Here is a 51,934-nt window from a genome sequence, read left to right as displayed (position 1 = left end):
GGTGGCGCCGCCGTCACCGGGCGGGTTCCGCTTCCCGAGCATTCGTCTGCACTGACGGATTTACATTCGTTACAGCCAGAAACGATTCAGTCGGTAGCGTGCGCGAACTTGCGCGTAAGCTACCTGCTCCAACCTTCGCATCGACATATTCATGCAGGTCACTATGATGAAAAAACTGTTCCTGATCCCCGTTTTCGCGGCGCTGTTCTCGTTCGGCAGCGCAGCCCACGCGCAAGTCGACCAGTCGAACCCGCAGGCGCTGATCAAGACGGCGACGCAGCAGGTGCTCGACGAAGTCAAGCAGCAGACGATCAAGCAGGGCGACACCAACCGCATCATCACGATCGTCAACAAGGACATCCTGCCGTACACCGATTTCCGCCGCACCACGCAGCTCGCGATGGGCCGCAACTGGCGCGCGGCGACGGCCGAACAGCAGCAGCAGGTTCAGGAGCAGTTCAAGCTGCTGCTGATCCGCACGTATTCGGGCGCGCTGGCGCAACTGAAGCCGGACCAGCAGATCCAGTACCCGCCGTTCCGCGCCGATCCGGCCGATACCGATGTCGTGGTCAAGACGGTCGCGATGAACAACGGCCAGCCGGTCCAGATCGACTACCGCCTGTACAAGACGTCGAACGGCTGGAAGGTGTATGACCTGAACGTGCTCGGCGCATGGCTGATCCAGACGTACCAGCAGCAGTTCAACGAGAAGATCCAGCAAAGCGGCGTGGAAGGGCTGATCCAGTTCCTCACGCAGCGCAACCAGCAACTTGCCGCCGGCAAGCAAGCGTCGTGAGCGGCTTCGAAGCCGGTTCCTCGCTGACCGTCGCGAGCGCGAAGTCCGCGCTCGCGGACGGTCTTGCGCGCATCGGCGCGGGCGCGACCGCCGTCGATTGCGCGGCGCTGACGCAGTTCGACTCGTCCGCGCTCGCCGTGCTGCTCGCATGGCAACGTGCCGCCAAGGCGCGCGGCGCGACCCTCGACATCCTCAATCTCCCCCCGAAGCTCGCCAGCCTCGCGCGCGCCTACGGCGTCGACGCGCTCATCGAAGGCACCGGGCGACATTGACCCTGTCCGACCGGAGCCTGCCGCGCCAGCCGGCGCGCGCACGCTTCAGGCCGCGTGCCTCCGGCACCGGCTCCACCAGCCGGTTTGCCCTATAATCAAGCGTTTTGCGGGGCAGCCAATCGGCGTCCGGCCCCCATTTTCATTCGCAGCAAGCACAGAATAGGCGTCGCGGCCCTTGCGCCGCGCACAGTCATGTCAGCCATAGAAATCCGTCACGTCAAGAAGCGCTACAAATCGCTTCAGGCGCTCAAGGGCGTCAGCCTGTCGGTCGAGGAAGGCGAGTTTTTCGGTCTGCTCGGCCCCAACGGCGCAGGCAAGACCACGCTCATCAGTATCCTCGCCGGGCTCGCCCGGGCCGACGAAGGCAGTATCTCGGTGCGCGGTCACGACGTCGTCAAGGACTTCCGTGGCGCGCGCCGCGCGCTCGGTGTCGTGCCGCAGGAACTCGTGTTCGACCCGTTCTTCACCGTCCGCGAGACGCTGCGGATCCAGTCCGGCTATTTCGGGCTGCGCCGCAACGACGACTGGATCGACGAAGTGATGGCCAATCTCGACCTCACCGAGAAAGCCGACGCGAACATGCGCGCGCTGTCCGGCGGGATGAAGCGCCGCGTGCTGGTCGCGCAGGCGCTCGTGCACCGGCCGCCCGTGATCGTGCTCGACGAGCCGACCGCCGGCGTCGACGTCGAATTGCGCCAGACGCTGTGGAAATTCATCTCGCGCCTGAACCGCGAAGGTCACACGATCGTGCTGACCACCCACTACCTCGAGGAAGCCGAGTCGCTGTGCGACCGCATCGCGATGCTGCGTCGCGGGGAAGTCGTCGCGCTCGACCGCACGGACGCACTGCTGCGCCGCTTCGCGGGGCTGCAGCTGTACCTGCGGCTGGCAACGGGCGCGCTGCCCGCCGAGCTGCGCGGGCTGGAGACCGATCCGGCCGCGCGCGCGCCGGGCGAACACCTGCTGCGCCTGTCGAGCTACGACGATGTCGAGCGGATCCTCGCGCAGTGCCGCGCGGCGGGCTGCACGTTCGACGAGATCGAGGTCCGCAAGGCCGACCTCGAAGACGTGTTCGTCCAGGTGATGAACGGGGCCGAGGTGATCGAGGGACTGGCATGAATCAACAACCCCCACGCGAACTGCGTTCCCTCCAAACTCCTGAGCCGGGCGCTATCGGGCGAGTGTCGGGTAGCGGTTTTCAAACGCTGTTCTACAAGGAGCTGCTGCGTTTCTGGAAGGTGTCGTTCCAGACGGTGCTCGCGCCGATCGTGACGGCGCTGCTGTACCTGACGATCTTCGGCCACGCGCTGTCGGGCCGCGTCGAGGTCTATCCGGGCGTCGAGTACGTGAGTTTTCTCGTACCGGGCCTCGTGATGATGAGCGTGTTGCAGAACGCGTTCGCGAACAGCTCGTCGTCGCTGATCCAGTCGAAGATCACCGGCAATCTCGTGTTCGTGCTGCTGCCGCCGCTGTCGTACCGCGACATCTTCGGCGCGTACGTGCTCGCGTCCGTGGTGCGCGGCCTCGCGGTCGGCACGGGCGTGTTCGTCGTGACGATCTGGTTTATCCCGATGCATTTCGCGGCGCCGCTGTTCATCATTGCGTTCGCGCTGCTCGGCTCGGCGATCCTCGGCACGCTCGGCCTGATCGCCGGGATCTGGGCCGAGAAGTTCGACCAGCTCGCCGCGTTCCAGAACTTCCTGATCATGCCGCTGACGTTCCTGTCCGGCGTGTTCTATTCGACGCACTCGCTGCCGCCCGTGTGGCGCGAGATCTCGCGTCTCAATCCGTTTTTCTACATGATCGACGGCTTCCGTTTCGGGTTCTTCGGCGCGTCCGACATCAACCCGTTCGCGAGCCTCGCGATCGTCACCGGTTTCTTCGTGCTGCTCGCGCTGATCGCGATGCGGCTGCTCGCGACCGGCTACAAACTGCGTCATTGATATCGACAGGCAGCGGCCGCCATGCAGGCGGCGCGCGCCGACAGGAGCCTTACACCATGTTGCCGACTCCCGAACAGGTCAAGCAATACATCGCCGGCGGTCTCGCCTGCACGCATCTGGAAGTCGAAGGCGACGGCCAGCATTTCTTCGCGACGATCGTGTCGGCGGCCTTCGAAGGCAAGCGGCCGATCCAGCGGCACCAGCTCGTCTATGCGGCGCTCGGCGATCGCATGAAGCAGGAAATTCACGCGCTCAGCATGAAGACGCTGACGCCCGCCGAATGGCAGAACGCATAACCGGAACTCACTGAGTGCAAGTCACCGTCAACGAGCGCGACGCCGTCCAGAGCGTCGCCACGGCACACCCGGCCGCCAACGGGGAATCGCATGGCCATGGGATGGACAAGCTCGTGATCGAAGGCGGCCACCGCCTGTCGGGCGAGATCGTCGTGTCGGGCGCGAAGAATGCCGCGCTGCCGATCCTGTGCGCGGGGCTGCTCACCGCCGATCCGGTCGACCTCGACAACGTGCCGAACCTGAAAGACGTGCGCACCACGCTGAAGGTGCTGAACCAGATGGGCGTGAAGAGCGAGACCGACGGCTGCCGCGTGCAGCTCGACGCGTCGCGTGTCGACAACCTCGTGGCGCCGTACGAGCTCGTCAAGACGATGCGCGCGTCGATCCTTGTGCTCGGGCCGCTGCTCGCGCGTTTCGGCGAGGCGAAGGTGTCGCTGCCGGGCGGCTGCGCGATCGGCGCGCGTCCGGTCGACCAGCACATCAAGGGCCTGCAGGCGATGGGCGCCGAGATCAGCATCGAGCACGGTTTCATCGAAGCCCGCGCGAAGCGCCTGAAGGGCGCGCGCATCGTGACCGACATGATCACGGTGACGGGCACCGAGAACCTGCTGATGGCCGCGACGCTGGCAGACGGCGAGACGGTGATCGAAAACGCGGCGCGCGAGCCGGAAGTGAGCGATCTCGCACACTTGCTGGTCGCGATGGGCGCGAAAATCGACGGCATCGGCACCGATCGCCTCGTGATCCAGGGCGTCGAGCGGCTGCACGGCGCGCGCCATTCGGTGATCCCCGATCGCATCGAGGCCGGCACGTTCCTGTGCGCGGTCGCGGCGGCGGGCGGCGACGTGATGCTGACGGGCGTGCGCCCGCACATCCTCGACGCGGTGATCGACAAGCTGCGCGAAGCCGGCGTGTCGATCGAGGAAGGCGACAGCTGGCTGCGCGTGAAGATGGACCGCCGGCCGTCGGCGGTCACGATCCGCACGTCGGAATACCCGGCGTTCCCGACCGACATGCAGGCGCAGTTCATGGCCCTCAATACGGTCGCGACGGGCACCGCGCAGGTCGTCGAAACCATTTTCGAGAACCGTTTCATGCACGTGCAGGAGCTGAACCGGCTCGGCGCGAACATCACGATCGACGGCAACACCGCGCTCGTGACGGGCGTCGAGAAGCTGTCGGGCGCGAACGTGATGGCGACCGACCTGCGTGCGTCGGCGAGCCTCGTGATCGCCGGGCTGCGTGCCGACGGCGAAACGCTCGTCGACCGCATCTATCACCTGGACCGCGGCTACGACCGCATGGAAGCCAAACTGACCGCCGTCGGCGCGAACGTGCGCCGCCTTTCCGGGAGCCAAGCATGACCGCGCCGCTGACCCCGCCGTTGACCCTTGCGTTGTCGAAGGGCCGGATTTTCGAGGAAACCCTGCCGCTGCTCGCCGCCGCCGGCGTGCAGGTGACGGAGGATCCGGAAACGTCGCGCAAGCTGATCCTGCCGACGACGAACCCGGACCTGCGCGTGATCATCGTGCGCGCGAGCGACGTGCCGACCTATGTCGAATACGGCGCGGCCGATTTCGGCGTGGCCGGCAAGGACGTGCTGGTCGAGCACGGCGGCTCGGGCCTGTACCAGCCGATCGACCTGAACATTGCGCGCTGCCGGATGTCGGTGGCCGTATCGGCCGGCTTCGATTACGCGAGCGCCGTGCGCCAGGGCGCGCGGCTGCGCGTCGCGACGAAGTACGTCGAAACGGCGCGCGAACACTTTGCCGCGAAGGGCGTGCACGTCGACCTGATCAAGCTGTACGGCTCGATGGAGCTCGCGCCGCTGGTGGGGCTGGCCGACGCGATCGTCGACCTCGTCAGCTCGGGCGGCACGCTGAAGGCGAACAATCTGGTCGAGGTCGAGGAGATCATGGCGATCTCGTCGCGCCTCGTCGTGAACCAGGCTGCGCTGAAGTTGAAGCGCACGGCACTCAAGCCGATCCTCGACGCGTTCGAACGCGCGTCGCAGAATGGCGGTTGAGCGCATCACCGTAACGGAACTCCCATGTCCATCACCATCCGCAAGCTCGATTCGACGAGCGAAGGCTTCGGCGCCGAGCTGCGCGCGCTGCTCGCATTCGAGGCAAGCGAAGACGCGGCGATCGAGCAGTCGGTCGCGCAGATCCTCGCCGACGTGAAGTCGCGCGGCGACGCCGCGGTGCTCGAGTACACGAACCGCTTCGACCGGCTGAGCGCGAGCAGCGTCGCCGCGCTGGAGCTGCCGCAGGACGCGCTGCAGACGGCGCTCGACGGCCTCGCGCCGAAGGCGCGCGCGGCGCTGGAAGCGGCGGCTGCGCGGGTGCGCGCGTACCACGAGAAGCAGAAGATCGAGTGCGGCACGCATAGCTGGCAGTACACGGAAAGCGACGGTACGGTGCTCGGCCAGAAGGTCACGCCGCTCGACCGCGTCGGCCTGTACGTGCCGGGCGGCAAGGCCGCGTATCCGTCGTCGGTGCTGATGAACGCGATTCCCGCGCGCGTCGCGGGCGTCGGCGAGATCGTGATGGTCGTGCCGACGCCGGACGGCGTGAAGAACGACCTCGTGCTCGCCGCGGCGCTGCTCGGCGGCGTCGATCGCGTGTTCACGATCGGCGGCGCGCAGGCGGTCGGCGCGCTCGCGTACGGCACGGCGACGGTGCCGGCCGTCGACAAGATTTGCGGCCCCGGCAATGCGTACGTCGCGTCGGCGAAGCGCCGCGTGTTCGGCACGGTCGGCATCGACATGATCGCCGGGCCGTCGGAAATTCTCGTGCTGTGCGACGGCACGACCGACCCGAACTGGGTCGCGATGGATCTCTTCTCGCAGGCCGAACACGACGAGCTCGCGCAGTCGATCCTGCTGTGTCCGGACGGTGCGTTCCTCGAGCGCGTCGAGAAGGCGATCAACGAGCTGCTGCCGTCGATGCCGCGCCAGGACGTGATCCGCGCGTCGCTCGAAGGCCGCGGCGCGCTGATCAAGGTGCGCGACATGGCCGAAGCCTGCCGGATCGCGAACGACATCGCGCCCGAGCACCTGGAAATTTCCGCGCTGGAGCCGCAGCAGTGGGGCCAGCAGATCCGCCATGCGGGCGCGATCTTCCTCGGCCGCTACACGAGCGAAAGCCTCGGCGACTACTGCGCGGGCCCGAACCACGTGCTGCCGACGTCGCGCACCGCGCGTTTCTCGTCGCCGCTCGGCGTGTACGACTTCATCAAGCGCTCGAGCCTGATCGAGGTCAGCGCCGAAGGCGCGCAGACGCTCGGCGAGATCGCGTCCGAACTCGCGTACGGCGAGGGGCTGCAGGCGCACGCGAAGAGCGCCGAATTCCGGATGAAGAACTGAGCGCACGCAGCGCGGGGCCGGGGCAGGCGCGGATGTGCCGCCCGGCCCGCACCCCGAAGGCCGGGGCTGGAGACACCTGTGCAGGGCGGCGGCCGCCGCCTTGCCGATCATTTGACGCCGGCGCGACGCACGCCGGCTTGAGATCATGACGACGCCACAAGACATCATTCGCCGCGACGTGCTCGCGATGACGAGCTATCCGGTGCCGGACGCGAGCGGATTCGTGAAGCTCGACGCGATGGAGAACCCGTACCCGCTGCCCGAACCGCTCGCCGCGGCGCTCGGCGAGCGTCTCGCGCAGGTCGCGCTGAATCGCTATCCGGCGCCGCGCCCGGCCGCGCTGATCGACAAGCTGCGTCACGCGATGGGCGTGCCGGCTGCCTGCGACGTGCTGCTCGGCAACGGCTCGGACGAAATCATCAGCATGATGTCGGTGGCCTGCGCGAAGCCGGGCGCGAAGGTGCTCGCGCCGGTGCCGGGCTTCGTGATGTACGAACTGTCCGCCAAGCTCGCGCAGCTCGAATTCGTCGGCGTGCCGCTGAAGGCCGACCTGACGCTCGACGTCGACGCGATGCTCGCGGCGATCGCCGAGCATCGTCCGGCGCTCGTCTATCTCGCCTATCCGAACAACCCGACCGGCACGCTGTACGACGATGCCGACATCGAACGGATCGTCGCCGCCGCGCGGCACAGCCTGATCGTGATCGACGAGGCGTACCAGCCGTTCGCCGGGCGCTCGTGGCTGCCGCGCGCCGCCGAATTCGACAACGTCGTCGTGATGCGCACGGTGTCGAAGCTCGGCCTCGCGGGCATCCGCCTCGGTTATCTGGTCGGTTCGCCCGCATGGCTGACCGAATTCGACAAGGTGCGCCCGCCGTACAACATCAACGTGCTGACCCAGGCGACCGCCGATTTCCTGCTCGACCACCTCGGCGTACTCGACGCGCAGGCGGCCGATCTGCGGGCGGAACGCGCGCGTCTCGCGCAGGCCGTGGCCGCGCTGCCGGGCGCGACGGTGTTCCCGAGCGCCGGCAATTTCCTGCTGGTGCGGGTGCCGGACGCGGCCGCCGTGTTCGACGCGCTGCTCACCGAGCGGGTTTTGGTCAAAAACGTGAGTAAAATGCATCCGTTGCTGGCTGAATGCGTGCGGCTCACCGTCGGTTCTCCCGACGAAAACGCGCGCCTGCTGGCCGCTTTGAAACTCGCGCTGCCCGGTTGAGCCTGCGGGCGCCGCAGCGCGAAACGATCAATCCCCATTTACATCGACTCAGTCAAGGAATTGCCATGCGTGTGGCGGAAGTCGTTCGCAATACCAGCGAAACGCAGATCCGTGTGAAGCTCAATCTCGACGGCACGGGCCAGCAGAAGCTGGCTACCGGCGTGCCGTTCCTCGACCATATGCTCGACCAGATCGCTCGACACGGTCTGGTCGATCTCGAGGTTGAAGCGCATGGCGATACGCATATCGACGACCACCACACGGTCGAGGATGTCGGCATCACGCTCGGGCAGGCCGTCGCGAAGGCGATCGGCGACCGCAAGGGCATCCGTCGCTACGGCCATTCGTACGTGCCGCTCGACGAGGCGCTGTCGCGCGTCGTGATCGACTTCTCCGGCCGGCCGGGCCTCGAATTCCACGTGCCGTTCACGCGTGCGCGGATCGGCACGTTCGACGTCGACCTGTCGATCGAGTTCTTCCGCGGTTTCGTGAACCACGCGGGCGTCACGCTGCACATCGACAACCTGCGCGGGATCAACGCGCACCATCAGCTCGAGACCGTGTTCAAGGCCTTCGGCCGTGCGCTGCGCGCGGCGGTGGAACTGGACGAGCGTGCGGCGGGGCAGATCCCGTCGACGAAGGGCAGCCTCTGAACCTGAACTGACCGGACGGAGCGTCAAGGACAACCTCACGGCTTCGGCGCGCGGCGCCGGCTTGCGATGGATCTGCTCAAATCGTTCATTTCGCTGCTGGCGCTGATCAACCCGATCGGTGCGGTGCCGTTCTTCCTGAGCCTGACGGCGCAGCAGACGGACATCGAGCGGCGGCGTACGATCCGGATCGCGTCGGTGTCGGTGTTCTGCGTGATGACGGTGACGGCGCTGCTCGGGCAGCAGATCATCGACTTCTTCGGCATTTCGGTCGGGTCGCTCGAGGTGGGCGGCGGGATCATCATGCTGCTGATGGCGATCAACATGCTGAACGCGCAGATCGGCAACACGCGATCGACGCCGGAGGAGCGCCACGAGGCCGAGCTGAAGGACAACATCGCGGTCGTGCCGCTGGCGATTCCGCTGCTCACGGGCCCCGGCTCGATCAGCACGGTAATCATTTACGCGGCGAACTCGCGTCACTGGTATGAGCGGGCCGGACTGGTCGCGATCGGCGCGGCCCTGGCTTTTCTGTGTTTCGTCGCGATGCGGCTCGCCGAGCCGATCGCGAACTGGATCGGCCGCACGGGCATCAACATCGCCACGCGGCTGATGGGTCTGATGCTGTCGGCGCTGGCGGTGGAATTCATCGTCAATGGACTGAGGGCGCTACTGCCTGCACTGAGATGAAAACTTCGATTGCGATTGTGGATTATGGGATGGGCAACCTGCGCTCGGTCGCGCAGGCGCTCAAGAAGGCCGAACCGGCCGCCGACGTGGCGATCGTCGACACGCCGGCCGCGATCCGCGCGGCCGACCGTGTCGTGTTGCCCGGCCAGGGTGCGATGCCCGACTGCATGCGCTGCCTCGGCGAGTCGGGCTTGCAGGAGGCCGTGATCGAGGCCTCGCGCACGAAGCCGCTGCTCGGCGTGTGCGTCGGCGAGCAGATGCTGTTCGACTGGAGCGCGGAAGGCGACACGAAGGGCCTCGGCCTGTTGCCCGGCAAGGTCGTGCGTTTCGAACTCGACGGCCGCGTGCAGGACGACGGCTCGCGCTTCAAGGTGCCGCAGATGGGCTGGAACCGCGTGCACCAGTCGCAGCCGCATCCGCTGTGGGACGGCGTGCCCGACGACGCGTATTTCTACTTCGTGCACAGCTACTACGTGACGCCGGACAACCCGGCGCATACGGTCGGCGAAACGGCCTACGGCGCGCCGTTTACGTCCGCGGTCGCGCGGGACAACCTCTTCGCGACCCAATTCCACCCCGAGAAAAGCGCGGAGGTCGGGTTGCGTCTGTATCGCAACTTCGTACACTGGAAACCGTGAACGTCGCGTGCGTGCCACAGTCGGCGGGCCGCAGAGGCCCGTCTTACGGGGCTCGCGCGCCTAAGCGCCGAAAGAGTTGTACTAAACTAGCGAGACGGCGCGGTACCGGATTGGCCGGTACGCGCCGGATTCTTTTCTTTTTCCACGACGACACCCGATTGCTATGTTGCTGATTCCGGCCATCGATCTCAAAGACGGTCAGTGTGTGCGCCTCAAACAGGGCGATATGGACCAGGCCACGATTTTCTCCGAGGACCCGGCGGCGATGGCCCGCAAGTGGGTCGATCTCGGCGCCCGGCGGCTCCATCTGGTCGACCTGAACGGCGCATTCGCCGGCAAGCCGAAGAATCTCGAGGCGATCGAAGCGATCCTCGACGAAGTCGGCGATGAAATCCCCGTACAGCTCGGCGGCGGCATCCGCAGCCTCGAGACGATCGAGAAGTATCTCGACGCGGGCCTGTCCTACGTGATCATCGGCACCGCGGCCGTGAAGGATCCCGGCTTCCTGCAGGACGCGTGCACCGCGTTCGCGGGCAACATCATCGTCGGGCTGGACGCGAAGGACGGCAAGGTCGCGACCGACGGCTGGAGCAAGCTCACGGGCCACGAAGTGGTCGATCTCGCGAAGAAGTTCGAGGACTACGGCGTCGAATCGATCGTCTACACGGACATCGGCCGCGACGGGATGCTGCAGGGCATCAACATCGAGGCGACCGTGAAGCTCGCGCAGGCGGTCGGCATCCCCGTGATTGCCAGCGGCGGCCTGTCGAACCTCACGGACATCGAGAATCTGTGCGAAGTGGAAGAGCACGGCGTCGAAGGCGTGATCTGCGGCCGTGCGATCTACTCGGGCGATCTCGATTTCGCGGCCGCGCAAAAGCGCGCGGACGAACTGAACGGCGAACTCGACAACGCATAAGCGCGCGGTTGTCCCGCTCGCCGGGGCTGCCAGCAGGCGGCCCCAACGGAAGCCTCGCGCGAGGCTTTCCGCAACCGGCCGTCCCATCGCGGCATTTGGCGCAACATCATGGCTCTAGCTAAACGCATCATCCCCTGCCTGGACGTGACTGCCGGGCGTGTCGTCAAGGGCGTCAACTTCGTCGAACTGCGCGATGCCGGCGACCCCGTCGAGATCGCCCGCCGCTACGACGACCAGGGCGCCGACGAACTGACGTTCCTCGACATCACCGCGACGTCCGACCAGCGCGACCTGATCCTGCCGATCATCGAAGCCGTCGCGTCGCAGGTCTTCATTCCGCTGACCGTCGGCGGCGGCGTGCGCGCCGTCGAGGACGTGCGGCGCCTGCTGAACGCGGGCGCGGACAAGGTCAGCATGAATTCGTCGGCGGTCGCGAACCCGCAGCTCGTGCGCGACGCGGCCGACAAGTACGGCTCGCAGTGCATCGTCGTCGCGATCGACGCGAAGCGCGTGTCGGCCGACGGCGAGACGCCGCGCTGGGAAGTCTTCACGCACGGCGGCCGCAAGAACACGGGCCTCGACGCGATCGAATGGGCGCGCAAGATGGCCGAGCTCGGCGCGGGCGAGATCCTGCTCACGAGCATGGATCGCGACGGCACCAAGTCGGGCTTCGACCTCGCGCTCACGCGCGGCGTGTCGGACGCGGTGCCGGTGCCGGTGATCGCGTCGGGCGGTGTCGGCTCGCTGCAGCACCTGGCCGACGGCATCAAGGACGGCCGCGCCGATGCGGTGCTGGCCGCGAGCATCTTCCACTACGGCGAGCACACGGTCGGCGAGGCGAAGCGCTTCATGGCCGACCAGGGCATCCCGGTGAGGCTGTGATGAATACGGAAACGAATGCATTGCCCGCGTGGCTCGACAAGGTCCGCTGGGACGACAACGGCCTCGTGCCGGTGATCGCGCAGGAGGCGTCGACGAACGACGTGCTGATGTTCGCGTGGATGAACCGCGAGGCGCTGGCGAAGACGATCGAGACGCAGCGCGCGGTCTATTATTCGCGTTCGCGCAAGCGCCTGTGGTTCAAGGGCGAGGAGTCGGGCCACGTTCAGCACGTGCACGAAGTGCGGCTCGATTGCGACGAGGACGTCGTGCTGCTGAAGGTCGAGCAGGTGTCGGGCATCGCGTGCCACACCGGCCGGCATTCGTGCTTCTTCCAGAAATTCGAAGGCACCGTCGACAGCGGCGACTGGGTCGCGGTCGAACCGGTGCTGAAAGATCCCGAACACATCTACAAATGACGCAATCGACCGAAGACACGCTGCTGCGCCTCGCGGCCGTGATCGATAGCCGCAAGGGCGGCGACCCCGATCAATCGTACGTATCGCGCCTGTTCCACAAGGGCGACGACGCGGTGCTGAAGAAGATCGGCGAAGAGGCGACGGAAGTCGTGCTGGCCGCGAAGGACGTGCGCCAGGGCGGCGCGCCGACCGCGCTCGTCGGCGAGGTGGCCGACCTGTGGTTCCACTGCCTCGTGATGCTGTCGCATTTCGACCTGAGCCCGGCCGACGTGATCGCCGAGCTCGAGCGCCGCGAAGGGCTGTCGGGGATCGAGGAGAAGGCCCTGCGCAAGCGTCGCGAGCGTGAGGAAAACGGCGGGTGACAGACCCTTGTCGCGGGATGGCCACAGTGCGGTAAGCTGTAAGAATTGTCATCTAACGGGGGTAGCATCATGACCGATACGCCAAGTCAGTTTCCGCCGCCGTCGGTGCCGGGGGCCGCGGACGCCGAACGCCTGAACGGGCTGCGCACGTTGACTCACGTGCTCTACGGCCTCTATGCGTTTCATTGGCTCACGGGCGGCGTCACGGGCATCATCGCGATCATCATCAACTACGTGAAGCGCGACGATGTGGCCGGCACGCCGTATGCCGCCCACTTCGAGTGGCAGATCCGCACGTTCTGGCGCGCGCTGATCGCGTACGTGATCGGGTTCGCGCTGATGTTCGTGGTGATCGGATTCGCAGTGATGTTTGTCACGTGGATTTGGACGCTGTACCGTATCATCAAGGGTTGGCTGTACCTGAACGACAACAAGCCGCTCGATCCGCAGGCCTGGTTCTGACCGGCCGCGTTCGGGCGTCTGCAGGAGCAACATGAGTCACGATCCGAATTGCCTGTTCTGCAAGATCGCGGCAGGCGAGATCCCGAGCACGAAGGTGCACGAGGATGACGAATTCGTCGCGTTCCGCGACATCCGCCCGGCGGCCGAGACGCACGTGCTCGTGATTCCGCGCCAGCATCTGCCGACGCTGTCGGCGGCGAGCGAGGCCGATGCGCCGATGCTCGGCCGGCTGATGCTGCTCGTCTCGCGTCTCGCCGGCCAGCTCGGCGTCGCCTATACGGGCGGCGAAACGGGTTTCCGTACGGTGATCAATACAGGCCCGGGCGGCGGGCAGGAGGTCTACCACCTGCACGCGCATATCCTGGCCGGCCCGCGCCCCTGGCAGCGGATGGGTTGACGGCGCGGGGCGTTTCCCCGCATCGATAGTCGAAGCCGGCACGTTGCCGGCGATTTGCGCCGCGTAGCGGCGTGGTTGAGGAGAGGTTTCATCATGGGTGGATTGAGCATTTGGCACTGGCTGATCGTGCTGCTGATCGTCGCGCTGGTTTTCGGTACGAAGAAGCTGCGCAATATCGGCAACGATCTCGGCAGCGCCGTGAAGGGTTTCAAGGACGGCATGAAGGACGGTGAAGCACCGGCTGACGCGCAGCAACTGCCGCGCTCGGGCTCGGTCGACGTCAACGCGAAGGAAACGACGCGTTCCGATTCGAACAAGGCGTAACGCCGGCACGCTGACAGGCATTCGCGATGCTGGATCTCGGTCTTTCGAAGATGGCGCTGATCGGCGTCGTCGCGCTCGTGGTGCTCGGCCCCGAGCGCCTGCCGCGCGTCGCGCGTACGGCAGGCGCATTGTTCGGCCGCGCGCAGCGGTACATCAACGACGTGAAGGCCGAGGTCTCGCGCGAAATCGAACTCGACGCGCTGCGGACGATGAAGACCGATTTCGAATCGGCTGCGCGCAATGTCGAGACGACGATTCACGACAACCTGCGCGAGCACGAAAAGGAATTGAACGACACGTGGCATTCCGCGGTTGGCGGCCTTGACGAAGCGTCGGGCAGCACCGGGTCCCATGAGTCCGACACGCCCGCGGCGCCGTCGTGGCGCGGCAGTACGGCCGCGCTCGCGCCCAAGCGCCGCAACTGGCGCGTCAAGCAGGCGGCTGCGCCTGTCTGGTACAAGCGCGCGACCACCCGCCGCACGCACGTGCAGTCGGGCGCCGCGCGCGTCGCGCGCCACCAGCCGGCCAGCCTGCGCCGGCCGACGCGCTTCTTCTGAGCCGAGCGCATGCTCGCTCGTCAATCCTACCGAGGGCCGGTGTGAGCGACCCCCAGCAGAACCCGGGCGACGCCCCGGAAGAAACTTTCATTTCCCATCTCGTCGAGCTTCGCGATCGCATCATTCGCGCGGGGGCGGCCGTGATCGTCGTGTTCCTCGGGCTCGTCTACTGGGCGCCCGACATCTTCCGGCTGCTTGCGCGGCCGTTGATGGAGAACCTGCCGAAGGACGGCAAGATGATCGTCACCGACGTCACCGGCTCGTTCTTCGTGCCGATGAAGGTCACGATGCTCGTCGCACTGGTGATCGCGCTGCCGATCGTGCTGTACCAGATCTGGGCGTTCGTCGCGCCGGGGCTGTACCAGCACGAGAAAAAGCTCGTCGCGCCGCTCGTCGGCAGCAGCTACTTCCTGTTCCTGTGCGGGATGGCATTCGCGTACTTCCTCGTGTTCCCGACGATCTTCCGCGTGATGGCGCACTACAACGCGCCGCTCGGGGCGGAAATGACCACCGACATCGACAACTACCTGAGCTTCGTGCTCGGGATGTTCATCGCGTTCGGGGTCACGTTCGAGGTGCCGATCGTCGTCGTGCTGCTCGTCCGGATGGGCGTGCTGTCGCTGAAGAAGCTCAAGGAGATGCGGCCGTACGTGATCGTCGGCGCGTTCGTCGTCGCGGCGGTCGTTACGCCGCCGGACGTATTCTCGCAACTGATGCTCGCGTTGCCGCTCATCGTGCTGTTCGAGATCGGGCTGCTGGCCGCGCGGTTCTTCGTGCCGAAGAAGCCGGCCGAGGAAGGCGAGGCGGGGAACGGCGAAGCCGCCAGCTGATGGCGGCGCGCCGGGCGATGCACGGCAGGCGGGTTTCCGGCCAGGCCTGAGCGGCCGGGTGGTGTCGCTGGCCGGAACGCGTGCGGCGAGGCCGCCATCCCGGAAAGAAGGTCTTTCGATGCAAAGCAAAAGGGCAGCCATGCGGCTGCCCTTTTTCGTTTCCGGTGGAGTTCGGCACGCGGCTGCGCGCCGCCCGCCCGACGTCATTCGGTATCGCTGTCCTGCTCGTCGAGCGTCTGCTTCGGCGGCGGCGGGCGCTTGCCGATCACGACGTTCATGTCGAACTCCTTGCCCTTGCGTACGACGTGCACCTTGGTCGGCGTGCCCGGCTTGATCTGCGCGACCGTGTTCAACAGCTTCGTCGTGTCGGTGATGTCCTCGCCGTTGACCGAGACCAGGATATCGCCCGGCTTGATGCCGGCCTTGTCGGCCGGGCCGCCCTGCAGCACGCCGGCGACGATCGCGCCCGATTTCTGCTGAAGCCCGAACGATTCGGCGATCTCCGGCGTGACGTCCTGCGGCTCGACGCCGATCCAGCCACGCGTAACCGAGCCCGTCGTGATGATGCTTTCGAGCACCGTGCGCGCGGTCGACACGGGAATCGCGAAACCGATGCCGAGCGAGCCGCCCGAGCGCGAGTAGATCGCGGTGTTGATGCCGAGCAGGTTGCCGTTCACGTCGACCAGTGCGCCGCCCGAGTTGCCGGGGTTGATCGGCGCGTCGGTCTGGATGAAGTTCTCGAACGTGTTGATGCCGAGGTGGTTGCGGCCCAGTGCGCTGATGATCCCCATCGTGACCGTCTGGCCGACGCCGAACGGGTTGCCGATCGCGAGGACGACGTCGCCGACCCGCGACTGGTCGGAGCGGCCGAGCGTGATCGTCGGCAGGTTCGTCATGTTGATCTTCAGCACGGCGAGGTCCGTTTCGGGATCGCTGCCGATCACCTTCGCGGTAGCCGTGCGCCCGTCGGCGAGCGCGACCTCGATCTGGTCGGCGCCGTCCACGACGTGCTGGTTCGTTAGAATGTAACCTTCCGGGCTCACGATAACGCCCGAGCCGAGGTTGGCGGCCGGTTCGTCCTGCTGCTTGCGGGCGTTGCGGTCGCCGAAGAAGTAGCGGAACAGCGGATCTTTCGCGCGCGGATCGGGCGGCAGCGAGCCGTCCTTGCTGGAGAAGACGTTGACGACGGCCGGCATCGCCTTCTGCGCGGCTTCCGCGTACGACGTGGTCGCCGGCGCGCCGCCGATGCCCGGCGCGACTTCCCGCAGCGCAACGATCGGCGTGGCGAGCTGCTTGCCGAGCTGTCCTTGCCGTTGCAGCCATTGCGGCTTGAGCGTCACGACGATGAACATCAGCGCGAGCAGCACGGTAACCGCCTGCGCGAAGAACAGCCAGAAGCGTCTAAGCATCTGAATGGATTAGAGGTTTATATGGATCGGATCGAACTTGAATTGTACTTGAACAATACCCTTGAAACCGCGCGCTTCAAGGACTATTGCCCGAACGGCCTGCAGGTCGAGGGGCGTCGCAAGATCGAGAAGATCGCCACCGGCGTAACGGCGTCGGTCGCGTTTCTTGAAGCCGCGCTCGAATGGGGGGCGGATGCCGTGCTCGTCCATCACGGCTATTTCTGGCGCAACGAGCCGCCGCAGATCACGGGCCGCAAGTATCAGCGCCTGAAGCTGCTGCTCGCGAACGACCTGAACCTGTTCGCGTTTCACCTGCCGCTCGACGCGCATCCCGAATTCGGCAACAACGCGCAGCTCGGCGAGCGGCTCGGGCTGATCGGCGAGCAGCGTTTCGGCGAAGGCGACCTCGGCTGGATGGCCACGCTGCCGATGCCCGTCTCGCTCGAGCACTTCGTCGCGAAGGTCGAGCGCACGCTCGGCCGCACGCCGCTCGTGCTCGGCGATCCGGACATGCAGCTGCGGCGCATCGCGTGGTGCACGGGCGCCGCGCAGAGCTATTTCGACGCGGCGATCGATGCCGGCGCGGACGTGTTCCTGACCGGCGAGGTGTCCGAATACGTGACGCACACGGCCGCGGAGAGCGGCGTCGCGTTCGTTGCGGCAGGGCACCATGCGACCGAACGCTATGGAATCCAGGCACTCGGCGCCCACTTGTCCGAAGAATTCGGTATCGAACACCTTTTTATCGATATCCATAACCCGGTCTGAGTGCCGGATTTGCGGCAGCGCATCGAAATTTCTCAATGTAGCGGATGCTTAATAGAGAAATGATTTAATCGCTCCGATAGTGGGGGGAAACCCTTAACTATCAATCACTTCGAAGGGATTTTCATCTCCGGGCCTTGTAAATGGCGACTCCATTCGAGCAAACTAGCGGCGGAATGGAAAGTCGTGACGGAAAATCCAACTCAGAAGTGGGGCGTGTGATGCGAGACAAGGAAGAGAAACGCGTCGACAGCGGCCGCCGTACCTGGCTGATTGCGACATCCGTAGCAGGTGGCGTAGGAGGCGTCGCCACCGTCATACCTTTCGCGGCGTCGCTTGCGCCGTCCGCGAAAGCGAAAGCGGCCGGAGCACCGGTCGAAGTCGACATCAGCGGGCTGAAGCCCGGTGAAATGGTGACCGTGCCGTGGCGCGGCAAGCCGGTGTGGATCCTGAACCGCACCGACGCGATGCTTGCCGACGTGGTCAAGGCCGACAAGGAAGTGGCCGATCCGACCACCGAAAAGCCCTATACGATGCCGTTGCCCGCGTATTGTGCGAACGAATATCGCTCGCGGGCCGATCGCAAGAACATTCTCGTCGTGATGGCCGTGTGTACGCACCTCGGCTGCACGCCAAGCCAGCGCTTCACGCCGGGTCCGCAGCCGAACCTGCCGGACGACTGGCCGGGCGGTTTCCTCTGCCCGTGCCACGGTTCGACCTACGACCTCGCCGGCCGTGTGTTCAAGAATAAGCCGGCGCCTCAGAATCTCGACATCCCGCCCTACATGTTCACGTCGGCGACGACCCTCGTGATCGGCAAGGACGAGAAAGGAGAAGCGTGATGGCCGACAACAAGGAAGTCTCCACGACAGGTCTCACCGGCTGGATCGATCAGCGCTTCCCGCTCACGTCCACCTGGAAAAAGCACGTTTCCGAGTACTACGCGCCGAAGAACTTCAACTTCTGGTACTTCTTCGGCTCCCTCGCGCTGCTGGTGCTCGTCAACCAGATCGTCACCGGCATCTTCCTGACGATGAACTACAAGCCCGACTCGACGCTCGCGTTTGCGTCGGTCGAGTACATCATGCGCGAGGTGCCGTGGGGCTGGCTGATCCGCTACATGCACTCCACGGGCGCGTCGATGTTCTTCGTGGTCGTCTACCTGCACATGTTTCGCGGGCTGCTTTACGGGTCGTACCGCAAGCCGCGCGAGCTCGTGTGGATCTTCGGCTGCGCGATCTTCCTGTGCCTGATGGCCGAGGCGTTCTTCGGTTACCTGCTGCCGTGGGGCCAGATGTCGTTCTGGGGCGCGCAGGTGATCGTGAACCTGTTCTCGGCGATCCCGTTCGTCGGCCCGGACCTGTCGCTGTGGATTCGCGGCGACTACGTCGTGTCGGACGTCACGCTGAACCGCTTCTTCGCGTTCCACGTGATCGCGATTCCGCTCGTGCTGGTCGGCCTCGTGATCGCGCACCTCGTGGCGCTGCACGAAGTGGGGTCGAACAACCCGGACGGTATCGAGATCAAGGCGAAGAAGGACGAGAACGGCGTTCCGCTCGACGGCATCCCGTTCCACCCGTACTACTCGGTGCACGATTTCCTCGGCGTGTGCGTGTTCCTGATGGTGTTCGCGCTGATCGTGTTCTTCTCGCCGGAGATGGGCGGCTACTTCCTCGAGGCGAACAACTTCGTCCCGGCGAACCCGTTGCAGACGCCGCCCGAGATCGCGCCGGTCTGGTACTTCACCGCGTTCTACGCGATGCTGCGCGCGACCACCGACCCGTTCAAGATCGTCCTGATGATCGTCATCGCGCTGCTCGGCGTGCTCGCGCTGATCCGCGCGCGCGGCAAGTGGAAGGCCGGGTTGCCGGTGCTGGCCGCGGCGATCGTCGTCTTCATGTACCTGACGGAGTCGAAGTTCTGGGGCGTCGTCGTGATGGGTTCGGCGGTGATCACGCTGTTCTTCCTGCCGTGGCTCGACCGCAGCCCGGTGAAGTCGATCCGCTACCGGCCGCTGTTCCACAAGGTGTTCCTCGGGATCTTCGTCGCGGCGTTCCTGACCCTCGCGTTCCTCGGCACGCGGCCACCATCGCCGGCGGCCACGCTGATCGCGCAGTGTTGCGCGCTGATCTACTTCGCGTTCTTCCTCGGCATGCCCGTCTGGACGCCGCTTGGCACGTTCGAGCAGCCGCCGGAGCGGGTGCGCTTCAAGCCCCATTAACGTGAGCGAGGAGAGAACGACATGAAGAAACTGCTTTCGACACTCGCGCTGATCGGGGCGACCGCGTGTGCGCTGCTGGTGGCGCCGGCGGTGCGGGCGGAAGGTAATTTTCCGCTCGACCGGGCGCCCGATAACACGGAAAATCTCGTTTCGCTTCAGCACGGCGCGCAATTGTTTGTAAACTATTGCCTGAACTGCCACAGCGCGAACCTGATGCGCTACAACCGTCTGACGGATCTGGGCATATCCCAGAAGGAGATCGAAAAGAATCTCCTGTTCACGACCGACAAGATCGGCAACACGATGTCCGTCGCGATGCGGCCTGAAGACGCGAAGAACTGGCTCGGCACCTCACCGCCCGACCTGTCGGTCGAGGAGCGCGCGCGCGGCCGCGACTGGCTGTATACGTATCTGCGCAGCTTCTACCGCGACGATACGCGGCCGACCGGCTGGAACAACGCGGTGTTCGAGAACGTCGGCATGCCCCATGTACTGTGGCAGCTGCAGGGGCAGCGCACCGCCAAATTCGAAGACAAGACGGACGAGGAGACGGGCGAGAAGGTCCATACGCTCGTCGGCTTCCAGCAGGTCACGCCGGGGACACTGTCCGCGGTGGATTATGATGCTGCGGTTGCCGACCTGGTGGCGTACATGACCTGGATGTCCGAGCCGGCTCAGCAGACCCGCAAACGCCTCGGCGTATGGGTGCTGATCTTTCTCGGTGTCCTGACTTTCCTGGCCTGGCGGCTCAATGCCGCGTACTGGAAAGATATCAAGTAATCACGCCTGACCGGCGTGGGGCCGGCGCAAGGTGGAACCCCGGAAGGAGGTTCGCCGCGTGCCGGCCCTCGGCTTTTTTGAGGAAACGCAAACATGATGGTTCTGTATTCCGGCACAACTTGCCCGTTCTCCCAGCGTTGCCGGCTGGTGCTGTTCGAGAAGGGCATGGACTTCGAAATCCGTGACGTCGACCTGTTCAACAAGCCGGAAGACATTTCGGTGATGAACCCGTACGGTCAGGTACCGATCCTGGTCGAGCGCGACCTGATCCTGTACGAATCGAACATCATCAACGAGTACATCGACGAGCGCTTCCCGCACCCGCAACTGATGCCGGCCGACCCCGTGCAGCGCGCACGTGCACGCCTGTTCCTGCTCAACTTCGAGAAGGAACTGTTCGTCCACGTCAGCACGCTCGAGAACGAGAAGGGCAAGGCAGCGGAGAAGAATCACGAGAAGGCACGCCTCGCGATCCGCGATCGCCTGACGCAGCTCGCGCCGATCTTCGTGAAGAACAAGTACATGCTCGGCGAGGAATTCTCGATGCTCGACGTCGCGATCGCGCCGCTGCTGTGGCGTCTGGATCACTACGGCATCGAGCTGTCGAAGAACGCCGCGCCGCTGATGAAGTACGCCGAGCGGATCTTCAGCCGGCCGGCCTATATCGAAGCACTGACGCCGTCCGAAAAGGTCATGCGTCGTTGATGATGCAATGAAGGCAAGACGGGGAGGGCGGCGCGGCGTGCCGCGCGCCCGCTCCGGGTTCGAGGATTGTGATGCAAGAGATTTCAACGAAGCCTTATCTGCTGCGCGCGCTGTACGAGTGGTGCACCGATAACGGTTACACACCGCATATCGCGGTGAGGGTCGACAACTCGACGCGCGTGCCGCGTCAGTTCGTGCGTGACGGCGAGATCGTGCTCAACATCAGCTTCGAGGCGACGAGCCAGTTGCAGATGGGCAACGAGTGGATCGAGTTCACGGCCCGGTTCTCCGGGAAGGCGCACAAGATCGAGATTCCGGTTGCCAACGTGCTCGCGATCTATGCGCGCGAGAACGGGCAGGGGATGGCGTTCCAGGTCGATGCGGTTGCGGGCGAAGGCGAGGATTCGGGCGCGTTCGACGAAGAAGCCGCGCAGGCGGATGATGCGCAGCGTGACGAGTCGCCTGCTGCGTTGACGCCGGTTGCCGACCGCGGCGCGAACGAGGAACCCTCCGAAGGCGCCGACGAACCACCGAAAACCGACGGCGATGGCGACGGTTCGAAAGGTGGCAACAGGCCTCGCCTCAAGATCGTGAAATGAGGTAGAATCTCGCGCTACGCCGGCTTAGCTCATCTGGTAGAGCAGTTGATTTGTAATCATCAGGTGGCGGGTTCGAGTCCTGCAGCCGGCACCATATTGTACGAAGGGCCGGGAGGTTTTCCTCCCGGCCCTTCGTCGTTTCAGCGCTCACTTTACTGGCCCATGGGTTGTCGTTTGTTCTGCGCAGCGACAGTTAGCCCGGCCAATCGCTTCGGCATTGCCCGATCTGCCCGGCAAATCTCCATAGCAAGAGCATACCGTTCGTCGCGGTGATGTCGAAGGTCAACTCCGAGGAGCGGGCCAGGATGATGCGCATGTTGGGCGCGGAAGTCATGCGGGTCGATCAGTTGGCGGACTCCGTTCCCGGGCAGGTGTCGCAAGGCGATCTCGAACTCGTCGACCGCGAAGCTCAGCGTATCGAAGCCGAGCGAGGTGCGTTTCGCTCCGATCAGTTTCATCGCGACGGCAACTGACTCGTGCACTACAGGACGACCGGGGCGGAAATCCGGGAGGCGACCGATGGCCGTATCGACGGGTTCGTCGATTTTGTCTGTTCGGACGGTAGCTTTGTCGGTGTCGGTGTCGGCAAGGCGCTCAAGGAACGGAATTTTGCAGTTCGCTGTTATGCCGTCGAGCCGGTTGGGGCGGCGCCGATCGCGGGGTAACCCGTCACGCGACCCGAGCATCCGATCCAGGGTAGCGCCTATTCGATCAGCGATCTTCCGTTTCTGAACGACATGCGCGCAGACGGTTTTCTGCCGGTTGCAGGGGGGGGCGAACCGCTGCGGATCGCACGCGAGCTTGAGTAGAAGGAAGGGATCTTCGGCGGATTTTCGTCAGGCACGAACGTCGTGTCGGCGCGGCAGCTGCTGGCCGGCGAGATGCGTGGCAGGACGATTGCAGTGGTGGTCTGCGATTCGGGATTGAAGTATTTGTCGAAGAACCGCTGGAGCGGCTGATTGTGCGCGGAAGGGGGCGGCTTCGCGAGTGGCGATAGTCGTACCTGGGCACCACGTTTCGAAACAAAGGGCTATGCGATATTCGCTTAGCCCTTTGTTATATCCAGGGTTTATTTCCTTGCGACGTGTCTGACAACTTGCATTGAGTTTATGGGTAAAGGCTGTTTCTGATACTGGTTTTCAAGTTGTTTGCTTGATATCGGTGAGATTTTTCCAATGATCGGATGGGTAACACTCCGGCTGATCCCGACTCCGTTCCGTTGATTGATTGCCACGATGGGTATGATGTGCAGCTCGAGTATTTTTGCTGCACGCGGGTTTCGTGACGAATAGAGTTCGGGGGAATGGGTGAATCGATTGTCTACAGGATCGTTCCTGGGTGCGCTTCTGGCGTTTGTTGTGTTGGCCGTCGTGATGGTGGTGCCGGTGCAGGCCGATACTGTGATTCAGAAAGATGCCACTGCGTTGGATACGAGCGAAAGCGCTCAGCCGTTCATCGTACAAGTTGTCGGGTTGGAGTGGCTGAATCCGTTGCAGCGGCGCGACTATCCGACGGAGTGGCAGATTCTCTGGACAATGGTTCTTGTTCAGCCGAACAAGAACGACGATATGGTTCGGACGATGCCGCAGAAATTTTCGAAGTTGCAGTCAATTGGTGCGCTGGTGTACGGCAACCAAGGAACGGAAACATTCAAAGGCTTCTATCACAAGTACGTTCGAAAATTGCTTGGCCTGTTCGGCGATCGCTATGTGACGAACGCCAAGTATTTCTACACGGTCAAGTCCAAGAATAAGGATGATTGGCGTGAACTGGCTGGTATCCATGTTGAGTTTGCCGTGCCGGATAGACTGGACGCTGGCGAGGCTCAGGCTTATTTGCAGGAGAGCATTACCAGGGAGTTCAACATCGGGAACAAATACTTCCTGGACCTTTGGAGCAAAGACACCCCGCCCGACGTCCACGTCAACCAAGGCGGCGCAAACGCCGGATTCACATCGCTGAACCGCGCACTGGATTACCTGCAGGCGAACCCGGACAAGAGCGCGTGGGTGATGAACTGGGACGCCCCGAGCTTCCCGCCGAAGGACGCGCAGATCAACGAGAACATGGTGGTGCTGTTCCTCGTCGGGCCGAACTTCAAGACGGAGCGCGAACCGCTGGCCTGGATCGGCCGCGCGGCGACGGGCAACGTCAAGGACTACGAGGCGAAGGCCGGCACCACGCGCACGGTGCAGGCGTGGAAAGCCACGATCGACGGCGCGGCGCGCAACGCGGGCGTGCCGGTGCCGTCGCTGAACTTCGTGGTGCATGACGCGGGCCGGGGCGGCGAAGCGGCGTCGGAGCGGATCGGCGCGTTGTCGCAGACGCTGACGGAAGTGTTGCCGGACTACAACTTCAGCAAGCAGACGTTCAATACGCCGGCGCTGCTGGGCCCGATGGGAGCGGGTACGGCGCTGACGGACGTGGTGCTGGCGATCGGCCGGGCGAATCATCTTGGCGAGAAGGTGCTGGTTGCGGGGACGACGGATGCGCAGCACCCGACAGCGGTGGTGGTGTTGCCACCGTCGAAAGTCGTGCCGATCGATGCGGACAAGGACTGGTTCCGCGCGCGTGGCGAGAACAATGCGTACCTGCCGTGGTGGGGCCGTCGTCACGACACCAGCTATGGCATGCAGGGCTATTCCTACTGACCGGATAACCGATCATGCGAGGAATCATTCGAGTGGGCGACGTCCACAGTCACGGCGGTTATGTCGAGATGGGCGCGTCGAACAGCGATGTCATGGGGCGTGCGCCCGCACGTGTCGGTGACCGCTGCACGTGCCCGTTACATGGGCCGTGCGTCGTCGTCGAGGGCGACGGGCAGTTCGATATCGAGGGGGCGCATGCGGCGTTCGAAGGTCACAAGACCTCATGTGGTGCCGTTCTGATTTCATCGTTGCCGACTTCGGCGCGCTCGTGATTCGAACGACCGGGACGGCCGAGTCGAGGTGACAGCGGGTTCGGCCCGGTTACCCGCCACGCTGTCCAGCGAAGGGCTGCGCGATGCATGGCGCAGCCCTTCGTCATTCCCGCGCGGCCCTTCAGTTGGCCGGCTGAGCGGCCGTCCCCGCACTCATCTGCACCACATGCGCGGCGCGCAGCGTATCGTCAAACATCTTTCCCATCGCCGCACCGCACTTTTTCGCGAAGCTGTCCGAATCGAGACATGTCTCCCCATCGGCGCGCGCCTTGTAGATCGGTTTGATCGTGTAGCGGGTACCGCCCGGCTTGTCGCCGGTCGCCGGGACGAGGGTTGTCGTCACATTCGATACCTCCATTTGCCACGTCGCGCTGATGGGCGTGCCGTTACGCGTGGTCCCGGACTCCGTGAACAGGCGGATCGTATGACTCGGCCTCATGGCCCGCAGTGCCGCTGGTACCGGATTCACGAACTTCATCTCGTCCAGCTCGACGATTCTCGCCGGCACACCGGCCAGTGCAGCCTGGATGCCTTCACCCAGTCCGGCGAGATACGCGTGCCCTTCGCTGCCGTACTCGGGCCTGTCGAATGCCTTGCCGTCCACGACGACCAGGATCGCGGTCGCTTCTGTCGGCGCGATGCCCGCGGTGTTTTCGCCGATGAGATCAGGCGTGGCGACGCAGCCGCTTACGAGCGTTGCAACCACGCATGTCGTTAATCCACGCAGTGTTTTCATCGTTTCAGCGCCGGCTAGTGGGGAGGGTGTCTTGTCGACTTGGGGCAATACAGCCGAGTGCAACCTGATCGCGCGATTGTGTTGGATGGTGTGCGGTTTGACAACGTGTCGTTCACGCGTTGTCGGAACGTAACCTTGTTAAGCGTGCCGCAAGCAGACGCCCCTCACATCTGCCTGAACAACCCCGCATACGCACGACTGACGGGCAGCATTTCCCGCTGCCCATGCACGCGAATCCGCAATCTCCCGAGCAAGTCGCGCTCGATGCGATCGATCGCTGCATACGCAACGATCACGCCGCGATGCACCTGCGCGAACCGCTCCGGATCGAGCCGCTGCATCAGCTCTTTCAGCGGCGTGCGAATCACGAGCCGTTCGCCAGCCGTGACGACTTCCGTGTATTTCTCCGACGCCTGGAAATACAGCACATCGTCGACCGATACGAGCCGCGTCGCATCCTTCACGCCTACCGTCAGCCAGCGGATCGGCACCGCTTCTCTTGCTTGTGCCGCCTGCGCAAGCGCATCGGCCTGCGCAAGCGCCGGCCCGCCGCGCTGAAGCTTCGCGATACACCGCAGCAGCCGCTCGTCCGTCACCGGCTTCAACAGGTAGTCGACGGCCGCGCGATCGAATGCATCGACCGCGTATTCGTCGTAGGCCGTGACGAACACGACATGCACGTCCGGCGCCAGCGCGGCGAGCTTCAACCCGTCGATGCCGGGCATCCGGATGTCGAGGAACGCGATGTCCGGGCGTGGCGACGCATTCAGCGCGGCCAGCGTTTCGATGCCGTTGCGCGGCATCGCAACGATTTCCAGTTCGGGCCAGAGCTGCCCCAGCCGCTGCGCGAGCGAGGCGGACAGGTTCGGTTCGTCGTCGGCGATGAGGGCGGTCGGCATGTCAGTCGATCGGGATCAGCAGGGTAGCGGTGACGCCATGCGCGGCGGCGGCGTTCGTTTCGACGCAGACTCGGCCACGCTCGCCGTGCAGTGTCCGGATGCGCGCCGCGACATTGGCGAGCCCGACGCCGCCATGCAGGCGCGTGTCGCTTTTGCCGAGGCCGACGCCCGTATCGATCACGTTGAGTTCGAGTCTGTCGCCACGCATCCTGCCGCGAATCACGATCACGCCGCCGTCGATGGACGGTTCGATCCCGTGCAGCAGTGCATTCTCGACGAGCGGTTGCAGCAGCAGCGGCGAGAACGGCAGCGCGTGCAGGTTCGCCGGCACGTCGATCGTATAAGAAAGCCGCTCGCCGAGCCGGATCGATGCGATCTTCAGCAGTGCTTCAACGAGTTCGAGTTCCTCGCCGAGCGTCGACGTCGCATCGCGCGTGCGCCGCAGGCTCGCGCGCAGGTAGCGGTTCAGGCTGTCGAGCATCGTCGACGCGCGGGCCGGGTCGCGCTCGATCAGGCTCTGCACGTTCGCGAGCGTATTGAACAGGAAGTGCGGCTCGATCTGCGCCTGCAGCAGTGCCAGGCGCGCGGCAGTCTCGGACTGGCGCGCTTCGGCGGCTTCGCGGCGCTCGGTCTCGAGCGTCGCACGCATGCGCATCGATTGCAGGAACAACGATACGCACACGAACAGGATCGCCGAGATGAGCAACGACGGCCCGTAGTTGTCCCACGTTCCGAGGCGGGCGCGCCCGAACACGTTCGGCACGTTCCCGCGGACGATCGCTGCCGATATCTCGAAACCGATGAGCACGCTGGCCGGTGCAATCACGACGGTCTTCAGCGCGAGCCCGGGCTTGCGCGGCAGCAGCCGGTCGGCGGCGTGGCTGAACAGCAGCGCGCAGAAGCCGATCGTGTTGGCGACGACGAGGTAGGGCAGCAGCGGTTCGTTGAAATGGATCGCCCAGAAACCGAGACCGACGACCGAGTTGAAGCACGCGAACGCGAGTAGCGCGGACGGATCGCGGAGCAGCCGCGGCGGGGCGCCGGCGGGTGGCTGCGGAATCGGCGACGGGTCGGACGTGGCTCGCATGGTGTCGGGTGAAGGTGGGCGCGCGATGCGCCGATGGCCTGACCTTACTGCCGGACGGGCCGATAACGCGCGCGTTGCGACGAACGGCGCGCGGCTGCGACGAAGCGCGTCGGCTGCCGACGGTTGGCCGGTTTCCGCCACGAGTGTAGTGGAAGGTGCTGCGGAAGGACACGGGGTGTTGCCGGTTGCGCGTCGAGCACGAAGCGCCGGCCGGCGGGGGAGCGTGGACCATTCAGCTCGGACGTCGCCGGCGGCCGGATTCGGTGGCGCGTCATTCGTCCCGATTCGCCGGACGATCATCGCCGCGACGCGCAACTCGTCCGCAAATTCCGGCCGCCCGTCGCAAGTTGTGCCGTCTGCCTGAGCGGCGCAGTACGGTGTTGCCGTGTCCACTCCGACCAGGCGACTCCGACCATGTCCGCGCTCCTTCACCTGAAGCCTTACGTGTACGTAATGTTCTGCGTGCTGCTCTACATCGGCATCAAGCGCTGTTTCCCGCGCGAGGTGCCGGCGGCCCGACCGCTGATCTCGCCGGTGGCGTTCGGGATGCTCGGCATCGTCAGCCTGAACGGACTCTTTCCGCATGCCGGCATCGACGCGAACGCGATTGCGCTGGGAGCCGTCGTGAGCGGTGCGGCGCTGGGCTGGCTGCACGCGAGCCGGTGGCGGCTCGAGTACCGTCCGGCGTCGTCGGGCCTGCGCGTGCGCCTGCCTGGCGACGCCAGCCTGCTCGTCACGCTGATGCTGACGTTCGTCGCCGAAACTGGCATCCATTACGCGGTCGCCGTGCACGCGCCGTGGGCGGCGACGAGCGGCTTCGTGATGCTGTCGTTCGCGGTATGGGGCGTGCTCGTCGGGATGACGCTCGGGCGCGCGGTGAACGTGGTCGCGCGCTGCATGCGCCATGCGAGCGGATCGGCAAGCGGCGGGTTCCCGTATTCGGTCGACCCGCGATGAAGGGTGCGAAACAACCGGCGAGCAGGTAACCGCCGGCCGAGCATGCGATCCGCCTTCGTCAATTGGATCGGCATCGAATCGAAGCGGCATGTAACGCGCGCTGTCTTGCGCCCTGTTTTCCTGTCATGGCCGCGTCATGGTGCGCCCATAACGTTGCACGTTCCCGTCGCGGCGGCATCGCCGAAGCCGGGACGTGCACAACCCGCTCGCGACGACGTGCCCGCGTCGCAGGCAGGCCTGCCGGGATCTCGCTCCCGGCGGCGCGGCAGTCATGCCACGCGCCATTACATTCGAAGATACGATCGACGCCGGTTCGAACCGGATCGCGGACGATCAGGAGACAGGGACCATGCTGAGCCCGCATGAATTCTCGATGCTGTTGCGCGTTGCACGTGCGCCGGACAGCGTCGATCCATCGAATCCGGCTTTTGCCGTGCTGGTCGAGAAGCGGCTGGTCGACGATACGCAGATGCGCATGAACGCCGTGGCCGCGCGCCCGGCGCTGACACCGGTCGGCCAGATGCTGCTGGCGCGCTTCGACGAAGCGGCTTGAGAAAAAGCGTCACGCGTTCGTCGACACGAAGCGCGTGACGCGTCGAGGCTGTGCCGTTTATTGCGCGACCGGCACGGTCACATCGCTGCCGAACCAGTGCATCGAGATCTTCTTCAGCGTGCCGTCCTTGTGCAGCGAGTCGAGCGCGTCGTTGATCGCCTTCTCGAACTTCGGGTTGCCCTTGCGGAACGGGATCGCCATTTCCTGCTTGCCGCCGTTCAGCACTGCGCCCGCGCGCAGCGGCAGGTTCGACGTCTTGATCATGTACGGCAGCATCAGGCGGTCGTCGAGCGTCGCCTCGATCCGGCCGGCGGCGAGGTCGCGCAGCTTCTCCGGCGCGCCCGGATACGTCTGCACCTCGATGCCCGGCACGGTGCGCGCCATCTGGTCGTAGTTGGTGCCGAGCGTCACGCCGAGCTTCTTGCCCTTGAAATCGTCGAGCGACTTGAAGTTGCGCGTGTCGTCCTTGCGCTGGATCAGCTGAGCGGCCGAGTACGTGTACGGCTCGCTGAAGTCGAGCGCTTCCTTGCGCTGCGGCGTGATCGTGACCTGGTTGACGATCACGTCGAACTTGCCGGCCTGAAGGCCGGCGATGATGCCGCTCCATTCGGTCGGGATGAACTGCGTCTTCACGCCGAGCTTGCCGGCGACCGCGTTCGCGACGTCGACGTCGAAACCCTCGAGCTGGCCGGACGTGCCGCGCGAGTTGAACGGCGGGTACGTGCCCTCGAGGCCGACGCGCAGCACGCCGGCTTTCTTGACCGAGTCGAGCAGGTCGTCGGCATGCGCGGCGACGGCCGTGAAGCCGAGGGCCGACGCGAGCAGCAGGCCCGACAGCAGGAACTTCGAACGTTTCATCGCAGATCTCCAGAGGTCAGTGTCGTGTGTGGTGAGCGCCGGGTATCGGTCGAACCCGGGGGCGGCCGGAATACGGGCATGTAGACACTACTCGCAACCGCGCCGCGCCGGAAGTCGAATTGGCCCTGATTGAGATCGATTTCATGGGGCGGGGGCGGCCGGCCGCGTGATTGGCGTGTGGGAGGCGTCGTACAAGGCGTGGGGAGTCGCGCAAGAAGTTGTTGCGCGGGTATCGCGAGTGACGGGCGAAATCACTCGAAATTCACTGCGATTTCAGGGGCAGCAAATTGATGATGAAAGTGGATTGCACGGAGTTGGACGCCTGGACGCGGATTGGCAGGCCTGCTGCAAGCCGTTCGTTGATCGTCGACCGGTTCAGCGTCCCGGGCACCAGTTGCTTGATCAGTGCCGGGTCAAGGTTCAAGCCGTCGTGCCCGGCTCAATCGTCACTTCCTCCTTGCGTTTGCGTGGCATAAAAGTGGTTCCTTGGCTCTCGGTTTATGCCTCACACAAAAGATCGGATAAGCTGCGCCCCGGCAAAAAAATGGTGGCAGGTTTCCCCCTCGCTTCATTGGCATAATCACGACCTTTTGCGGCATCATGCGCGAGCGCTGAGGTCCGATTCCGTGATGCTGACGAACTACGTACGTGCTTTGCGGCGCTCACACGAATCTACCGACGATATCGCACGTGCATGTCACGACGCCGTGCCATCCGCACCGCCAAACGTCACTCCCACCCCCTACAACCCATGCTCGCAACAACCGACCTGACGACCGTAGTCAGCCTGAAGCAGATCCTCGAAACGCCCGGCGACTTCTCTGGCTGGCTCCATCTACCGCCGAAGCCGTGGACGCTCGATACAGAGGGTGCGTTCTCGGCAGACGCGCAACATGCCGAAGACGATGCATCGTCCTCGATCGCGCTGCAACCCGGCTGGAGCGTCACGCTGAATAGTGCGACGATCGAAGATATCGTGATCAACGCCCACGACCAAATCGACGAACCGAGCGTTTCGCAGTTGCTCGACGCATTCGTCTTTTACGTAGAGAACGATGAATTCATCCTGTTCTGACGACATGGTTTGCCACACGTCATCATGAAATCCTGGCGGGACATCCTGATTGCAGCCAATCCGCTCGTTCGATTTCTCGAGGAGGATGCATTTTTGGCACCGTCTATCTCGGCAATCCCGCGGCGCATTACGTTGTCCGGGATGCGAAGGTCGCAAGTCGTTTAGCGACCGATGACTCCATCGACGATTTCGGTGAATTCATGTGTCGGCATGCGGCTGACAGAGAGACCCGAGACCGGTATCGTTCGCAAGCGATTCGACAAGGCGCCATGTCGCCGGGAGGCACGATGCACGATCGGGATCTGAAGCAGTTCATCGTCGAAATTCGCGACACGGTGGGCGTGCACGCAAGCATCGGCGCACCTGCGCCCGACCATGCAACACACACGAGCTCCCTCTCCGTGAGCGATGAAATTGCTGCGTGGTTCAGCGCACTCGACGATGTCGATCTGTCGATTCCCTGGACCGCTGACGACCTCCTGTTGTACGGCAACCAGGCGAGTCTCGCGCTTGGCCAGACCGGCTATCGTGTCGACGCATCTGGCCGGCGTCTGTCCGGATGGCACGACGACTGGATCGTGCTGGGTCAGATGGGCGGCGATCCCGTTATCGTCGTCCCGGGAGGCGATGTGCTGTTCGACCGCCACGGCGCGGGCTCCTGGGCACCATTGCGCGTTGCGTCATCCCTCACGCACTTCGCCCACGCGCTGTGTATCTGGTGCGAGCTGTACGTCGGAAAGTACGCACGCGACATCGTCGACGACACGTATGAAATCCGCCCGGCATTCCTTGCTGAAGTCCGGGCGCGGATAAGCGAGGCGCTGCCCGATGCGGAAGCGGTGGTGTTCCTGGAGATGGTCGGCGGGTGAGTGCGGGCGAGCAGTCTCAAGCAATGCGCAGGCCAATCCGCAGGCAGCCCCGGGTGACACGAGTGATTGACTGAAACACGGTCTTACTTACGGCGAGAACGAAATGCTTGACCCCGACCAGGATGACGACCTGATCCACGTCTACGCAGGTAGCTCCGGAGATGCACCGGTTCATGAAGAACTTCCCGCGCGTCAGGTCGAGCCGGGCATCTACGAATTGCTGGCATCGCCTGGCCTGGCGCTGAATCTCGCGAAAGGCGATCTTGTCCGCATGGATGACCCCGATCGTCCTGCCACGGTACTGAAGCGCGGCGGAAACTACTGCATCCAGATCTATGGCGACGCGATTCCGGATCGCGAAGTCGACCGGCTTGCGAGCGAGGTCGAATCCGAACTGGGCGGTACGCTTGATGGTCGTTACGGCGGCTCGCTCGCGTTATCGGTGCCGTCCGGTGCGGGAGGCGAGCGAATCCGTGCCGTCTTCGACGGCTTCACGGCAAGAACCGGCCTTGCCTGGTACTACGCGAACATCTACCGGAACTTCGAGGATCCGGACGACGAAACGCTGCTCGACTGGTGGCTCGAGTCGTGACGGTGCAAAATCGAACCCGTGTATGTCGGGGATACCGACAGGAAGATCAACCGATGCCCCCCACACCGACCATCGGCACGACCGTGGCCGAAATCGAAGCGGCCGAAGCATTGCTCGGCCGCGCGTTGCCGCGTTCGTTCGCGGCATGGCTGCTTCTCAACAACGGCAGGTCACTTGGCGGATTGTCCGTGTTCCCCGTCTTCGATGCGCGCAATCCGCGCAAGACCTGGAATTCGATCGTTCGGCACTACAGTGAGGGCTGGCGCGCGTGGCGAGACAATTTCGACCATACGGATGCCGATTTCTCGCACTTGTTGCCGTTTGCCGAGTTCGGGACAGGTGACTACTACTGCTTCGACTACGACCGGACAGCGGTATCGTGCGAGCCGGCCGTCGTCCTTTGGTCGCACGAGACGGGCGAGACGACGCCGGTATCCGACAGTTTCACGGCCTTTCTGTCGATGCGGGGCGCCATGGAGGGGGCGGGAAATGAACCTGACGAATGATCCGGCCGAGTGGCGTGAGCGCCAGGAGGCCGTGTGTGCGCGATACGCTCTGCGCGCTGCCGAACCCGAGCACAAGGTTGCGGTCGCGATATCGACGCTCGGGCGGATGCCTGTCTATGGCACGCGCATCGCGCTGTCGGAAGGCGATGACATCGGCTGGTTTTTCCACTGCGGCGAATATTCGGACGCGCCCGATTTCTACCAGCCGCTGCACGCCGCACATCTGCCCACCTACCTGCCGCTCGTCTTGCCCTATTTGATGCTGCCGCCCGGCGCGCGTTTCATCATCGACGACGCCGGCTACGAAGACGTCTGGATGGATTTGCCCGGCAACGAGGCGTCGCGATGAGTGCGCGGCAGACCTTTCGCAAGGCGCTGATGCTGCTCGATCATGGCATGACGGATCGAGGCGAAGCCGTGCTGCATCTTGCGCTGACTGAGGCCGAGCAGGAGGGCGATCGCGTAGCACTCGCCCAGTCGCTCGTCGCGCTGGGCGATCTGATGTGCGAGACGTCACGCAGTGGATCGGCGCGTCCGTTCCTGGAGCGGGCGCTTGCGGCGGCACGAGACCTCGATGCCGGCCTGCTGGCGTGCGAGCGTGACAGGGCCGAACGATTGCTGGCGCGTATCGAATGCGAGCGCATCGGATTGCAGATTCGCGGCCCGGAAGATTTCAAGAACAGGACGTTCACGCTTGCCGACTTCATCGCGGTTGTGCGAGCGAAGGCCGAACGGCCGGCGGGCTACGATCCGGCGTGGCAATACGATGTGTACGGAAATGACGGCGACGCAGACTGGTGTCCGCGGCAGACGATCTATATCGCCGACAAGGTACAGGTCGACGACGAGGATCGCGAGCGCTACCCCGAACGTGTCACTGAGCTCGGTTACGTATTCCGCTACTCGTGCGAGCACTTCCAGGACGTCGTCGATCTGGCCTGTCGTCAGAAACCGGGCGCGTCGATCGACGACCTCGTCCGCTGTCTCGACCACTTCGATCGCCACGACGACTTCCTCGATCTGGATTCGAACGGCGAGTAGCCGCGAGCACGACGAATGGTACGTCGCAACAAAAAAGGACCGCCGGGGCGGTCCTTTCTCATCGTGAAGCGAGGCCGAGAAACCTCCGCCCCTCAAGGCAGCGAAATCGTCAAATTGGCCGATTCCGGCCCGACCTTGATGACCTGCGAATAAGGCGCCAACGCCTGCAGCGTCTTGTCCTTCAGATACGTATTGAGCCCGAGATACCCGAGCAGCGCCACCAGCGCAAAAACCGCCCCGATCGCCCACACCGGCACTTCGCGTTTGAGTCGATGCGCGATCTGATCCGGCAACGGCCAATGCGGCGCGAACGGCGCCCGCTTGCCCTTCATATGCGCGATCTCGTCCCCCAGCCGCGCGGTGAGGTAAGCCAGCTTCTCCGGCCCTTCGAGCAGATACTTGCCCTGGAACCCGAGCAGCAGGCACATATGAAACACCTCGAGCGACTGCAGCCGCGCCGCGCCCTGCGCGCGACCTTCCTCGAGATACTGGAAGAACTTCTCCCCCGCGAGCTGCTCGCCGAACAGCACGAGCTGCAGCGGCCGGCGTTCCCAGTCCGTGCGGATCTTGAACTGCGACGACAGCACCATCTCGTCGATGGCCGCGCAGAACGCGAACTTCGCGCCGTACACATCCTCGGCCGCGATATTCAGCTTTTTCGCGCCGCGCTCGAAGTCCGACAGGAATTCCTGGATCCGCGTGCTGAACTCGCTCGCGCTATCCGGTTCCCGCCCGTTCTTGAGCAGGAACAGCATGAAGAACCCGTCGTACAGCAGGTCGAGCAGCGAACGGGCCTGGAACGAGGCGTCCGTCGACGCCGGGGTATGCAGGGGAGGCGGCGCGTTGTCGCCGAACAGGGAAGGCGCGTAGCTCATGATGTGACCGCGATCAGTTCGAACTTCAGGTCATTGATGCCAGTCGGCGCGTAGATCATCGCGGACTGGGCCTGCAGCATGCGCTCGTACAGCGCGCCGCGCGAATCGAGCGCGAAGTAGCAGGCGCCGGGGCGCACCGGAATCGCGGGCGGCACCTGCGGCGTGTACGACAGCCGCACGCCGGGCATGGCCGACAGCACGAGCTTGTCGACGTCGTCGGGCGCGCCGACCTTGAAGCGGGCCGGCACCGCATCGACGAGCTCGACGCTCGGCATGTCAGCGGACACCGCGAGGTAGAACTCGGTCTTGTCGTCGATCTTGCCGGAATCGAGGCGGCCGAGGTGGAACGACGGGCGCACCTCGTCGAGCGTGATCGCGAAGTAGCGCGTCGAGATCACGGTGTCGAGCAGCTCGCGCAGCATCAGGTCGAGACGCGCAAAGCTCGGGCCCGGATCGTCGTGGCGGTACACCGGCAGGTCCGCGAGCGTGTAGCCCTTCGAGAACGTCATCAGCTGGCCCGCGAGGCGCAGCAGTTCCTGGAACAGCCGCTCGGGATGCAGCGCCGAGTGCTGGTGCAGGTGCGCGAGCGTCGCGAACGCGGCGTTCGCGGTGTGCAGCAGCCAGAACGACGCGATGTCGCCCGAGCGGAATTCGATGATGTTCTTCGACGGCTCGCGGTGAAAGCCGTACAGCGCGTTCACCTTCGCCTGCAGCGCATCGACGAGCTGGCGCAGCCGCTGGTGCAGGATCGGCGATGCGTCGATCGCGAGGCACGGCGGCACGAAGCTGTCGTCGATCTCGAAACCGGACGTCGCGGTGCGGCGCACGCGTACGAGCGGCACCGACAGCAGCTGGTCGCGCGGTTCGCTGTGCGCGATCAGCTTGACCTGCGTCTTCAGGAACGTGATGTCGGCTTCGGCTGCGTCGGTGAAGTTGTCGCCGACGCTGGTCTGCTCGCTGACGAAACGCGTCATGAAGCCGGCGGCCGGATCGTCGCTGTAGTTGGTGCCGTTCTCGCGCAGCGGGTGCAGCGCGAGATAGAACACGAATTCGTTGATGCCGTCAGGCAGCGTGTCCAGCGCGATCGGCGGCGGCAGGTCGTCGGCCTGCGGCGCGGCATACAGCGCGCCGTCCGGGAACACGAGCGCGAGCTCGGCCACCCGCAGCACGTTGCTGCCGAGTGCGTCGCGGTCGATGCGCACCGAGCGCACGCCCCAGTTGTACGGCTGGATCGCCTGGATCGATTCGAACAGGCGCGCTTCGTGGTACGCGTCCTGTCGCTGAAAGTGTTGAGGCCGGAGGAACAGCCCTTCCCCCCACAGCACCTTGGCCGAATAACTCATGTCAAATCCGGTTAATGTCGCGTTGCGATGTAATCGATTCGTTCGTGCCCGAATTAAATCGCCAATTGTTAACTCTTGTTAATTGACATTCGTGCGTCATGTTTAACCGCAGGAGACCGAAGAAAGCAAATTCAGCGGTTGCGAAGGCGCACCCTGTTGCGGTGCGATGACGGTGCCATCGGTGACCGTCATCGCGCAATTATGCAGGCCGATGATTATGCCGGATTTCTCCGACTTCACCGGGTCGAACGTCAGTTTCCATCGTTGTAGTGCGGGATCGCGGAACAGCGCGACGATGCCGAACGCTTGCGCTTCGCGCGAAACCTTTTCGGTCGCCGTATAGCGCTGGCCCGGAATCAGCGTGATTTCACGCACGTTCAGCAAATCCGCGCCCAGCGCGGCTTTTTCCTTGGTCGGATCCGTAAATGCGTCGAACGGCGCCTGCTGGAACGACGTCGGGTCCTTCAGCGTATAGAGCCGCACGACGAGCGCGAGCGGCTTGTTGTCGGTCGCGGCATTCAGGTTCGGCGCCGCGGCGAGCGTGATGCCGAGGCTGCGCGGCGGCTTCTGCGCGTCGGGCACCTCGGGCTTGCCGATGCCGGCGGCGGACATCACGGCGCTCGCGGCCGAGCCGAGCAGCGGGGCGGCCGCGCATCCGGCCAGAAGGGCGCAGGCAACCAGCGGCAGCGCGTAGCGAATCATCAACGATCTCATCGTATTTCCGGCGTGCTGCCTTTATCCCTGTCAAATCTGCCGGGTATTTCCGCGCTCGTTGCGTATCCCCGGCATTGCACTGTTCAACTATTAAGCACGCCCGCGTCGTGGCGAGCGTCCGGAAATTTTTTCCGCCACCCCGGCGGCGCGTCGTGCAACCAGTAAAACTTGCCCATTCCGGCCGAAAGAAAAATCGCTGCGAGCCCGCGGCGAGCGGCCATTGGAGGGGGTAGCGCCCGGTTTTAAAAGGAATTACTCTTCACACGACGATTGAATTATGAAAAATTGATCGGTACTATACCCGCGCGCTTCTTGCAAAGCAAAAGAACCAGATTCTCAACGATTTAAAACTCACGCGCCGGTGGATATAACGATGAAAGACCGTCTCTTCGCAAAACTGTCTGGGGTAGTAGTGGCTTGCGGCGTGATCGCCGGTTGTGCGAGCCAGCCTCCCGCGCCGCCGACTGCAGAGGTGTTCAACAAGTCGCTGGCCGATGCGGACGCAGTTGCGAAGGCGGGGGACCAGGACAAGGCCCTCGGCCTGTATCAGCAGCTCGCGAAGTCGGATCCGACGCGCGAGGAGCCGTGGTCGCGCATCGCGCAAATCCAGTTCGCACAGAACCACTACGGTCAGGCAATCGTTGCCGCGCAGGAAGCGCTGCAGCGCGACGCGACCGACCGTCAGGCAAAGAGCGTGCTGGCCGTGGCCGGCCTGCGGATCGCGACGCAGTCGCTCGGCGAGCTGCGTCAGGATTCGTCGCTCGCGGGCGACGCGAAGTCCGATGCGCAGGCGCTCGCGAAGCAACTGCGCGACACGCTGGGCGAATCGGCGCTGTTCCCGCCGGAGACGAATCCCCGCGCCAGTGGCCGAACCAAGAAGACCCGCACGGTCGTGCACAAGAAATTCACGACGCAGGGTGCGGAAACCACCGCTACGGTGCCGCCGACGAACACGTCGTCGGGCGGCGGAGCGCCGAAGGGCGGCGATCCGTTCGGCGCCCTGCGCAACTGACCGTAACTGACGCGATAACCACAACTAACCTGGGAGCCGTCGAGATGGCCAAGAAAGAAAGCATTCAGAAAAGCTTGCAGAAAATACGGCCGCCGCGCGTCCAATTGACCTACGAGGTCGAGAAGGGCGATGCGATCGAGGTGAAGGAACTGCCGTTCGTCGTCGGGGTCGTCGGCGATCTGGCGGGCCAGTCCGAAATCGAGCAGCCGAAGCTGCGCGACCGCAAGTTCGTCAACATCGATCGCGACAATTTCGACGACGTGATGAAGGCGATCGAGCCGCGTGCCGCGTTCCAGGTGGAAAACCGCCTGAGCGAGGGTGGCGGCAAGTTTGCGGTCGACCTGAAGTTCCGTTCGCTGTCGGATTTCAGCCCGGACGAAGTCGTCGAACAGGTTGAGCCGCTGCGCCGCCTGCTCGAGGCGCGCTCGAAGCTCGCCGACCTGCGCAACAAGCTCGCCGGCAACGACAAGCTCGAGGATCTGCTGTCCGAGGTGCTGAAGAACACGCAGCAGCTGCAGGAGCTCGCGAAGGGCACCGGCGGCGACAAAGACGGCGAATGACGACGGAGTGTTGAGATGAACCAGCAAACGGCTGCGGCCCAAGCGAGCGGCGCGGAATACGCCGCCGGGACTTCGCTGCTCGACGACATCGTCGAGAAGAGCAAGGTCGCGAAATCCGATTCCGAGCATGCGCGTGCGAAGGACCTGATCGGCGAACTCGTGCACCAGGTGCTCGACGGCACGGTGATCGTGTCGGACAACCTGTCGGCCACGATCGACGCGCGCGTCGCGGAACTCGACCGCCTGATTTCCACGCAGCTTTCCGCGGTGATGCACGCACCGGAATTCCAGCGCCTCGAAAGCACGTGGCGCGGGATGGACTATCTGGTCAAGGAAAGCAACACCGGCCAGACGATCAAGATCAAGGCGCTGCACGCACCGAAGCGCGACCTCGTGCGCGACTTCAAGGGCGCGAGCGAATTCGACCAGAGCGCGCTGTTCAAGAAGGTCTACGAAGAGGAATTCGGCACGTTCGGCGGCTCGCCGTTCGGTGCGCTGATCGGCGATTACGAGATCTCGCGCCAGCCGGAAGACATGTACTTCATCGAGCAGATGTCGCACGTCGCGGCGGCCGCGCATGCGCCGTTCATCGCGTCGGCGTCGCCCGAGCTGCTCGGCCTCGAGTCGTTCTCCGACCTCGGCAAGCCGCGTGATCTCGGCAAGGTGTTCGATACGGTCGAATATGCGAAGTGGAAGTCGTTCCGCGACGCCGAAGATTCCCGCTACGTCGGCCTGACGCTGCCGCGCTTCCTCGGTCGCCTGCCGTTCAATCCGAAGGACGGCCAGACCGCGGAGAACTTCAACTTCGTCGAAGACGTCGACGGCACCGACCACGACAAGTACCTGTGGTGCAACGCTGCGTGGGCGTTCGCTGCGCGCCTGACGGCCGCATTCGACGATTTCGGCTGGTGCGCGGCGATCCGCGGCGTCGAAGGCGGCGGCCTCGTCGAGGACCTGCCGACCCACACGTTCAAGACCGACGACGGTGAAGTCGCGCTGAAGTGCCCGACCGAAATCGCGATCACCGATCGCCGCGAGAAGGAACTGAGCGACCTCGGCTTCATTCCGCTCGTTCATTGCAAGAACTCGGATTACGCTGCGTTTTTCGCCGCGCAATCGGTGCAGAAACCGAAAAAATACAGCACCGACAGCGCGAATGCGAACGCCGTCCTGTCCGCCCAGCTTCAGTACATCTTCTCGGTGTCGCGCGTTGCGCACTACCTGAAGGCGATGATGCGGGACAAGATCGGCAGCTTCGCATCGGCGCAGAACGTGGAGACTTTCCTCAACCGGTGGATTTCGCAGTACGTCCTGCTCGACGACAACGCGTCGCAGGAACAGAAGGCGCAATTCCCGCTGCGCGAGGCATCCATACAAGTGTCGGAGATTCCGGGCAAGCCGGGCTCGTATCGTTCGGTCGCGTTCCTGCGCCCGCACTTTCAGCTCGACGAACTCTCGATTTCTCTGCGACTTGTCGCTGATCTGCCCAAACCGGCAAATTCATAAGCGAGTAAATCGCCCGGGCGGGCCGCCTGGGTAGGACGTTAAAACCACCTCTTTGGGGAGTCGAAGGGCCATGTTACATATGCACTTGCAGTTTGGTAGTCCCGCGGTGAAGGGCGAGTCCGCGGACAAGGACCACCAGGGCTGGATCGAACTGAAATCGTGGGATCACTCGATCGTTCAGCCGCGTTCGGCAACCGCATCGACCGCTGGCGGTCACACGATGACGCGTTGCGAGCACGGCGACATGATTTTCACGAAGGAAATCGATTCGTCGAGCCCGCTGCTGTACCAACACGCTTCGGGCGGTACCACGTTCGACGAGGTGACGGTTCATTTCTCGCGCGCTGACGGTGAAGGCAAGCGCGTGCAGTATCTGGAAGTCAAGCTCAAGTACGTGATCATCTCGAGCATCGCCCCGAGCGTTCGCGAGGAAGGTCTGCCGCTCGAGACGTTCTCGCTGAAGTACGCAGCCGTGCAGTGGAAGCAAACCCAGCAGAAGATCGGCGGCAACCAGGGCGGCAACACGCAAGGCGCCTGGAGTCTGACGAAGAACGACAAGACCTACGCGGTCTAAGGTCGGTCGCGGCAACGGGGCGCTCGGCGTCCCGTTGCCGTTTTCGCTGTGAATCAGGGCCTGTTTCCGCTAATAACGGGCTTGCGCTGGCCCCCAGAAGGGCCGAGCGCAAGGATTGCGACGAAGCGAATACTCGACGTATTCGCGAGGAGCGTGACGCGGCGATCGGCCCTTCTGGGGGCCAGCCCCACGAATGATTTTTTCAAACAGGGGAACGTGCGTTGCCGGCCGTATTGCAGCGTCGTTCGTCGCTTGTTTGGCTCGGCCAAACGGCGCTCCTCACTCCTTGCACTACGACCGGCAACACACGTTCGCAAGCCCGTTATTAGCGGAAACAGGCCCTTATGAAACGATTCGAACCCAGTTTTCTCGACAAGCTGTTCGACGACGAACCGCACCTGCCGGCCTCGGCAGCGATGCGGCAATTGTCGCTGGACGAGCTCAAGAACACGGTCGCCCGCGACGTCGAGGCGATCCTCAACACCCGTATCGCCCACACCGAGAACGAGCTGGCCACGCTGCCGGAGTGCCAGAAGTCGGTGCTGACCTACGGGTTGAACGATTTCGCAGGGCTGAGCCTGGCGAGTCACTACGACCGCGCGTTCATCTGCAAGTCGATCCAGCAGGCCATCGCGCGCCACGAGCCGCGCCTGCAGCAGGTGCAGGTGACGTTCGAGCTGAACGAGCAGGCCACCAACGCGCTCTATTTCGCGATCCAGGCGCTGCTCGTCGTGCACCCGGCCGAGGAGCCGGTGAGTTTCGACGCGATGCTGCAGCCGTCGACGCTGCAGTATTCGGTCACGCGCGCACGCGCCGCAAGAATGCAGTAAATCAAGCCGCCGAGCGGGCCGGACCGCCCGGTGATGGTTCAGGGTCCGGCAGGAAATATTGAGGTTCGGGGTCGTCGATGGAAGAATTGCTGCCGTATTACGAGCGCGAATTATCGTTTTTGCGGCGCTATTCGCGAGATTTCGCCGAACGCTATCCGAAGATCGCGGCACGGCTCGCGCTGTCCGGCGAGCATTGCGAGGATCCGCACGTCGAGCGGATGATCGAGTCGTTCGCGCTGCTCGGCGCGCGCATCAACAAGAAGCTCGACGACGACTACCCCGAATTCACCGAAGCGCTGCTGGAAGTGCTCTATCCGCACTACCTGCGGCCGTTCCCGTCGTGCTCGATCGCGCAGTTCACGCCGGCCTCGCCCGGCCAGCAGACCGAGCCGGTCGTGATCGATCGCGGTACCGAGCTGAAGAGCCGCCCGATCCGCGGCGTGCAGTGCCGGTTCCGCACCGCCTATGACGTGACGCTCGCGCCGATCCGCATCTCGGAAGCGCGCTACACGCCGGTCGCGCTCGCGCCGAGCGCGACGGTGCTGCCGTCGAACGCGACGGGCGTGATCTCGATCACGTTCGAGTCGCTCGCCGCGCAGCTCGATCTCGGTGCGCTGAAGCTGCCGACGCTGCGCGCGCACCTGCACGGCGAGCAGTCGTTCGTCGCCGCGCTGACCGACTGCCTGTTCGTCAACGTGCTCGGCGCGTACGTCGAGCCCGAACGCAACGGCCGCTGGACCGCGTTGCGCAAGCTGCCGATCGCGCACGCCGGCTTCGACGAGGACGACGCGCTGATCGACTACCCGGCGAAATCGCATCCCGCGTATCGCCTGCTCACCGAATACTTCGCGTTCCCCGACAAGTTCGATTTCGTCGACTTCGACATCGCGGCGATCGCGCGCGCGACGGGCCGCTGCCAGCGGGCAACGCTGCATCTCGTGCTGCAGGACGTGCGCAGCGATTCGCACGTCGCGCGGCTGCTCGAGCTGCTGACGGCGAGCCACTTCCGGCTGTTCTGCACGCCGATCGTCAACCTGTTCCGCCAGCACGGCGAGCCGATCCGCATCACGCACCGCGCGGTGTCCTACCCGGTGATCGCCGAGGCGCGGCGCGCGTTCGCATACGAGGTGTACTCGATCGATTCGGTGAAGCTCGTCAGGCAGCAGGCGCACGAGGAATCGGTGATCGAATTCCGGCCGTTCTACTCGCTGCATCACGGCGAATCGGCGCGGATCGGCCATTACTGGTTCGCGCGCCGCAACGACTGGGTCGCGCAGAAGAGCCCCGGCTATGAAACCGAAATCTCGATCGTCGACATCGATTTCGAGCCGACGTCGCCGCAGACCGACACGCTGAGCCTCGACCTCACCTGCACGAACCGCGACCTGCCGGCCATGCTCGCGTTCGGGCTCGAAGGCGGCGACCTGTTCCAGGAAGGCGGCGCGCAGACGAGCGGCATCTCGATGCTGCGCCGCCCGACGCAGAGCGTGCGCTTCGAGCGCGGCCGCGCCGCGCACTGGCGGCTCGTGTCGCACCTCGCGCTCAATCACGTGTCGCTGGTCGCGCACGGCCTCGCGCCGCTGAAGGAAATGCTGACGCTGTACGACCTGCGGCGCACCGCCGTGTCGATGCGCCAGATCGACGGCCTCGCCGGCGTCGAGCAGCGCGGCGCCGTGCAGTGGCTGCCCGGCAAGCCGTTCGCGACCTTCGTGCGCGGCATCGAGATCCGCCTGACGATCGACGAGGAGCACTTTGTCGGCGCGAGCCTGGCCTCGTTCGTGCGCGTGCTCGACAGCTTCTTCGGGCTGTACGTCCACCTCAACAGTTTCGTTCAACTAGTCGTCGTGTCGAAGCGCACCGGCGAGGAGATCATCCGATGCAAGCCCCGGACCGGCGAATCGATCCTGGCGTAGTCGACGCACTGCTCGACGAACCGCACCGCTTCGAGTTCTTCCAGGCCGTGCGTGTGCTCGAAGGGCTGTTCGCGCGGCAGGCGTCGGATGCGCCCGGCGCGTGGCGGCAGGGCGACGTGGTCGCGCAGCGCATCGAATTCCGCAACACGCTGTCGCTCGGCTTTCCGCCGAGCGAGATCGAAGGCGCGCGCTCGTTCGACGGCGACGGCACGCAACTGAAGACGGACGAGCAGCGCGGCGCCGCGCTCGCGGCCGGCGAGCTCGGCCACGTCGAGCTGACGCCCGCGTTCTTCGGGCTGCTTGGCGGGCAGGGCGCGCTGCCGCTGCATTACACCGAGCAGATCATCGCGCGCGAGCACCTGAAGCGCGACCACGCGGCGCGCGCATTCTTCGACGTGTTCTCGAACCGCGCGACCGCGCTGTTCTATGCCGCGTGGAAGAAATACCGGCTGCCGTTCCATTACGAGCTCGATCGCGACGAACGTTATCTGCCGCTGCTGCTCGCGATAGCGGGCGTGCCGAGCGACGAAGTGCGCGACAGCCTCGCGGCCGGCGTGGGCGGCGTGCTCGACGAGGCCGTTGCCGGTTATGCGCTGGCCGCGCGGCACCGGCCGATGTCGGCTGCATACCTGCAGCGCACGCTGTCCGACTATTTCCGCGTGCCGGTGAAGATCGACCAGTTCGTCGGCAAGTGGTACGACGTGCCGCCCGACCAGCTGAGCGTGCTCGGCGAGGTCAACGCAGTGCTCGGCGCGACGGCGCTCGTCGGCGAACGCGTATGGCAGCGCGACATGCGCGCGCGGATCGTCGTCGGCCCGCTGTCCAAGCGCGACTACGAAGCATTCCTGCCCGGCGGCGCGCAGGCCGTCGCACTGGAGCGGATGCTGACGCTGCTCGCCGGCGTCACGCTCGAATACGAGGTGAAGCTCGTGCTCAAGCGCACCGAGGTCGGCGCGAGCGTGCTCGGCGCGGGCTCGCGGCTCGGCTGGGACGCGTTCCTGTGCACGCGGGACGCGCTCGAGGATCGCTCAGACGCGCGCTACGAACTGCACGTGATTCACTGATTCCGAACGACAACAAACACACAATCGAACCTGAGATCGACGCCATGAGCACGCCTCTGAAGACCCTGATCACGAAACTGAACCCGCTGTGCCGCCACGCGACCGAGCGGGCGGCGAGCGCGTGCCTGGCGCGCGGCCACTACGAAGTCGATCTGGAGCACCTGTTCCTCGCGTTGCTCGAGGAGCCGGCGGGCGACCTGCCGCTCGCGCTGCGCGCGAGCCGTGTCGATCCGCATGCGCTGCGCGCCGATCTGGAGCGCGAGCTGACGCGCCTGAAGACCGGCAACACGCGCACGCCGGTGTTCTCCGTGCACCTGATCGCGCTGTTCGAGCAGGCGTGGCTGATCGCGTCGCTCGATTCGCAGCTCGGCCGCATCCGTTCCGGGCACCTGCTGCTCGCGCTGCTGACCGCGCCGGATCTCGCGCAATTCGCGCAGCGGATGTCGTCGCAGTTCGCGGAAGTGAACGTGACGGACCTGAAGCACAAGTTCGACGAAATCATGGCCGGATCGAGCGAGGCCGAACCGCGCCAGGCCGATACGGAAGACGGCGGCCTCGCGCCGGCAGCCGACGGCGCGGCGCCCGCGGCGGGCCCGTCGAAGACGCCCGCCCTCGACACGTACACGACCAACCTCACGCAGCGCGCACGCGACGGCAAGATCGACCCGGTGATCGGCCGCGAAGCCGAGATCCGCCAGGCGATCGACATCCTGATGCGTCGCCGCCAGAACAACCCGATCATGACCGGCGAGGCCGGCGTCGGCAAAACGGCGGTCGTCGAGGGCCTCGCGCTGCGCATCGCGGCCGACGACGTGCCGCCGCCGTTGCGCGGCGTCGCGCTGCACGTGCTCGACATGGGGCTGCTGCAGGCCGGCGCGAGCGTGAAGGGCGAGTTCGAGAATCGCCTGAAGAGCGTGATCGACGAGGTGAAGAAGAGCGCGCACCCGATCATCCTGTTCATCGACGAGGCGCACACGATCATCGGCGCGGGCGGCCAGGCCGGCCAGAACGACGCGGCGAACCTGCTGAAGCCGGCGCTCGCGCGCGGCGAGCTGCGCACGATCGCCGCGACGACGTGGAGCGAATACAAGAAGTACTTCGAGAAGGACGCGGCGCTTGCGCGGCGCTTCCAGGTCGTGAAGGTCGAGGAGCCGAGCGAGCCGCTCGCGGCCGCGATGCTGCGCGGAATGTCCGGCCTGATGGAAAAGCACTTCAACGTGCGGATCCTCGACGATGCGATCACCGAGGCCGTGCGTCTGTCGCACCGCTACATCAGCGGCCGCCAGCTGCCGGACAAGGCGATCAGCGTGCTCGACACCGCATGCGCGAAGGTCGCGCTCGCGCACAGCGCGACGCCGGCGGCGATCGACGACACGAAGAAGCGCATCGAGCGGATCGACGCGGAAATCGCGTCGCTGGAGCGCGAGGCGGCCGGCGGCGCGGCGCACGACGAGCGGCTCGGCGAGCTGCGCGGCGCGCGCGACACGGCGCTCGAACAACTGGCGAAGGACGAAGCGCGTTATGAAGCCGAGCGTGCGATCGTCGCCGAAATCACCGAACTGCGCGACACGCTCGACAAGGCACGCGGCCCGTCGGAAGACGGCCAGCCGGTCGACGTGCAGGCGACCCGCGACAAGCTCGCCGAGCGCGTCGCGTCGCTGCACGCGCTGCAGGGCGGCGAGCCGATGGTGCCGCTGCAGGTCGACGGCCACGTCGTCGCCGAGATCGTCGCCGCGTGGACGGGCATTCCGCTCGGCCGGATGGTGAAGGACGAGATCGACACTGTGCTGAACCTGCAGCCGCTGCTCACCGCGCGCGTGATCGGCCAGGACCATGCGCTCGACGCGATCGCGCAGCGCGTGCGCACCGCGACCGCGAACCTCGAGGATCCGAACAAGCCGCGCGGCGTGTTCATGTTCGTCGGGCCGTCGGGCGTCGGCAAGACCGAGACGGCGCTCGCGCTGGCCGACATCCTGTACGGCGGCGAACGCAAGATGGTCACGATCAACATGAGCGAGTACCAGGAAGCGCACAGCGTGTCCGGCCTGAAGGGCTCGCCGCCGGGCTACGTCGGCTACGGTGAAGGCGGCGTGCTGACCGAGGCCGTGCGCCGCAACCCGTATTCGGTCGTGCTGCTCGACGAAGTCGAGAAGGCGCACCCCGACGTGCTCGAGATGTTCTTCCAGGTGTTCGACAAGGGTGCGATGGACGATGCGGAAGGGCGCGAGATCGACTTCCGCAACACGCTGATCATCCTGACGTCGAACGTCGGTTCCGCCGCGGTGATGCAGGCGTGCCTGAACAAGCCGGCCGAGGAACTGCCCGATCCGGATGCCCTTGCCGAGACGCTGCGCCCGCAGTTGTACAAGACGTTCAAGCCTGCGTTCCTCGGGCGGATGAAGGTCGTGCCGTACTACCCGATTTCCGACGACGTGCTGGCCGAGATCATCGAGCTGAAGCTCGAGCGGATCCGCCGCCGGATCGAGGCGAACCACAAGGCGGCGTTCGAATGGGACGAGTCGCTCGTCGACGCGGTGCTCGCGCGCTGCACCGAAGTCGATTCGGGCGCCCGCAACGTCGACCATATCCTGAACGGCACGCTGCTGCCGGAGATCGCGGGCCACGTGCTCGGCCGGATCGCCGACGGCGCGGCCATCGCGCGCATCGCGGTGCGCGCGGACGAGGCCGGCGAATTCACGTACACCGTCGAATGAGCGCGGCCGCGCATCACCCAGCATTGATGAACTGAAACCATGCCGATCAATCTCCCCGAGCTGCTGACGCCGATCAGCGATGCGTCGCCCAGCGGCGACGACCTGCTGTTTTCGAACGAATTCGACGCGATCCAGGACGCGCGGCGCTACGACGATCCGACACTCGACCAGGGCGAATGGGTGACCGAGATCAAGGAGGCCGACTGGGGCTTCGTCGTCGATCACGCAGGCGAGCTGCTACGCACGCGCACGAAGGACCTGCGGCTCGCCGTATGGCTCACCGAGGCGCTCGCGCTCGAGGACGGCATCACCGGCCTCACCGAAGGCTATGCGCTGCTCGAGGGCCTGTGCCGCGACTTCTGGGACACCGTGCACCCGCTGCCCGAAGACGACGACATCGAGCACCGGCTCGGCAACGTCGCGTGGCTGTCCGGCCGCACGGCCGAGCTGCTGCGCGCGGTGCCGTTGACGGACGGCGCGTCGAACGCGTTCAGCACGCTCGACTGGGAAGTGGCGCAGCACGTCGCGCAGGCCATCAAGCGCGACCCCGAACACGCGGACGACATCGCACGCGGCAAGCCGTCGATCGAGCAGATCGATTCGTCGCGGCGCGTGACGTCGATCGCGTTCTACACGGCGCTGCTCGCGAACCTGAAGGCGTTCGAATTCGCGCTCGATGCGTTCGAGGAGCGGCTCGTCGAGCGCGCGGGCGATTCGGCGCCGAGCTTCCGGCAGGCGCGCGACGCGTTCGAGACCGTGTACCGCCTCGCCGAGCGCTTTGCGCGCGAGCAGGGTTATACGGGCAGCGCGCCGCACACGCAGTCGGCACCGCAGGCGCAACCCGAGCGCATCGAGCCGGTGTTCGGCAACCCGATTCAGACCGAGGAGACTCACGTGCAGCCGCAGCCCGTTCCGCGCGCCCCGGTGACGCAGATGATCGCCGGCATCCAGAACCGTGCGCAGGCCGTCGACCAGTTGCGCGCGGTCGCCCGCTATTTCCGCCAGACCGAGCCGCACAGCCCGGTCGCGTATCTCGCCGACAAGGCGGCCGAATGGGCCGACATGCCGCTGCACAAGTGGCTCGAGAGCGTCGTGAAGGACGACGGCTCGCTGTCGCATATTCGCGAACTGCTGGGCGTGAGGCCGGACGAGCAGTCGTAAACGCGAAACGGGCGGCGCATCGCTGCCGCCGCCCGTCGCCTGCCGGGCCGCTCCGTACGAAGCGGCCCGTGACATCCCTCTACGCTTACTGCCCCACCCGGAACTCGATCCGTCGATTCCGCGCCCGCCCGTCCGCCGTATCGTTCGGCGCGATCGGCTGATCCGGCCCGACGCCCGTCGTCGTCATCTGCTGCGGCGGAATGCTCTTCGTGATCAGGTAACCCTTCACCGCATCCGCGCGCGCCTGGCTGAGCGCGATGTTCGACGTGCGGTTCCCCGAGTTGTCGGTGTGACCGATGATGTCGACCGTGCGGTTCTGCATCTTCGCGAGCGCGGCCGCCATCTGGTCGAGGATCAGCTTGCCCTGCGGCGTGAGCGTTGCGCTGCCCGTCTCGAACTCGATCGTCCGGTTCGCGAGCGTCTGGTCGAGCACGCCCTGTTCGGACGCCGATACGCGCAGCCCGTTCCTGATCGTATACGTCGGGTTCAGCGTGTTCGCCATGTCGCTCGCGAGCTGCTGGCGCTGCGCTTCGTTGTGCACCTCGCCCTTCATCTCGATCTGCGTGCCGTTGATCTTCAGCTGCCCCTTGCTGATCTGCTTGAGCTGCGCGCCGAGCAGCTTCTGCACGTTCGCGCTCCAGTTCGGCGGCGTCGCGACGTCGCCGACCTCGATCTGGTCGACGACGTTCGTCGCGCCGTAGGTGTCGCGCAGCTTCTGCAGCACGGCGGCCTTGGTCGCCTCGTCGGGCACCTTGCCGCCGACGACCACCTGGCCGGGTGTCGCGGCCGCGGGCGGCGGCGTGACGGTGCTCGCGGTGCCGGCCGTGCCGTGCACGACGGCGCCTGACGCCGTCCCCGGTGCGGCACCGGTGTTCGCGGGCAGCGCGGTCGTCGCGACCGTGCCGTTGCCGACCGGCGTGACCGTCGCGCCCGTGTTCTGCGCGAAGGCCGCGCCGCTGCCGATGAACAGGCCCGAGGCGAGGAGGGCGGCGAGGACGTGATTCATGCGATGCATCCCGTCAGCCTCCGATGAACGCTTCGCGGAACGCGTCGATGGCGACGCGCAGCGAGAGTTGCGGTTGGTCGAGGTAGCTGACGAGCTTGCTGATCTGGTGATCGTTTTGCGCATGGGCGTCGATCCACTCGGGATCGTCGATGTCGATGTTGTGGGCGGCGTAGGTCTGCGGGTCGACGACGCTCAGCAGCGTCTTGGCCGACGCGCCGTTGAAGCCGATGATGAGCCGTTCGCGCTCGGCGATCGTGCCGATGAAGATCGCGAGCTCGAAGTCGGCCTGCGCGACGAACGGTGCAATCAGTTCGAGCCAGAACGCGGCGACGAGGCTGCGGTAGAACGGATCGACCGGCAGCGGCAGCGTGAGGCCGCGCTCGATGTGCGACGAGCCGCTCTGCATCACCGGCCGCAGCAGCGAGCCGAGCGCGAGCATCGCGCCGCGCAGCCGCACGGGATGGCCGCTGTCGAGCAGCATCTCCTGGAGGCCGTACAGCGACTGGTGTTCGACGAAATCGTTGAAGGTGCCGTCATGCGACGTGCCGGGGCCGCCGACGTCGATCGGCACCTGCGTGTCGCCGAGCGCCTGCAGCGCGCCGGGCGGCTCGTCCTTGCCCAGCAGCGGCGGGATCTGCGTGGCGACGCGCGACCACAGCCGCGCGAACGCGAGCGGGCTGCGCGCGAGGAACGCGAGCGGCCGGTCGACCTCGAGCGCCGTTGCGCCGAGGAACGGGAAGCGGCGCATCGACACGTCGTGGCTCGCGACCATGTGGCCCGCGATCGCGAGCTTGCTGCGCGAGCCGAGGAACGCGAAATGCATCGGCTTCGCATCCTCGTAGACGAGCTTCCAGCGCGGATCTTCCGCGAGCAGTTCGAGCGCCTGCGCGATCCAGCGGTCGAGCGTCTGCAGCAACTGCGGATTGTGCGGGCTCTTCACGAAGTCGCCGCGCGACGGAATCTTGCCGAAGTAGGCGATTTGCGCCTGTACGGTTTGCGTCATTGCGCCCCCTGTGCATTCGTTGCGTTGGCGGCCGCGACGGCCGGCGCTGCGCCCGGCGTACCCGTGCCGGACTGGGTCGCGTTCTGCGCGGCGCCCGCGCTCGCGTCGGCGACCGACGACGGCAGCTGCAGGCCGCGCAGGCTCTGCTGCTGCGGCTGGTCGCTGCCCCCGCCGCCGGACGGTTGCGACGTGCTGATGATGCGCATCGTCACCGACACGTTCACGTTGCCCTGCGCCCACGTCAGGTCGAAGGTGCCGTCCGGACGGCGCTTGCGTTGCGCCGAGTTGATCAGCTTCTCGAGGCCGTAGCGGCCCGGCTCGTTGACGAGCTGCACCGTGCGGCCGTCGAAGGTCGTCGCGGACAGCGTCGCGCCCGGCGAGCCCTGCGGGTTCGGCCACACGAAGTTGGTCCACTGCGGCGGCGTGTTGCGGTAGCGCAGTTGCTGGCCGTCGATCGCGATCGTGTATTCCGTCGTGCCCGTGCTCGGCTGCGGCAGGATCTGGAACACGGTCTGCGGCTCGGACGACGCGGCCGCGCCGCTTGCCGCACCGCCCGCGAGCGGCGCGACCCAGCGCGCGAAGCCGTTCGTGAAGTCCGGCGTGAGGCCGATGCCCATGTCGCCCCACGTGCGGGCGGCGAGGGTGTCGCCGCGGCGCACCGCGAGCGGCCCGAGCGTCGTGCCGACGAACTTCGCGATCGAGCCGTCCGGACCGAACACCTGCGCGATTTCACCGGCGCCGGCCTCGACCTTCGCGCTCGCCGCGAACGGGTACTTCGTCGCGAGCGAGTTCTGGAACGGCTGGTAGACCTGGGCGTTCCACACCTTGTTGACTTCGGCGCTGGCCGGCTGGATCACGACCGCGAACGCCTGCATCAGCGGCCGCACGAGCAGCGGACGCAGCGACTTGCGTTGCGAATCGGTGAGGCCGGTCAGCATCTGTTCGTCGACGAGCTTCAGCGAATCGGCGAGTTCCGAACCGTTGCCGTCGAGCGTCTGCTGCATCAGCTGGCGCGCGCCCGGGCCCGGGTCGCCCTGGTTCTTGATCACGTTGAAGCGCGTGCGGACCTTCGACAGCGACTCCATGTAGCCCTTGAGCATCGACGTGCCGTCATGCACCGCGACGATCCGCGCGAGCCCGATGAATTCCTGGCCGATCGGACCCATCGGCACCTCGGCCGGATTGCCGTTGATGTCGATGTTGGCGGCCGCCACCTGGCCGGCCGGCGAGCGCGAGAACAGTTGCTTGACCCAGTTCACGACACCCGTCTGCGCCTTCTTGATCGTCACGTTCGCGAGCGACGGGTTGTCCCACGACGTCTGGTCGTACGCGGTCTCGAGGATCTTGCGGATCGGCGAATCCTGCGGGTCGCCGAGGCGGTTCATCCCGTCGACGGCCTGGCCGAAGCTGCTGAAGCCCTGCACGGCGATGCCCTGCATGAACTTCTGCCAGTGCTGCGCATACTCGGTCTTGTACATGCCGACGAGCGTCTTCTGGATCTGCTCGGGGCTGCCCTCGAGCGTCAGGTCGTCCTGCGTCGACGTGTTCAGCACCCAGTCCTTCGCCTGCAGTTCCTTGGTCGCCGCGTCGCGGATCGCCGGCTGCACGTAGTCGAACCACGCTTCGCGCGTGAACGTGCCCGGAATCGCGTAGCTGCCTGCCACGAGCCCCTGGTTGCCGTCGCCGACGATGCGCGCGATGGTCATCGGCGCGAAGCGGGTCGATGCGCGCGCCTTGATTTCCTCGTACACGCGCTGGCGGGCCGGCATGCCGCGCACGACGCGGCGCAGGTTCTCGCGGGTCTGGTCGACGAGCGCGAGGTTCGCGTCGATCATCGGCCAGTCGTCGTCGTTCACGCGCGACAGATAGAACGAGATCATGCGCTCGGCGCTCTTGATCATCTCGTCGCGCGGCATGTTGCCGCGATTCGTCTCGAGCCAGCCGCGCCAGAAGCGGGCGAGCTGGTCGGTCAGGTGTGCCTGTTCGACGTGACGCTTGTCGGACAGCATCAGGTACGTCTTGAGCGCGTTGTACGCGTCCTGCACGTTGGTCGGCGACGCGTCG

Annotated in this window: 59 protein-coding genes, 1 tRNA gene and 1 pseudogene; 49 read left to right on the top strand and 12 right to left on the bottom strand. The window is 65.1% G+C overall.

Annotated elements, in window-relative coordinates; translation table 11 throughout:
• Positions 1-166: 166 nt before the first annotated feature.
• The 21 genes from ABY44_RS05005 (at position 167) to tatC (ending at position 15,020) form a co-directional block, all read left to right on the top strand.
• Positions 167-796 carry an MlaC/ttg2D family ABC transporter substrate-binding protein gene (locus tag ABY44_RS05005; protein WP_027788545.1) on the top strand — a complete coding sequence of 210 codons (630 nt, stop codon included), beginning with the start codon at positions 167-169 and terminating at the stop codon, positions 794-796.
• Positions 793-1,068: an STAS domain-containing protein gene (locus ABY44_RS05000; protein WP_027788544.1), complete on the top strand. Its 276-nt coding sequence runs from the start codon at positions 793-795 to the stop codon at positions 1,066-1,068. The genes ABY44_RS05005 and ABY44_RS05000 overlap by 4 nt, the downstream gene beginning before the upstream one ends.
• Positions 1,069-1,260: 192 nt before the next feature.
• Positions 1,261-2,187 (top strand): ABC transporter ATP-binding protein, encoded by a 927-nt coding sequence (locus ABY44_RS04995; protein WP_027788543.1) that lies wholly within the window; start codon positions 1,261-1,263, stop codon positions 2,185-2,187.
• Positions 2,184-3,011, top strand: coding sequence for an ABC transporter permease (locus tag ABY44_RS04990; protein ID WP_226127385.1), 828 nt, complete (start codon positions 2,184-2,186; stop codon positions 3,009-3,011). The genes ABY44_RS04995 and ABY44_RS04990 overlap by 4 nt, the downstream gene beginning before the upstream one ends.
• 56 nt (positions 3,012-3,067) lie before the next feature.
• Positions 3,068-3,307, top strand: a complete 240-nt coding sequence (locus tag ABY44_RS04985) for a BolA family protein (protein WP_006477131.1) — start codon at positions 3,068-3,070, stop codon at positions 3,305-3,307.
• A gap of 14 nt (positions 3,308-3,321) precedes the next feature.
• Positions 3,322-4,671 (top strand): UDP-N-acetylglucosamine 1-carboxyvinyltransferase, encoded by a 1,350-nt coding sequence (gene murA, locus ABY44_RS04980; RefSeq protein WP_027788541.1) that lies wholly within the window; start codon positions 3,322-3,324, stop codon positions 4,669-4,671.
• Positions 4,672-4,679: 8 nt separating this feature from the next.
• Positions 4,680-5,333, top strand: coding sequence for an ATP phosphoribosyltransferase (hisG, locus tag ABY44_RS04975; protein ID WP_027788540.1), 654 nt, complete (start codon positions 4,680-4,682; stop codon positions 5,331-5,333).
• 24 nt (positions 5,334-5,357) lie between these two features.
• Positions 5,358-6,674, top strand: coding sequence for a histidinol dehydrogenase (gene hisD / locus ABY44_RS04970; protein ID WP_060173902.1), 1,317 nt, complete (start codon positions 5,358-5,360; stop codon positions 6,672-6,674).
• A 145-nt stretch (positions 6,675-6,819) separates the two neighbouring features.
• Entirely contained in the window at positions 6,820-7,893 is a 1,074-nt protein-coding gene (gene hisC / locus ABY44_RS04965; RefSeq protein WP_021161857.1) for a histidinol-phosphate transaminase, read from the top strand.
• A 65-nt stretch (positions 7,894-7,958) separates the two neighbouring features.
• A complete protein-coding gene (gene hisB / locus ABY44_RS04960) occupies positions 7,959-8,546 on the top strand; it encodes an imidazoleglycerol-phosphate dehydratase HisB (protein WP_011350728.1) in 588 nt (195 codons plus the stop codon).
• A gap of 66 nt (positions 8,547-8,612) precedes the next feature.
• On the top strand, positions 8,613-9,233 hold the full coding sequence (locus ABY44_RS04955; RefSeq protein ID WP_027788538.1) for a MarC family protein: 621 nt from the start codon (positions 8,613-8,615) through the stop codon (positions 9,231-9,233).
• Complete coding sequence (gene hisH, locus ABY44_RS04950; RefSeq protein WP_027788537.1) at positions 9,230-9,871, top strand: imidazole glycerol phosphate synthase subunit HisH; 642 nt, start codon at positions 9,230-9,232, stop codon at positions 9,869-9,871. The genes ABY44_RS04955 and hisH overlap by 4 nt, the downstream gene beginning before the upstream one ends.
• A 163-nt stretch (positions 9,872-10,034) precedes the next feature.
• On the top strand, positions 10,035-10,790 hold the full coding sequence (gene hisA, locus ABY44_RS04945; RefSeq protein ID WP_021161854.1) for a 1-(5-phosphoribosyl)-5-[(5-phosphoribosylamino)methylideneamino]imidazole-4-carboxamide isomerase: 756 nt from the start codon (positions 10,035-10,037) through the stop codon (positions 10,788-10,790).
• A 108-nt stretch (positions 10,791-10,898) separates the two neighbouring features.
• Positions 10,899-11,672, top strand: a complete 774-nt coding sequence (gene hisF, locus ABY44_RS04940) for an imidazole glycerol phosphate synthase subunit HisF (protein ID WP_011350732.1) — start codon at positions 10,899-10,901, stop codon at positions 11,670-11,672.
• Positions 11,672-12,088, top strand: coding sequence for a phosphoribosyl-AMP cyclohydrolase (gene hisI, locus ABY44_RS04935; RefSeq protein WP_039366640.1), 417 nt, complete (start codon positions 11,672-11,674; stop codon positions 12,086-12,088). The genes hisF and hisI overlap by 1 nt, the downstream gene beginning before the upstream one ends.
• Positions 12,085-12,450, top strand: coding sequence for a phosphoribosyl-ATP diphosphatase (locus tag ABY44_RS04930; RefSeq protein WP_006485344.1), 366 nt, complete (start codon positions 12,085-12,087; stop codon positions 12,448-12,450). The genes hisI and ABY44_RS04930 overlap by 4 nt, the downstream gene beginning before the upstream one ends.
• A 69-nt stretch (positions 12,451-12,519) precedes the next feature.
• On the top strand, positions 12,520-12,912 hold the full coding sequence (locus ABY44_RS04925) for a DUF4870 family protein (protein WP_011350734.1): 393 nt from the start codon (positions 12,520-12,522) through the stop codon (positions 12,910-12,912).
• A 31-nt stretch (positions 12,913-12,943) separates the two neighbouring features.
• Positions 12,944-13,309: a histidine triad nucleotide-binding protein gene (locus tag ABY44_RS04920; protein ID WP_021161851.1), complete on the top strand. Its 366-nt coding sequence runs from the start codon at positions 12,944-12,946 to the stop codon at positions 13,307-13,309.
• A 93-nt stretch (positions 13,310-13,402) separates the two neighbouring features.
• Positions 13,403-13,633, top strand: a complete 231-nt coding sequence (gene tatA / locus ABY44_RS04915) for a Sec-independent protein translocase subunit TatA (protein WP_021161850.1) — start codon at positions 13,403-13,405, stop codon at positions 13,631-13,633.
• A gap of 26 nt (positions 13,634-13,659) precedes the next feature.
• Positions 13,660-14,190 carry a Sec-independent protein translocase protein TatB gene (gene tatB, locus ABY44_RS04910; protein WP_059698108.1) on the top strand — a complete coding sequence of 177 codons (531 nt, stop codon included), beginning with the start codon at positions 13,660-13,662 and terminating at the stop codon, positions 14,188-14,190.
• 41 nt (positions 14,191-14,231) lie between these two features.
• Positions 14,232-15,020, top strand: coding sequence for a twin-arginine translocase subunit TatC (tatC, locus tag ABY44_RS04905; protein WP_059698106.1), 789 nt, complete (start codon positions 14,232-14,234; stop codon positions 15,018-15,020).
• Positions 15,021-15,223: 203 nt separating this feature from the next.
• On the opposite strand, the gene ABY44_RS04900 is transcribed toward tatC, so the two are convergent.
• Positions 15,224-16,429, bottom strand: coding sequence for a Do family serine endopeptidase (locus tag ABY44_RS04900; protein WP_021161847.1), 1,206 nt, complete (start codon positions 16,427-16,429; stop codon positions 15,224-15,226).
• Positions 16,430-16,450: 21 nt separating this feature from the next.
• On the opposite strand from ABY44_RS04900, the gene ABY44_RS04895 reads away from it, so the two are divergent.
• The 11 genes from ABY44_RS04895 (at position 16,451) to ABY44_RS04845 (ending at position 24,422) form a co-directional block, all read left to right on the top strand.
• Positions 16,451-17,197, top strand: coding sequence for a Nif3-like dinuclear metal center hexameric protein (locus tag ABY44_RS04895; RefSeq protein WP_027788534.1), 747 nt, complete (start codon positions 16,451-16,453; stop codon positions 17,195-17,197).
• A 218-nt stretch (positions 17,198-17,415) separates the two neighbouring features.
• Complete coding sequence (petA, locus tag ABY44_RS04890) at positions 17,416-18,036, top strand: ubiquinol-cytochrome c reductase iron-sulfur subunit (RefSeq protein WP_011350741.1); 621 nt, start codon at positions 17,416-17,418, stop codon at positions 18,034-18,036.
• Positions 18,033-19,415, top strand: a complete 1,383-nt coding sequence (locus ABY44_RS04885) for a cytochrome b (RefSeq protein ID WP_155637973.1) — start codon at positions 18,033-18,035, stop codon at positions 19,413-19,415. Before petA ends, ABY44_RS04885 begins: the two co-directional genes overlap by 4 nt.
• Before the next feature lie 21 nt (positions 19,416-19,436).
• Complete coding sequence (locus ABY44_RS04880; RefSeq protein WP_431640912.1) at positions 19,437-20,195, top strand: cytochrome c1; 759 nt, start codon at positions 19,437-19,439, stop codon at positions 20,193-20,195.
• Between the two features lie 93 nt (positions 20,196-20,288).
• Positions 20,289-20,900 (top strand): glutathione S-transferase N-terminal domain-containing protein, encoded by a 612-nt coding sequence (locus ABY44_RS04875; RefSeq protein WP_006400565.1) that lies wholly within the window; start codon positions 20,289-20,291, stop codon positions 20,898-20,900.
• Between the two features lie 71 nt (positions 20,901-20,971).
• Complete coding sequence (locus ABY44_RS04870) at positions 20,972-21,499, top strand: ClpXP protease specificity-enhancing factor (protein WP_027788532.1); 528 nt, start codon at positions 20,972-20,974, stop codon at positions 21,497-21,499.
• Positions 21,500-21,517: 18 nt separating this feature from the next.
• Positions 21,518-21,593: transfer RNA gene (locus ABY44_RS04865), tRNA-Thr, on the top strand.
• 178 nt (positions 21,594-21,771) lie between these two features.
• Positions 21,772-21,972 carry a hypothetical protein gene (locus ABY44_RS04860; protein WP_162922938.1) on the top strand — a complete coding sequence of 67 codons (201 nt, stop codon included), beginning with the start codon at positions 21,772-21,774 and terminating at the stop codon, positions 21,970-21,972.
• A 3-nt stretch (positions 21,973-21,975) separates the two neighbouring features.
• Complete coding sequence (locus tag ABY44_RS04855; protein ID WP_060173904.1) at positions 21,976-22,164, top strand: pyridoxal-phosphate dependent enzyme; 189 nt, start codon at positions 21,976-21,978, stop codon at positions 22,162-22,164.
• Positions 22,165-22,806: 642 nt separating this feature from the next.
• Positions 22,807-24,150 carry a hypothetical protein gene (locus ABY44_RS04850; RefSeq protein WP_060173905.1) on the top strand — a complete coding sequence of 448 codons (1,344 nt, stop codon included), beginning with the start codon at positions 22,807-22,809 and terminating at the stop codon, positions 24,148-24,150.
• A 14-nt stretch (positions 24,151-24,164) separates the two neighbouring features.
• Positions 24,165-24,422 (top strand): PAAR domain-containing protein, encoded by a 258-nt coding sequence (locus ABY44_RS04845; protein ID WP_081072817.1) that lies wholly within the window; start codon positions 24,165-24,167, stop codon positions 24,420-24,422.
• A gap of 121 nt (positions 24,423-24,543) precedes the next feature.
• On the opposite strand, the gene ABY44_RS04840 is transcribed toward ABY44_RS04845, so the two are convergent.
• From ABY44_RS04840 to ABY44_RS04830, 3 genes are all read right to left on the bottom strand, one after another.
• Positions 24,544-25,158 (bottom strand): hypothetical protein, encoded by a 615-nt coding sequence (locus ABY44_RS04840; protein WP_155637974.1) that lies wholly within the window; start codon positions 25,156-25,158, stop codon positions 24,544-24,546.
• A gap of 164 nt (positions 25,159-25,322) precedes the next feature.
• Positions 25,323-26,057, bottom strand: coding sequence for a LytR/AlgR family response regulator transcription factor (locus ABY44_RS04835; RefSeq protein ID WP_027788530.1), 735 nt, complete (start codon positions 26,055-26,057; stop codon positions 25,323-25,325).
• 1 nt (position 26,058) lies between these two features.
• On the bottom strand, positions 26,059-27,144 hold the full coding sequence (locus tag ABY44_RS04830) for a sensor histidine kinase (protein WP_081072818.1): 1,086 nt from the start codon (positions 27,142-27,144) through the stop codon (positions 26,059-26,061).
• Positions 27,145-27,558: 414 nt separating this feature from the next.
• Here ABY44_RS04830 and ABY44_RS04825 point away from each other — a divergent pair, with 414 nt between their 5' ends.
• Complete coding sequence (locus tag ABY44_RS04825) at positions 27,559-28,101, top strand: hypothetical protein (RefSeq protein ID WP_060173907.1); 543 nt, start codon at positions 27,559-27,561, stop codon at positions 28,099-28,101.
• Between the two features lie 349 nt (positions 28,102-28,450).
• The gene (locus ABY44_RS04820) at positions 28,451-28,654 is read left to right on the top strand and encodes a hypothetical protein (protein ID WP_027788527.1); all 204 of its coding nucleotides are present in this window, start codon (positions 28,451-28,453) and stop codon (positions 28,652-28,654) included.
• A gap of 57 nt (positions 28,655-28,711) precedes the next feature.
• On the opposite strand, the gene ABY44_RS04815 is transcribed toward ABY44_RS04820, so the two are convergent.
• Positions 28,712-29,512 carry a transporter substrate-binding domain-containing protein gene (locus tag ABY44_RS04815; protein ID WP_021161832.1) on the bottom strand — a complete coding sequence of 267 codons (801 nt, stop codon included), beginning with the start codon at positions 29,510-29,512 and terminating at the stop codon, positions 28,712-28,714.
• 343 nt (positions 29,513-29,855) lie between these two features.
• Positions 29,856-29,986: pseudogene (locus ABY44_RS04810) on the bottom strand (IS256 family transposase); the annotation flags it as partial.
• A gap of 277 nt (positions 29,987-30,263) precedes the next feature.
• On the opposite strand from ABY44_RS04810, the gene ABY44_RS04805 reads away from it, so the two are divergent.
• The 6 genes from ABY44_RS04805 to ABY44_RS04780 all read left to right on the top strand — a co-directional run bounded on the left by ABY44_RS04805 (position 30,264) and on the right by ABY44_RS04780 (position 33,595).
• Positions 30,264-30,587 (top strand): DUF7716 domain-containing protein, encoded by a 324-nt coding sequence (locus tag ABY44_RS04805; protein ID WP_027788523.1) that lies wholly within the window; start codon positions 30,264-30,266, stop codon positions 30,585-30,587.
• 287 nt (positions 30,588-30,874) lie between these two features.
• The gene (locus ABY44_RS04800; protein WP_155637976.1) at positions 30,875-31,456 is read left to right on the top strand and encodes a hypothetical protein; all 582 of its coding nucleotides are present in this window, start codon (positions 30,875-30,877) and stop codon (positions 31,454-31,456) included.
• 103 nt (positions 31,457-31,559) lie between these two features.
• Positions 31,560-32,048: a DUF4265 domain-containing protein gene (locus ABY44_RS04795; RefSeq protein ID WP_060173909.1), complete on the top strand. Its 489-nt coding sequence runs from the start codon at positions 31,560-31,562 to the stop codon at positions 32,046-32,048.
• Between the two features lie 53 nt (positions 32,049-32,101).
• Entirely contained in the window at positions 32,102-32,554 is a 453-nt protein-coding gene (locus tag ABY44_RS04790; protein ID WP_060173910.1) for an SMI1/KNR4 family protein, read from the top strand.
• The gene (locus tag ABY44_RS04785) at positions 32,538-32,903 is read left to right on the top strand and encodes an immunity protein Imm33 domain-containing protein (protein WP_060082856.1); all 366 of its coding nucleotides are present in this window, start codon (positions 32,538-32,540) and stop codon (positions 32,901-32,903) included. The genes ABY44_RS04790 and ABY44_RS04785 overlap by 17 nt, the downstream gene beginning before the upstream one ends.
• Positions 32,900-33,595 (top strand): DUF7716 domain-containing protein, encoded by a 696-nt coding sequence (locus ABY44_RS04780; protein ID WP_060173911.1) that lies wholly within the window; start codon positions 32,900-32,902, stop codon positions 33,593-33,595. Before ABY44_RS04785 ends, ABY44_RS04780 begins: the two co-directional genes overlap by 4 nt.
• 92 nt (positions 33,596-33,687) lie before the next feature.
• Here ABY44_RS04780 and icmH read toward each other — a convergent pair whose 3' ends face one another.
• From icmH to tssJ, 3 genes are all read right to left on the bottom strand, one after another.
• Positions 33,688-34,470: a type IVB secretion system protein IcmH/DotU gene (gene icmH, locus ABY44_RS04775; RefSeq protein WP_027788517.1), complete on the bottom strand. Its 783-nt coding sequence runs from the start codon at positions 34,468-34,470 to the stop codon at positions 33,688-33,690.
• Positions 34,467-35,813 (bottom strand): type VI secretion system baseplate subunit TssK, encoded by a 1,347-nt coding sequence (tssK, locus tag ABY44_RS04770; RefSeq protein WP_011350756.1) that lies wholly within the window; start codon positions 35,811-35,813, stop codon positions 34,467-34,469. The genes icmH and tssK overlap by 4 nt, the downstream gene beginning before the upstream one ends.
• A gap of 102 nt (positions 35,814-35,915) precedes the next feature.
• Entirely contained in the window at positions 35,916-36,527 is a 612-nt protein-coding gene (tssJ, locus tag ABY44_RS04765; RefSeq protein WP_027788516.1) for a type VI secretion system lipoprotein TssJ, read from the bottom strand.
• 373 nt (positions 36,528-36,900) lie between these two features.
• Here tssJ and ABY44_RS04760 point away from each other — a divergent pair, with 373 nt between their 5' ends.
• The 9 genes from ABY44_RS04760 (at position 36,901) to tssA (ending at position 47,861) form a co-directional block, all read left to right on the top strand.
• A complete protein-coding gene (locus ABY44_RS04760) occupies positions 36,901-37,539 on the top strand; it encodes a tetratricopeptide repeat protein (RefSeq protein ID WP_060173912.1) in 639 nt (212 codons plus the stop codon).
• A gap of 44 nt (positions 37,540-37,583) precedes the next feature.
• Positions 37,584-38,099, top strand: a complete 516-nt coding sequence (tssB, locus tag ABY44_RS04755; RefSeq protein WP_027788514.1) for a type VI secretion system contractile sheath small subunit — start codon at positions 37,584-37,586, stop codon at positions 38,097-38,099.
• Between the two features lie 15 nt (positions 38,100-38,114).
• A complete protein-coding gene (tssC, locus tag ABY44_RS04750) occupies positions 38,115-39,605 on the top strand; it encodes a type VI secretion system contractile sheath large subunit (protein WP_006477094.1) in 1,491 nt (496 codons plus the stop codon).
• Between the two features lie 70 nt (positions 39,606-39,675).
• Positions 39,676-40,179, top strand: coding sequence for an Hcp family type VI secretion system effector (locus ABY44_RS04745; protein ID WP_006477093.1), 504 nt, complete (start codon positions 39,676-39,678; stop codon positions 40,177-40,179).
• 344 nt (positions 40,180-40,523) lie between these two features.
• The gene (tssE, locus tag ABY44_RS04740; protein WP_021161818.1) at positions 40,524-41,009 is read left to right on the top strand and encodes a type VI secretion system baseplate subunit TssE; all 486 of its coding nucleotides are present in this window, start codon (positions 40,524-40,526) and stop codon (positions 41,007-41,009) included.
• Between the two features lie 77 nt (positions 41,010-41,086).
• Complete coding sequence (gene tssF, locus ABY44_RS04735) at positions 41,087-42,922, top strand: type VI secretion system baseplate subunit TssF (RefSeq protein WP_021161817.1); 1,836 nt, start codon at positions 41,087-41,089, stop codon at positions 42,920-42,922.
• A complete protein-coding gene (tssG, locus tag ABY44_RS04730) occupies positions 42,886-43,986 on the top strand; it encodes a type VI secretion system baseplate subunit TssG (protein WP_021161816.1) in 1,101 nt (366 codons plus the stop codon). Before tssF ends, tssG begins: the two co-directional genes overlap by 37 nt.
• A gap of 44 nt (positions 43,987-44,030) precedes the next feature.
• Positions 44,031-46,700 carry a type VI secretion system ATPase TssH gene (gene tssH / locus ABY44_RS04725; protein WP_060173913.1) on the top strand — a complete coding sequence of 890 codons (2,670 nt, stop codon included), beginning with the start codon at positions 44,031-44,033 and terminating at the stop codon, positions 46,698-46,700.
• A gap of 39 nt (positions 46,701-46,739) precedes the next feature.
• Positions 46,740-47,861, top strand: coding sequence for a type VI secretion system protein TssA (gene tssA, locus ABY44_RS04720; protein ID WP_059699704.1), 1,122 nt, complete (start codon positions 46,740-46,742; stop codon positions 47,859-47,861).
• A gap of 85 nt (positions 47,862-47,946) precedes the next feature.
• Here the strand turns inward: tssA and ABY44_RS04715 are convergent, their stop codons facing one another.
• From ABY44_RS04715 to ABY44_RS04705, 3 genes are all read right to left on the bottom strand, one after another.
• Positions 47,947-48,876 (bottom strand): OmpA family protein, encoded by a 930-nt coding sequence (locus ABY44_RS04715; protein ID WP_060173914.1) that lies wholly within the window; start codon positions 48,874-48,876, stop codon positions 47,947-47,949.
• A 4-nt stretch (positions 48,877-48,880) separates the two neighbouring features.
• A complete protein-coding gene (tagF, locus tag ABY44_RS04710) occupies positions 48,881-49,870 on the bottom strand; it encodes a type VI secretion system-associated protein TagF (RefSeq protein WP_027788508.1) in 990 nt (329 codons plus the stop codon).
• On the bottom strand, positions 49,867-51,934 hold a 2,068-nt coding region (locus tag ABY44_RS04705), incomplete at its 5' end, for an ImcF-related family protein (RefSeq protein WP_431640907.1). The genes tagF and ABY44_RS04705, both read right to left, overlap by 4 nt.

This window comes from Burkholderia sp. ZZQ-2 (assembly GCF_050768715.1).
GTDB lineage: Bacteria > Pseudomonadota > Gammaproteobacteria > Burkholderiales > Burkholderiaceae > Burkholderia > Burkholderia cepacia.
The sequence above is the reverse complement of the archived record's forward strand: the minus strand, read 5'-3'. Positions and strand labels throughout refer to the sequence as shown.

Bases quoted from the DNA above. Each gene is read 5' to 3' on its own strand.
- ABY44_RS04900 (WP_021161847.1), bottom strand. From the start codon at position 16,429: ATGCTTAGACGCTTCTGGCTGTTCTTCGCGCAGGCGGTTACCGTGCTG.
- tssK (WP_011350756.1), bottom strand. From the start codon at position 35,813: ATGAGTTATTCGGCCAAGGTGCTGTGGGGGGAAGGGCTGTTCCTCCGG.
- ABY44_RS04985 (WP_006477131.1), top strand. From the start codon at position 3,068: ATGTTGCCGACTCCCGAACAGGTCAAGCAATACATCGCCGGCGGTCTC.
- ABY44_RS04845 (WP_081072817.1), top strand. From the start codon at position 24,165: ATGCGAGGAATCATTCGAGTGGGCGACGTCCACAGTCACGGCGGTTAT.
- icmH (WP_027788517.1), bottom strand. From the start codon at position 34,470: ATGAGCTACGCGCCTTCCCTGTTCGGCGACAACGCGCCGCCTCCCCTG.
- hisA (WP_021161854.1), top strand. From the start codon at position 10,035: ATGTTGCTGATTCCGGCCATCGATCTCAAAGACGGTCAGTGTGTGCGC.
- tssH (WP_060173913.1), top strand. From the start codon at position 44,031: ATGAGCACGCCTCTGAAGACCCTGATCACGAAACTGAACCCGCTGTGC.
- tssG (WP_021161816.1), top strand. From the start codon at position 42,886: ATGCAAGCCCCGGACCGGCGAATCGATCCTGGCGTAGTCGACGCACTG.
- tatA (WP_021161850.1), top strand. From the start codon at position 13,403: ATGGGTGGATTGAGCATTTGGCACTGGCTGATCGTGCTGCTGATCGTC.
- tssB (WP_027788514.1), top strand. From the start codon at position 37,584: ATGGCCAAGAAAGAAAGCATTCAGAAAAGCTTGCAGAAAATACGGCCG.
- ABY44_RS04780 (WP_060173911.1), top strand. From the start codon at position 32,900: ATGAGTGCGCGGCAGACCTTTCGCAAGGCGCTGATGCTGCTCGATCAT.
- tssF (WP_021161817.1), top strand. From the start codon at position 41,087: ATGGAAGAATTGCTGCCGTATTACGAGCGCGAATTATCGTTTTTGCGG.
- ABY44_RS04925 (WP_011350734.1), top strand. From the start codon at position 12,520: ATGACCGATACGCCAAGTCAGTTTCCGCCGCCGTCGGTGCCGGGGGCC.
- ABY44_RS04955 (WP_027788538.1), top strand. From the start codon at position 8,613: ATGGATCTGCTCAAATCGTTCATTTCGCTGCTGGCGCTGATCAACCCG.
- ABY44_RS04800 (WP_155637976.1), top strand. From the start codon at position 30,875: ATGCACGATCGGGATCTGAAGCAGTTCATCGTCGAAATTCGCGACACG.
- ABY44_RS04870 (WP_027788532.1), top strand. From the start codon at position 20,972: ATGCAAGAGATTTCAACGAAGCCTTATCTGCTGCGCGCGCTGTACGAG.
- ABY44_RS04745 (WP_006477093.1), top strand. From the start codon at position 39,676: ATGTTACATATGCACTTGCAGTTTGGTAGTCCCGCGGTGAAGGGCGAG.
- ABY44_RS04880 (WP_431640912.1), top strand. From the start codon at position 19,437: ATGAAGAAACTGCTTTCGACACTCGCGCTGATCGGGGCGACCGCGTGT.
- ABY44_RS04805 (WP_027788523.1), top strand. From the start codon at position 30,264: ATGCTCGCAACAACCGACCTGACGACCGTAGTCAGCCTGAAGCAGATC.
- ABY44_RS04875 (WP_006400565.1), top strand. From the start codon at position 20,289: ATGATGGTTCTGTATTCCGGCACAACTTGCCCGTTCTCCCAGCGTTGC.
- petA (WP_011350741.1), top strand. From the start codon at position 17,416: ATGCGAGACAAGGAAGAGAAACGCGTCGACAGCGGCCGCCGTACCTGG.
- tssE (WP_021161818.1), top strand. From the start codon at position 40,524: ATGAAACGATTCGAACCCAGTTTTCTCGACAAGCTGTTCGACGACGAA.
- tagF (WP_027788508.1), bottom strand. From the start codon at position 49,870: ATGACGCAAACCGTACAGGCGCAAATCGCCTACTTCGGCAAGATTCCG.
- tssC (WP_006477094.1), top strand. From the start codon at position 38,115: ATGAACCAGCAAACGGCTGCGGCCCAAGCGAGCGGCGCGGAATACGCC.
- ABY44_RS04860 (WP_162922938.1), top strand. From the start codon at position 21,772: ATGTCGAAGGTCAACTCCGAGGAGCGGGCCAGGATGATGCGCATGTTG.
- hisI (WP_039366640.1), top strand. From the start codon at position 11,672: ATGAATACGGAAACGAATGCATTGCCCGCGTGGCTCGACAAGGTCCGC.
- ABY44_RS04830 (WP_081072818.1), bottom strand. From the start codon at position 27,144: ATGCGAGCCACGTCCGACCCGTCGCCGATTCCGCAGCCACCCGCCGGC.
- ABY44_RS04840 (WP_155637974.1), bottom strand. From the start codon at position 25,158: ATGAAAACACTGCGTGGATTAACGACATGCGTGGTTGCAACGCTCGTA.
- tatB (WP_059698108.1), top strand. From the start codon at position 13,660: ATGCTGGATCTCGGTCTTTCGAAGATGGCGCTGATCGGCGTCGTCGCG.
- hisB (WP_011350728.1), top strand. From the start codon at position 7,959: ATGCGTGTGGCGGAAGTCGTTCGCAATACCAGCGAAACGCAGATCCGT.
- ABY44_RS04995 (WP_027788543.1), top strand. From the start codon at position 1,261: ATGTCAGCCATAGAAATCCGTCACGTCAAGAAGCGCTACAAATCGCTT.
- hisH (WP_027788537.1), top strand. From the start codon at position 9,230: ATGAAAACTTCGATTGCGATTGTGGATTATGGGATGGGCAACCTGCGC.
- ABY44_RS05005 (WP_027788545.1), top strand. From the start codon at position 167: ATGAAAAAACTGTTCCTGATCCCCGTTTTCGCGGCGCTGTTCTCGTTC.
- tssA (WP_059699704.1), top strand. From the start codon at position 46,740: ATGCCGATCAATCTCCCCGAGCTGCTGACGCCGATCAGCGATGCGTCG.
- ABY44_RS04790 (WP_060173910.1), top strand. From the start codon at position 32,102: ATGCCCCCCACACCGACCATCGGCACGACCGTGGCCGAAATCGAAGCG.
- ABY44_RS04820 (WP_027788527.1), top strand. From the start codon at position 28,451: ATGCTGAGCCCGCATGAATTCTCGATGCTGTTGCGCGTTGCACGTGCG.
- ABY44_RS04835 (WP_027788530.1), bottom strand. From the start codon at position 26,057: ATGCCGACCGCCCTCATCGCCGACGACGAACCGAACCTGTCCGCCTCG.
- ABY44_RS04990 (WP_226127385.1), top strand. From the start codon at position 2,184: ATGAATCAACAACCCCCACGCGAACTGCGTTCCCTCCAAACTCCTGAG.
- ABY44_RS04825 (WP_060173907.1), top strand. From the start codon at position 27,559: ATGTCCGCGCTCCTTCACCTGAAGCCTTACGTGTACGTAATGTTCTGC.
- ABY44_RS04815 (WP_021161832.1), bottom strand. From the start codon at position 29,512: ATGAAACGTTCGAAGTTCCTGCTGTCGGGCCTGCTGCTCGCGTCGGCC.
- ABY44_RS04920 (WP_021161851.1), top strand. From the start codon at position 12,944: ATGAGTCACGATCCGAATTGCCTGTTCTGCAAGATCGCGGCAGGCGAG.
- tssJ (WP_027788516.1), bottom strand. From the start codon at position 36,527: ATGAGATCGTTGATGATTCGCTACGCGCTGCCGCTGGTTGCCTGCGCC.
- hisD (WP_060173902.1), top strand. From the start codon at position 5,358: ATGTCCATCACCATCCGCAAGCTCGATTCGACGAGCGAAGGCTTCGGC.
- ABY44_RS04895 (WP_027788534.1), top strand. From the start codon at position 16,451: ATGGATCGGATCGAACTTGAATTGTACTTGAACAATACCCTTGAAACC.
- hisC (WP_021161857.1), top strand. From the start codon at position 6,820: ATGACGACGCCACAAGACATCATTCGCCGCGACGTGCTCGCGATGACG.
- ABY44_RS04795 (WP_060173909.1), top strand. From the start codon at position 31,560: ATGCTTGACCCCGACCAGGATGACGACCTGATCCACGTCTACGCAGGT.
- ABY44_RS04930 (WP_006485344.1), top strand. From the start codon at position 12,085: ATGACGCAATCGACCGAAGACACGCTGCTGCGCCTCGCGGCCGTGATC.
- ABY44_RS04760 (WP_060173912.1), top strand. From the start codon at position 36,901: ATGAAAGACCGTCTCTTCGCAAAACTGTCTGGGGTAGTAGTGGCTTGC.
- hisF (WP_011350732.1), top strand. From the start codon at position 10,899: ATGGCTCTAGCTAAACGCATCATCCCCTGCCTGGACGTGACTGCCGGG.
- ABY44_RS04785 (WP_060082856.1), top strand. From the start codon at position 32,538: ATGAACCTGACGAATGATCCGGCCGAGTGGCGTGAGCGCCAGGAGGCC.
- ABY44_RS04715 (WP_060173914.1), bottom strand. From the start codon at position 48,876: ATGCATCGCATGAATCACGTCCTCGCCGCCCTCCTCGCCTCGGGCCTG.